The 57232-nt window shown below is 65.9% G+C and carries 47 protein-coding genes and 11 tRNA genes (2 of these 58 running past the window's edge); 10 read left to right on the top strand and 48 right to left on the bottom strand.

Annotated features, from left to right (window positions below):
* The 21 genes from nusA to tpiA form a co-directional block, all read right to left on the bottom strand.
* A protein-coding gene (gene nusA, locus ACYX7E_RS10660) for a transcription termination factor NusA (RefSeq protein WP_462080553.1) crosses the window boundary here: on the bottom strand, positions 1 to 1158 show its 5' portion. It extends 354 nt beyond the left edge of the window; only the first 1158 of its 1512 coding nucleotides appear in the window; the start codon lies at positions 1156 to 1158; its stop codon lies off the left edge, out of view.
* A gap of 231 nt (positions 1159 to 1389) precedes the next feature.
* A complete protein-coding gene (gene rimP, locus ACYX7E_RS10665) occupies positions 1390 to 1944 on the bottom strand; it encodes a ribosome maturation factor RimP (protein WP_462080554.1) in 555 nt (184 codons plus the stop codon).
* A 337-nt stretch (positions 1945 to 2281) separates the two neighbouring features.
* Positions 2282 to 2358, bottom strand: a tRNA-Met gene (locus ACYX7E_RS10670).
* A 347-nt stretch (positions 2359 to 2705) separates the two neighbouring features.
* A tRNA-Met gene (locus ACYX7E_RS10675) sits at positions 2706 to 2782 on the bottom strand.
* A 16-nt stretch (positions 2783 to 2798) separates the two neighbouring features.
* Positions 2799 to 4262, bottom strand: a complete 1464-nt coding sequence (nuoN, locus tag ACYX7E_RS10680; RefSeq protein WP_462080555.1) for an NADH-quinone oxidoreductase subunit NuoN — start codon at positions 4260 to 4262, stop codon at positions 2799 to 2801.
* 13 nt (positions 4263 to 4275) lie between these two features.
* On the bottom strand, positions 4276 to 5787 hold the full coding sequence (locus ACYX7E_RS10685; RefSeq protein ID WP_462080556.1) for an NADH-quinone oxidoreductase subunit M: 1512 nt from the start codon (positions 5785 to 5787) through the stop codon (positions 4276 to 4278).
* 13 nt (positions 5788 to 5800) lie between these two features.
* Entirely contained in the window at positions 5801 to 7903 is a 2103-nt protein-coding gene (gene nuoL, locus ACYX7E_RS10690) for an NADH-quinone oxidoreductase subunit L (protein ID WP_462080557.1), read from the bottom strand.
* A 14-nt stretch (positions 7904 to 7917) separates the two neighbouring features.
* On the bottom strand, positions 7918 to 8253 hold the full coding sequence (gene nuoK, locus ACYX7E_RS10695; RefSeq protein WP_462080558.1) for an NADH-quinone oxidoreductase subunit NuoK: 336 nt from the start codon (positions 8251 to 8253) through the stop codon (positions 7918 to 7920).
* On the bottom strand, positions 8253 to 8915 hold the full coding sequence (locus tag ACYX7E_RS10700; RefSeq protein WP_462080559.1) for an NADH-quinone oxidoreductase subunit J: 663 nt from the start codon (positions 8913 to 8915) through the stop codon (positions 8253 to 8255). The genes nuoK and ACYX7E_RS10700 overlap by 1 nt, the downstream gene beginning before the upstream one ends.
* A gap of 3 nt (positions 8916 to 8918) precedes the next feature.
* Complete coding sequence (gene nuoI, locus ACYX7E_RS10705) at positions 8919 to 9422, bottom strand: NADH-quinone oxidoreductase subunit NuoI (RefSeq protein ID WP_462080560.1); 504 nt, start codon at positions 9420 to 9422, stop codon at positions 8919 to 8921.
* On the bottom strand, positions 9422 to 10531 hold the full coding sequence (gene nuoH, locus ACYX7E_RS10710; RefSeq protein WP_462080561.1) for an NADH-quinone oxidoreductase subunit NuoH: 1110 nt from the start codon (positions 10529 to 10531) through the stop codon (positions 9422 to 9424). Before nuoH ends, nuoI begins: the two co-directional genes overlap by 1 nt.
* Entirely contained in the window at positions 10528 to 12801 is a 2274-nt protein-coding gene (gene nuoG, locus ACYX7E_RS10715; protein ID WP_462080562.1) for an NADH-quinone oxidoreductase subunit NuoG, read from the bottom strand. The genes nuoH and nuoG overlap by 4 nt, the downstream gene beginning before the upstream one ends.
* Positions 12802 to 12904: 103 nt before the next feature.
* Entirely contained in the window at positions 12905 to 14281 is a 1377-nt protein-coding gene (gene nuoF / locus ACYX7E_RS10720) for an NADH-quinone oxidoreductase subunit NuoF (RefSeq protein WP_462080563.1), read from the bottom strand.
* Positions 14282 to 14295: 14 nt separating this feature from the next.
* Positions 14296 to 14823, bottom strand: coding sequence for an NADH-quinone oxidoreductase subunit NuoE (nuoE, locus tag ACYX7E_RS10725; RefSeq protein WP_462080564.1), 528 nt, complete (start codon positions 14821 to 14823; stop codon positions 14296 to 14298).
* Positions 14820 to 16154, bottom strand: a complete 1335-nt coding sequence (locus ACYX7E_RS10730; protein ID WP_462080565.1) for an NADH-quinone oxidoreductase subunit D — start codon at positions 16152 to 16154, stop codon at positions 14820 to 14822. The genes nuoE and ACYX7E_RS10730 overlap by 4 nt, the downstream gene beginning before the upstream one ends.
* The gene (locus ACYX7E_RS10735; RefSeq protein ID WP_462080566.1) at positions 16151 to 16924 is read right to left on the bottom strand and encodes an NADH-quinone oxidoreductase subunit C; all 774 of its coding nucleotides are present in this window, start codon (positions 16922 to 16924) and stop codon (positions 16151 to 16153) included. Before ACYX7E_RS10735 ends, ACYX7E_RS10730 begins: the two co-directional genes overlap by 4 nt.
* Positions 16917 to 17504 carry a NuoB/complex I 20 kDa subunit family protein gene (locus ACYX7E_RS10740; protein WP_462080567.1) on the bottom strand — a complete coding sequence of 196 codons (588 nt, stop codon included), beginning with the start codon at positions 17502 to 17504 and terminating at the stop codon, positions 16917 to 16919. The genes ACYX7E_RS10735 and ACYX7E_RS10740 overlap by 8 nt, the downstream gene beginning before the upstream one ends.
* Complete coding sequence (locus tag ACYX7E_RS10745) at positions 17495 to 17851, bottom strand: NADH-quinone oxidoreductase subunit A (protein WP_462080568.1); 357 nt, start codon at positions 17849 to 17851, stop codon at positions 17495 to 17497. The genes ACYX7E_RS10740 and ACYX7E_RS10745 overlap by 10 nt, the downstream gene beginning before the upstream one ends.
* 78 nt (positions 17852 to 17929) lie before the next feature.
* Positions 17930 to 18014: transfer RNA gene (locus tag ACYX7E_RS10750), tRNA-Leu, on the bottom strand.
* Positions 18015 to 18070: 56 nt separating this feature from the next.
* Positions 18071 to 18487 (bottom strand): preprotein translocase subunit SecG, encoded by a 417-nt coding sequence (secG, locus tag ACYX7E_RS10755; protein ID WP_462080569.1) that lies wholly within the window; start codon positions 18485 to 18487, stop codon positions 18071 to 18073.
* A gap of 22 nt (positions 18488 to 18509) precedes the next feature.
* On the bottom strand, positions 18510 to 19271 hold the full coding sequence (gene tpiA / locus ACYX7E_RS10760; protein WP_462080570.1) for a triose-phosphate isomerase: 762 nt from the start codon (positions 19269 to 19271) through the stop codon (positions 18510 to 18512).
* 79 nt (positions 19272 to 19350) lie between these two features.
* Between tpiA and ACYX7E_RS10765 the strand changes: the two genes are divergently transcribed.
* Together ACYX7E_RS10765 and ACYX7E_RS10770 are read left to right on the top strand one after the other, a co-directional pair.
* A complete protein-coding gene (locus ACYX7E_RS10765) occupies positions 19351 to 20166 on the top strand; it encodes an SDR family NAD(P)-dependent oxidoreductase (RefSeq protein WP_462080571.1) in 816 nt (271 codons plus the stop codon).
* Positions 20167 to 20312: 146 nt separating this feature from the next.
* A complete protein-coding gene (locus tag ACYX7E_RS10770) occupies positions 20313 to 21047 on the top strand; it encodes a DUF481 domain-containing protein (protein ID WP_462080572.1) in 735 nt (244 codons plus the stop codon).
* A gap of 100 nt (positions 21048 to 21147) precedes the next feature.
* On the opposite strand, the gene ACYX7E_RS10775 is transcribed toward ACYX7E_RS10770, so the two are convergent.
* The 5 genes from ACYX7E_RS10775 to trpB form a co-directional block, all read right to left on the bottom strand.
* Entirely contained in the window at positions 21148 to 22101 is a 954-nt protein-coding gene (locus ACYX7E_RS10775; RefSeq protein ID WP_462080573.1) for an isopenicillin N synthase family dioxygenase, read from the bottom strand.
* Positions 22102 to 22193: 92 nt separating this feature from the next.
* Positions 22194 to 23552, bottom strand: a complete 1359-nt coding sequence (glmM, locus tag ACYX7E_RS10780) for a phosphoglucosamine mutase (RefSeq protein ID WP_462080574.1) — start codon at positions 23550 to 23552, stop codon at positions 22194 to 22196.
* Entirely contained in the window at positions 23549 to 24442 is an 894-nt protein-coding gene (accD, locus tag ACYX7E_RS10785) for an acetyl-CoA carboxylase, carboxyltransferase subunit beta (RefSeq protein ID WP_462080575.1), read from the bottom strand. Before accD ends, glmM begins: the two co-directional genes overlap by 4 nt.
* Before the next feature lie 222 nt (positions 24443 to 24664).
* Entirely contained in the window at positions 24665 to 25468 is an 804-nt protein-coding gene (trpA, locus tag ACYX7E_RS10790) for a tryptophan synthase subunit alpha (protein ID WP_462080576.1), read from the bottom strand.
* 132 nt (positions 25469 to 25600) lie between these two features.
* On the bottom strand, positions 25601 to 26818 hold the full coding sequence (gene trpB / locus ACYX7E_RS10795; RefSeq protein ID WP_462080577.1) for a tryptophan synthase subunit beta: 1218 nt from the start codon (positions 26816 to 26818) through the stop codon (positions 25601 to 25603).
* Between the two features lie 141 nt (positions 26819 to 26959).
* Between trpB and ACYX7E_RS10800 the strand changes: the two genes are divergently transcribed.
* A complete protein-coding gene (locus tag ACYX7E_RS10800) occupies positions 26960 to 27910 on the top strand; it encodes a LysR family transcriptional regulator (protein WP_462080578.1) in 951 nt (316 codons plus the stop codon).
* A 32-nt stretch (positions 27911 to 27942) separates the two neighbouring features.
* On the opposite strand, the gene dnaQ is transcribed toward ACYX7E_RS10800, so the two are convergent.
* The 3 genes from dnaQ to ACYX7E_RS10815 all read right to left on the bottom strand — a co-directional run bounded on the left by dnaQ (position 27943) and on the right by ACYX7E_RS10815 (position 29892).
* Entirely contained in the window at positions 27943 to 28656 is a 714-nt protein-coding gene (gene dnaQ / locus ACYX7E_RS10805) for a DNA polymerase III subunit epsilon (protein ID WP_462080579.1), read from the bottom strand.
* Between the two features lie 127 nt (positions 28657 to 28783).
* A complete protein-coding gene (rnhA, locus tag ACYX7E_RS10810; protein ID WP_462080645.1) occupies positions 28784 to 29227 on the bottom strand; it encodes a ribonuclease HI in 444 nt (147 codons plus the stop codon).
* 11 nt (positions 29228 to 29238) lie between these two features.
* Positions 29239 to 29892 carry a methyltransferase domain-containing protein gene (locus ACYX7E_RS10815; protein ID WP_462080580.1) on the bottom strand — a complete coding sequence of 218 codons (654 nt, stop codon included), beginning with the start codon at positions 29890 to 29892 and terminating at the stop codon, positions 29239 to 29241.
* Positions 29893 to 30231: 339 nt separating this feature from the next.
* Between ACYX7E_RS10815 and gloB the strand changes: the two genes are divergently transcribed.
* Positions 30232 to 31014, top strand: a complete 783-nt coding sequence (gene gloB / locus ACYX7E_RS10820; RefSeq protein WP_462080581.1) for a hydroxyacylglutathione hydrolase — start codon at positions 30232 to 30234, stop codon at positions 31012 to 31014.
* A gap of 140 nt (positions 31015 to 31154) precedes the next feature.
* Positions 31155 to 32315 (top strand): lytic transglycosylase domain-containing protein, encoded by a 1161-nt coding sequence (locus ACYX7E_RS10825; RefSeq protein WP_462080646.1) that lies wholly within the window; start codon positions 31155 to 31157, stop codon positions 32313 to 32315.
* Positions 32316 to 32533: 218 nt separating this feature from the next.
* Here ACYX7E_RS10825 and ACYX7E_RS10830 read toward each other — a convergent pair whose 3' ends face one another.
* From ACYX7E_RS10830 to ACYX7E_RS10875, 10 genes are all read right to left on the bottom strand, one after another.
* Positions 32534 to 34510: a SurA N-terminal domain-containing protein gene (locus ACYX7E_RS10830; RefSeq protein WP_462080582.1), complete on the bottom strand. Its 1977-nt coding sequence runs from the start codon at positions 34508 to 34510 to the stop codon at positions 32534 to 32536.
* 279 nt (positions 34511 to 34789) lie between these two features.
* Positions 34790 to 34866: transfer RNA gene (locus ACYX7E_RS10835), tRNA-Asp, on the bottom strand.
* Between the two features lie 77 nt (positions 34867 to 34943).
* Positions 34944 to 35020 (bottom strand) — tRNA-Asp (locus tag ACYX7E_RS10840).
* 36 nt (positions 35021 to 35056) lie between these two features.
* A tRNA-Val gene (locus ACYX7E_RS10845) sits at positions 35057 to 35131 on the bottom strand.
* Between the two features lie 41 nt (positions 35132 to 35172).
* Positions 35173 to 35451: an HU family DNA-binding protein gene (locus ACYX7E_RS10850; protein WP_462080583.1), complete on the bottom strand. Its 279-nt coding sequence runs from the start codon at positions 35449 to 35451 to the stop codon at positions 35173 to 35175.
* A 224-nt stretch (positions 35452 to 35675) separates the two neighbouring features.
* On the bottom strand, positions 35676 to 38135 hold the full coding sequence (gene lon, locus ACYX7E_RS10855) for an endopeptidase La (RefSeq protein ID WP_462080584.1): 2460 nt from the start codon (positions 38133 to 38135) through the stop codon (positions 35676 to 35678).
* A 278-nt stretch (positions 38136 to 38413) separates the two neighbouring features.
* Entirely contained in the window at positions 38414 to 39700 is a 1287-nt protein-coding gene (gene clpX, locus ACYX7E_RS10860; protein ID WP_462080585.1) for an ATP-dependent Clp protease ATP-binding subunit ClpX, read from the bottom strand.
* Positions 39701 to 39804: 104 nt separating this feature from the next.
* Entirely contained in the window at positions 39805 to 40434 is a 630-nt protein-coding gene (gene clpP, locus ACYX7E_RS10865; RefSeq protein WP_462080586.1) for an ATP-dependent Clp endopeptidase proteolytic subunit ClpP, read from the bottom strand.
* Positions 40435 to 40508: 74 nt separating this feature from the next.
* The gene (gene tig / locus ACYX7E_RS10870) at positions 40509 to 41816 is read right to left on the bottom strand and encodes a trigger factor (RefSeq protein WP_462080587.1); all 1308 of its coding nucleotides are present in this window, start codon (positions 41814 to 41816) and stop codon (positions 40509 to 40511) included.
* A gap of 393 nt (positions 41817 to 42209) precedes the next feature.
* Positions 42210 to 42974, bottom strand: a complete 765-nt coding sequence (locus tag ACYX7E_RS10875; RefSeq protein WP_462080588.1) for a Bax inhibitor-1/YccA family protein — start codon at positions 42972 to 42974, stop codon at positions 42210 to 42212.
* A gap of 159 nt (positions 42975 to 43133) precedes the next feature.
* On the opposite strand from ACYX7E_RS10875, the gene ACYX7E_RS10880 reads away from it, so the two are divergent.
* The 4 genes from ACYX7E_RS10880 (at position 43134) to ACYX7E_RS10895 (ending at position 43650) form a co-directional block, all read left to right on the top strand.
* Positions 43134 to 43210 (top strand) — tRNA-Pro (locus ACYX7E_RS10880).
* A gap of 36 nt (positions 43211 to 43246) precedes the next feature.
* Positions 43247 to 43323, top strand: a tRNA-Arg gene (locus ACYX7E_RS10885).
* Positions 43324 to 43411: 88 nt separating this feature from the next.
* Positions 43412 to 43488: transfer RNA gene (locus ACYX7E_RS10890), tRNA-His, on the top strand.
* Positions 43489 to 43574: 86 nt separating this feature from the next.
* Positions 43575 to 43650, top strand: a tRNA-Lys gene (locus ACYX7E_RS10895).
* A gap of 148 nt (positions 43651 to 43798) precedes the next feature.
* On the opposite strand, the gene ACYX7E_RS10900 is transcribed toward ACYX7E_RS10895, so the two are convergent.
* The 3 genes from ACYX7E_RS10900 to ACYX7E_RS10910 all read right to left on the bottom strand — a co-directional run bounded on the left by ACYX7E_RS10900 (position 43799) and on the right by ACYX7E_RS10910 (position 46232).
* Entirely contained in the window at positions 43799 to 44554 is a 756-nt protein-coding gene (locus ACYX7E_RS10900; protein WP_462080589.1) for a hypothetical protein, read from the bottom strand.
* 74 nt (positions 44555 to 44628) lie between these two features.
* Positions 44629 to 45354: a CPBP family intramembrane glutamic endopeptidase gene (locus ACYX7E_RS10905; RefSeq protein ID WP_462080590.1), complete on the bottom strand. Its 726-nt coding sequence runs from the start codon at positions 45352 to 45354 to the stop codon at positions 44629 to 44631.
* Positions 45355 to 45467: 113 nt separating this feature from the next.
* Complete coding sequence (locus tag ACYX7E_RS10910; protein ID WP_462080591.1) at positions 45468 to 46232, bottom strand: DUF3011 domain-containing protein; 765 nt, start codon at positions 46230 to 46232, stop codon at positions 45468 to 45470.
* Between the two features lie 371 nt (positions 46233 to 46603).
* Here ACYX7E_RS10910 and ACYX7E_RS10915 point away from each other — a divergent pair.
* Positions 46604 to 46688, top strand: a tRNA-Leu gene (locus ACYX7E_RS10915).
* A 575-nt stretch (positions 46689 to 47263) separates the two neighbouring features.
* On the opposite strand, the gene ACYX7E_RS10920 is transcribed toward ACYX7E_RS10915, so the two are convergent.
* The 6 genes from ACYX7E_RS10920 to ACYX7E_RS10945 all read right to left on the bottom strand — a co-directional run.
* Positions 47264 to 50107 (bottom strand): M16 family metallopeptidase, encoded by a 2844-nt coding sequence (locus ACYX7E_RS10920; RefSeq protein ID WP_462080592.1) that lies wholly within the window; start codon positions 50105 to 50107, stop codon positions 47264 to 47266.
* Between the two features lie 86 nt (positions 50108 to 50193).
* Entirely contained in the window at positions 50194 to 53406 is a 3213-nt protein-coding gene (locus ACYX7E_RS10925; RefSeq protein WP_462080593.1) for a TonB-dependent receptor domain-containing protein, read from the bottom strand.
* Between the two features lie 87 nt (positions 53407 to 53493).
* A complete protein-coding gene (locus ACYX7E_RS10930; protein ID WP_462080647.1) occupies positions 53494 to 54549 on the bottom strand; it encodes a FecR family protein in 1056 nt (351 codons plus the stop codon).
* Positions 54549 to 55166 carry an RNA polymerase sigma factor gene (locus ACYX7E_RS10935; protein ID WP_462080594.1) on the bottom strand — a complete coding sequence of 206 codons (618 nt, stop codon included), beginning with the start codon at positions 55164 to 55166 and terminating at the stop codon, positions 54549 to 54551. The genes ACYX7E_RS10930 and ACYX7E_RS10935 overlap by 1 nt, the downstream gene beginning before the upstream one ends.
* A 452-nt stretch (positions 55167 to 55618) precedes the next feature.
* Complete coding sequence (locus tag ACYX7E_RS10940; RefSeq protein ID WP_462080595.1) at positions 55619 to 56626, bottom strand: isocitrate dehydrogenase; 1008 nt, start codon at positions 56624 to 56626, stop codon at positions 55619 to 55621.
* 241 nt (positions 56627 to 56867) lie between these two features.
* Positions 56868 to 57232, bottom strand: partial view of a carboxymuconolactone decarboxylase family protein gene (locus tag ACYX7E_RS10945; protein WP_462080596.1) — the 3' portion only. It continues 37 nt past the right edge of the window; 365 of the gene's 402 nt are visible here — the last part of the coding sequence; its start codon lies off the right edge, out of view — the gene reads right to left on this strand; it ends in the stop codon at positions 56868 to 56870.

A 57232-nucleotide genomic window follows, 5' to 3' on the forward strand; every position in this document is an offset into this window, starting at 1 on the left:
CTCGACGGTGCTGAAGCCTTCGGCGACCAGGATGCCGGCGATTTCCTCGTCGACTTCGAGCTTTTCCTGGAACAGCGCGCGGGCGGCGTTCTGCTCGGCTTCCGACTTCGCGGTCACCTGGTCCTGGGTCATCACGTTGAGTTGCCAGCCCGACAGGCGGCTGGCCAGGCGCACGTTCTGCCCGCCCTTGCCGATCGCCTGCGCCAGTTTGTCTTCCGCGACCGCGAGATCCATCGAGTGCTTGTCTTCGTCGACGACGATCGACTGCACTTCCGCCGGCGCCATCGCGTTGATGACGAACTGCGCCGGATTGTCCGACCACAGCACGATGTCGACGCGCTCGCCGTTGAGTTCGTTGCTGACCGCCTGCACGCGCGAACCGCGCATGCCGATGCAGGCACCGATGGGATCGGTGCGGGTGTCGTAGGCCAGCACGGCGATCTTGGCGCGGTCGCCGGGATCGCGTGCGCAGGCCTTGATCTCGACCAGGCCCTGGCCGACTTCCGGCACTTCGAGCTTGAACAGCTCCATCATGAATTCAGGCGCGGCGCGACTGATGAACAGCTGCGGGCCGCGCTGCTCGCTGCGCACGTCGAACAGGTAACCGCGGATGCGGTCGCCGGCACGCACGACGTCGCGCGGGATCGCCTTGTCCTTGGGGATGTAGGCCTCGGCATTGCCGCCCAGGTCGACGTAGACGTTGCCGCGCTCGACACGCTTGACCACGCCGGTCACCAGCTCGCCGACGCGATCCTTCCAGGCATCCACGACCTGCGCACGCTCGGCCTCGCGCACGCGCTGCACGATGACCTGCTTGGCGGCCTGCGCGGCGATGCGACCGAAGTCGACGTTCTCGATCTGCTCTTCGATGTAATCACCGACGTCGACGCCTTCGACATCGTCGATGGCATCCATCAGGCGCACCTGGCGATCGGGCGACTCCATGACCACGTCGTCGGCCACCACTTCCCAGCGGCGGAACGTCTCGTAGCTGCCGTCCTTCGGATTGATCGTGACGCGCGTCAGCACGTCCTGGTCGTGGTAGCGCTTCTTGGCGGCAGTGGCCAGCGCTGCTTCCAGCGCCTCCAGGATCACCGTCTCCGGCACGCCCTTCTCGTTGGCCACCGCGTCCACGACCAGCAACAGTTCCTTGCTCATTCTCTCGTTACCTCAAATCCTGAAGTTTCTCGACTACGCCACATGCCGTGGCACGCCACCTCAACTGCACGACCGGTGTTGCCACCGCGACGTTCGCCCGCAGATGCCGCCAGCGGGCTGTATCTCTTCCGCGTCTTGCCGATGGACCGGCTTGCCGCAGACCTGGATCGTGCCGTTCGACGCCAGCCACTGCATCGAACCGCTTCAACCCTGTGAACCTGTGAACTTGCTTTACCCGGGACCGGGCTTGTCCGCCGCAGCCTTGGGCTTCCTGGCGCGGCCCTTGTCCTTGCCGGGCGCCAGTCCCAGCGCGACCCAATCGGGCACCAGACGCGCGCGGTCGATGTTGTCGCCGGCCACCTGCAGCGGCTGCCCGTCGACATCGAACGTGATCCGCCCATCCTCGACCGAGACGATCCGCCCCAGCAGGCGACGACGCCCATCCTGCGGCAGCTTCAGCCCGACCTTGGCCTGCTCGCCGATGAAGCGCTCGAAATGCGCCGGCGTGAACAACGGCCGGTCGATGCCCGGGGACGACACTTCCAGCGTGTAATTGCCGGAGATCGGATCCTCGACATCGAGCTGCGCCGAGACTTCACGGCTGACGCTCTCGCAATCCTCGATACCCACGGTGCGCCCTTCGGCGGCATCGGCGGGGATATCGATATAGATGCGCAGCACGGCACTGCCCGGTGCCGGCAGGTATTCCGTGCCCAGCAGTTCCAACCCCAGCGATTCGATCGTCGGGGCGAGCAATGCCGCGATTTGTGTGGCCTTGTCCGTCACTGAACGCCTATCTCTGAAAAAGTACGAACTGAAAAAGTACGCGCTGAAAAACAACAACCGGTAAAACACGAAACGCAAAAGAACCTGCACATGCCGACCGCGCAACACGATCACAACGAACGGCATCCAACCTCGACAACCCGGGCCCGTGAAAGCCCTTGCCCCGGAAGCACCGGGCCTGGAACCCTGAAGCCCAGAAACAACAAAGGGCCCATAGGGCCCCTTGTCCGATACCACTGGATGTCGGTGCCGAAGCGAAGCAGTTGCTTCGGCGAAAGCCCAGATTTTCCGCTCTGAACCCCTTCAATGAAGGGGGGCAAAACAACCGCGAAAAACATGGTAGCGGGGGCAGGATTTGAACCTGCGACCTTCGGGTTATGAGCCCGACGAGCTGCCAGACTGCTCCACCCCGCAGCAGAAGCGGAATTATGACGACCAACACCTTCGAATGCAAGCCCTGAGGTCGAGATCACGATGTTGATGTTGCCGGCACGCATGCGGATCGACCGCATCGCCTCGGCACTCGCCTGCAGGCCGATGTGCGCTTGTTTCCAGGCATCGACGGGCTTGCGCCAGCCGCTGGACACGCCATGGACACCTTCCCTCCAGACCCGCGCCGCGGCCCCGTGCGGGGCCGTCGGGCGCTGGCCATGACGGTGGGCAAGCAGGACGGCCGAAGCGAAGCAGTGGCTTCGGCTGGACTCCAGGTTGACCGCCCCCGCCCCGTCGTCTGGCGAGGGCGGATCGAGCTGCGGACGACCTGGTAGCGGGGGCAGGATTTGAACCTGCGACCTTCGGGTTATGAGCCCGACGAGCTGCCAGACTGCTCCACCCCGCAACGGAAACGAATGGTGTCAGTACGCGAACGCCTGCTGGCACCAGACCATGATCGGGCTCCAGAACAGACCCAGGCCCAGCAATGCCAGCGCATTGACCGCGAACACGACCTGCAACGGCCCGGTGCGCGACTGGATCGGCTCCGCCGACGGCGGATCGAAATACATGACCTTGATGACGCGCAGGTAATAGAACGCGCCGATGACCGCGAACACGATGCCGACGATCGCCAGCCACAGCAGTTCGCCTTCCAGCGCCGCCTGCAGCACGACGAGCTTGGCCCAGAAGCCCAGGAACGGCGGCACGCCGGCCATCGAGGCCATGATGCACAGCACCAGGCCGGCCATCCACGGGCTGCGGGCATTGAGTCCCTTGAAGTCCTCGATGCGATCGGCCTCGAAGCCCTTGCGCGACAGCATGACGATGGCGCCGAACGCCGCGGCCGACATCACCGCATAGCTGATCGCGTAGAACATCGCGGCGGCATAGCCGGTCGGACCGCCACCGGCGAGGCCGAGGAACAGGAAGCCGACATGCGAGACCGTCGAATAGGCCAGCATGCGCTTGAGGTTGGTCTGCGCGATCGCGAACAGGTTGCCGACCGCCAGCGACAAGGCCGCCAGCCCTGCCAGCAGCAGCTGCGTCTGCTCGTAGACCGGGCCCAGGCCGCCATCAAGCAGGCGCCAGGCCATGCCGAAGGCGGCGAGCTTGGGGGCCGAACCGATGAACAGTGTGATCGGCGTCGGCGCACCGTGGTAGGTATCGGGCAGCCACATGTGGAACGGCGCGGCGCCGAACTTGAACGCGACGCCAACCACCACGAAGACCAGACCGGTCAGCAGAAGTGTCCGCGCATCGCCATGGGCCGACGCAGCCGCATCGCTGATCGCCGCCAGGTCCAGGCTGCCGGTGGCGCCGTAGACCAGCGACATGCCGTACAGCAGCATGCCGGACGCCAGCGCGCCGAGCACGAAATACTTCATGGCCGCTTCCGAGGCCAGCGGGCTCTCGCGGTCGGTCGCCACCAGCGCGTACGAACACAGCGCCAGCAGTTCCAGGCCGACGTAGACCATCGTCAGGTTGCCGGCCGAGACCATCAGCATCATGCCCGCGGTCGCGAACAGGAACAGCACTGCGACCTCACCCTTGTAGAGCCCGCGCTCGCGCAGGTAGGGCCAGACGTAGCCCAGCGCGATCGCGCTGACGACCAGGATCACGAACTTCAGCACGTCGGCACCGGTGTCGCGGATGAACATGCCGGCCAGCACCGAGCCATGCCCACCGACGCCGAACCCGATCAGCGCGGCAGCGACCAGCAGGGTCGCGATCGCCAGCGCCTGGGTCAGCACGCGACGGCGTTCGGCGATGAACAGATCGAGCATCAACAGGCCGAACGCGCCCAGGATCACCACCAGTTCCGGCAGCAACGGGGCGATCTCGGCGAGCGAGCGGACGGGAGGAGTCATCGGACCGGAAATCATCAGCACATCATCCTCAGAGCTTGCTCGCGGCGAGGTGGGTCGCCAGTTGCGCGATGGACGGCTCCATCAAATCGGTCAGCGGCTTCGGCCAGACGCCGATCAGCAGCGTGCCCACGGCGAACACGCCCAGCACCAGCCACTCGCGGCCGTTGATGTCTTTGAGCTCGGCGACATGCGCATTGGCCACTTCGCCGAACATCACGCGCTTGACCAGCCACAGCGTGTACGCGGCGCCGATAATCAGCGTCAGCGCGGCGGTGAACGCGATCAACGGGTGCTGCTGGAACGCGGCCATGATGACCATGAACTCGCCGACGAAGCCCGACGTGCCCGGCAGGCCGGAGTTGGCCATCGCGAACAGCACCATGAACATCGTGAACCAGGGCATTACGTTGGCGACGCCGCCGTAGTCCTTGATCATGCGCGTGTGCATGCGGTCGTAGAGCACGCCGACGCAGGAGAACATCGCACCGGAAATGAAGCCGTGCGAGATCATCTGCACCATCGCGCCCTGCAGGCCCAGCCGCGCGGCATCGACATTGCCGACGTCGCGGATCAGCGCGAACGCGATGAAGGTGCCCAGGGTCACGAAGCCCATGTGCGACACCGACGAATACGCGATCAGCTTCTTCATGTCCTGCTGGACCAGCGCCACCAGGCCGACGTAGACGACCGCGATCAGGGACAACGCGATCACCAGCCAGGCCCATTCGTGGCCGGCGTCCGGCGTGATCGGCAGGCTGAAGCGCAAAAAGCCGTAGCCGCCGATCTTCAGCATGATCGCAGCCAGGATCACCGAACCGCCGGTCGGCGCCTCGACGTGCGCGTCCGGCAACCAGGTGTGGACCGGGAACATCGGCACCTTGACGGCGAACGCCGCCAGGAACGCGAAGAACAGCCACATCTGCTCTGTCGACGACAGCGGCAGCGCGTACAGGTCCGGCAACTGCCAGCTGCCCGACTGCAGGTACAGGTAGACCAGCCCGACCAGCATGAACACCGAGCCGAGGAAGGTGTAGAGGAAGAACTTGATCGACGCGTAGACGCGGCGCGGGCCGCCCCAGATACCGATGATGATGAACATCGGGATCAGCATGCCTTCGAAGAAAACATAGAACAGCAGCGCATCGACCGCCGAGAACACGCCGATCATCAGGCCTTCGAGCACCAGCATCGCGGCGTAGTACTGGTTCACGCGCTTGTCGATCGCGGTCCAGGCCCCGATCAGCACCAGTGCCGTGGTCAACGTGGTCAGGATGATCAGCGCGACCGAGATGCCGTCCGCACCCAGGTGGTACTGGATGTCGAAGGCCGGGATCCACTCGCGGCGTTCGATGAACTGCAGGCCGGTGGCGACGTAATCGAAACCGGTGAACAGCGGCAGGCTGACCAGGAACACGACCAGGGCGATCGCCAGCGACAGCCAGCGCGCGAGCTGCGGCCGGCCGTTGCCGAGCGCGAGCACGGCAGCGCCGCCGAAGATCGGCAGCCAGATCAAGATGCTGAGGAGGGGCAGATTCTGCACGTTGCGTATTCCGTCAGCGCCAGTACTTGATCAGAACGGCCAACAACACAATCAGGCCGAGGATCATCGCGAAGGCGTAGTGGTAGAGATATCCAGATTGCACGCGGCGCAGCACGCTGGCGAACAGGTCGACCAGGCGCGCACTGCCGTTGACGGCGACGCCATCGATGACCTTGGTGTCGATCTGGCTCGAGCCCTTGCCCAGCAGCACGCCGCCGCCGGCAAAACCCTTGATCCACAGATCGTCCATGCCGTACTTGTTCTCGAGAATGCGCACCGGCAGCGCGAACGTCTTGCGCGCACGCGTCGCCAGCTCGGGCTTCCACCAGTACATCACCGTGGCCAGCGCGAAGCCTGCCAGCACCAGCCAGAAGGCCGGGGCGATGAAGCCGTGCAGCGCGAACGCCGTCGGGCCGTGCCAGACCGCTTCCTTGACCGCGGCGACGCGGTCGTGGGACGACAGCACGTGGATCACGCCCTCGAAGAAACCGCTGCCCTCGTGGTGGCCGGTCCAGTCGGTGCCGAACAGCATCGGGCCGACGGTGAAGAAACCCACCGCGATCGACGGGATCGCCAGCAGCACCAGCGGCAGCGTCACCACCCACGGCGACTCGTGCGGCTCGTGCGCACCATGGTGGCCATGATCGTCGTGCGCATCGGTGTGGTGCGCGTCGGCATGGTGATGGCCTGCATCGTGGCCGTGGCCATGATCGTCATGCGCGTCGCGGAAGCGCTCCTTGCCGAAGTACGTCATGTACAGCAGGCGGAAGCTGTAGAACGAGGTCACGAACGCACCCAGCAGCACCGACCAGTAGGCGTACTGGAAGACCCAGCCACCACCCTCGCTGGCGTGCTTAGCCGCCTCGATGATCGTGTCCTTGGAATAGAAGCCGCTGAAGAACGGCGTGCCGACCAGGGCCAGGGTGCCGATGACGCTGGTCCAGAACGTGATCGGCATGTACTTGCGCAGGCCGCCCATCTTGCGCATGTCCTGCTCGTGGTGCATGCCGATGATCACCGAGCCGGCGGCGAGGAACAGCAGGGCCTTGAAGAACGCATGCGTCATCAGGTGGAACACCGCCGCCGAGTACGCCGACACGCCCAACGCGACGGTCATGTAGCCCAGCTGCGACAAGGTGGAATAGGCGACGACGCGCTTGATGTCGTTCTGCACGATGCCCATCAGGCCGGTGAAGAACGCCGTGGTCGCACCGATGAACAGGATGAACTGCAGCGCGGTTTCCGACAGCTCGAACAGCGGCGACATGCGCGCCACCATGAAGATGCCCGCGGTGACCATCGTCGCGGCATGAATCAGCGCCGAGATCGGCGTCGGGCCTTCCATCGAGTCCGGCAGCCAGACATGCAGCGGGACCTGGGCGGACTTGCCCATCGCGCCGATGAACAGGCAGATGCAGATCACCGTCGCCACCGACCACTCGTGGCCGGCAAGGATCTGCACGACCTGGCCGCCACCGATGGTGTCGTCCGCGGCCGCGAACACCGTCGCGTAGTCCAGCGAGCCGAACCAGTACAGCACGCCGGCGATGCCGAGCAGGAAACCGAAGTCGCCGACGCGGTTGACCAGGAACGCCTTCATGTTGGCGAACACGGCGCTGGGGCGCTTGAACCAGAAGCCGATCAGCAGGTACGACACCAGGCCCACCGCTTCCCAGCCGAAGAACAGCTGCAGGAAGTTGTTGCCCATCACCAGCATCAGCATGCTGAAGGTGAACAGGCTGATGTAGCTGAAGAAGCGCTGGTAATCGGGATCCTCGGCCATGTAGCCGATCGTGTAGACGTGCACTAGCAGCGACACGAAGGTCACCACGACCATCATCATCGCGGTCAGGTTGTCGATCAGGAAACCGACATGCGCCGAATACGCGCCGACCTCGAAGAACGTGTAGACGTTCTGGTTGTAGGTCGCCGCACCCTGCAGCAGTTGCCACAGTACGTAGATCGACAGCGCGCAGCTGACCGCGACGCCAAGGATGGTCGCGGTGTGGGCGCCCACGCGGCCGATCTTGCGACCGAACAGGCCGGCCAGGATGCTGCCCAGCAGCGGCGCCAGCACGATCGCCAGCAGCACGGGGGTGGACAGGACGGGTTCCATACCAGGCATCGTGCTCAACCCTTCAGCGTGTCGATTTCGGCGACGTTGATCGTGCGCCTGTTGCGGAACAGCGTGACCAGGATCGCCAGGCCGATGGCGGCCTCGGCAGCGGCCACGGTCAGGATGAAGAACACGAAGATCTGCCCGGCGGCGTCACCGAACTCGCGCGAGAACGCGACGAAGTTGATGTTGACCGCCAGCAGCATCAGCTCGATCGACATCAGCAGGATGATGACGTTCTTGCGGTTCAGGAAGATGCCGGCAACGCTGATGCAGAACAGCATCGCGCCCAGTGCGAGGTAATGGCCCAGCGCAAGGCCCTGCGTGAATTCGCCCAATTGCCCGCCCATTACTTGACCTCCCCTGCTGCCGGCGCATCCGGTCCATCGCCCGCGGGCGTCGGCAGCGCGTCGACGCGGACATCGGCCGTCATCTTGACGACGCGGACGCGGTCCTCGGCACGCACGCGCGACTGCTCGCCCGGGTTCTGGTGCTTGGTGCCCGGACGCTTGCGCAGCGTCAGCGTGACGGCGGCGATCACCGCCACGGTCAGGATCAGTGCCGCCACTTCGAACGGCAGCAGGAAGTCGGTGAACAGGCGGCGTGCGATCCAGACCGTGTTGGAGACGCCCTCGGCCTCGGACGGGTCGACGCCGAACGGCGTGGCCCGCGCCTTGATGCCGATCAGCGTCAGCATCTCGACCAGCATCACCACCGCCACCAGCAGGCCGACCGGCAGGTAGCGCACGTAGCCCTCGCGCATCGGTGCGACGTCGATGTCGAGCATCATCACCACGAACAGGAACAGCACCATGACCGCGCCGACGTAGACCAGGATCAGCGCGACCCCGAGGAACTCGGCGCCGGCCAGGATCCAGGTGCAGGCCACGGTGAAGAACGTCAGCACCAGGAACAGCGCCGCGTGGACCGGGTTGCGGACGCTGATCACGGCAACCGCCGAGATCACGGTGACCGTGGCGAAGGTGAAGAATGCGAGCAGTGCGAAATCCATGGCTTACCTGTACGCGGAGTCGGCGGCGCGACGTTCGGCGATCTCGGCTTCAAGCCGGTCGCCAAGCGCCAGCAGCTTCGGCTTGGTGAGGATGTTCTCGCCACGGTTCTCGAAGTGGTACTCGTGGATGTGGGTCTCGACGATCGAGTCCACCGGGCACGATTCCTCGCAGAAGCCGCAGAAGATGCACTTGAACAGATCGATGTCGTAGCGCGTGGTGCGGCGGGTGCCGTCCTCGCGCTGCTCGGAGTCGATGGTGATCGCCAGCGCCGGGCAGACCGCTTCGCAGAGCTTGCAGGCAATGCAGCGCTCTTCGCCGTTGGGATAGCGGCGCAGCGCATGCAGGCCGCGGAAGCGTGCCGATTGCGGGATCTTCTCCATCGGGTACATGACGGTGTAGTTCGGCCGGAACAGGTACTTCAGCGTCAGCCACATGCCGCCCAGCAGCTCCAGCAGCAGCAGGCTCTTGAACCACTCCGCGATGTGTGAAAGCCGGAACTTGCCCATCACTGCCCTGCCTCGAACACGCCAAAGTACGCCATCAGTGCGGTCACCACGATCCAGCCGATGCTGAGCGGGATGAAGACCTTCCAGCCCAGCCGCATGATCTGGTCATAGCGGTAACGCGGGAACGAGGCGCGGAACCAGATGAAGCAGCTGGCGAAGAAGAACACCTTCGCAAACAGCCACCACCAGCCGTCGACCGCCAGCCATTCGAGCACCGGCACGCCCGCGAACCAGCCCTGGAACGGCGACAGCCAGCCGCCCAGGAAGAAAATCGCGGTCAGGAAGCTGACCAGGATCATGTTGGCGTACTCGGCCAGGAAGAACAGCGCGAACGCCGAGCCCGAGTACTCCACCATGTGGCCGGCGACGATTTCCGACTCGCCCTCGACGACGTCGAACGGCGAGCGGTTGGTCTCGGCGACGCCGGAGATGAAGTAGATGACGAACAGCGGCAGCATCGGCAGCCAGAACCATTCGAACATGCCGGCATTGCCGGACTGCGCCATCACGATCTCGCTGAGGTTCAGGCTGCCGGCGCCGACCATCACGCCGACCAGCGCGAAGCCCATCGCGATTTCGTAGCTGACCACCTGCGCAGCCGAGCGCATCGCGCCGAGGAACGCGTACTTCGAGTTCGAGGCCCAGCCGGCCAGGATGATGCCGTAGACGCCCAGCGAGGTCATCGCCAGCAGGTACAGGAGGCCTGCGTTGGCGTTGGACAGCACGAGCTGCGCGTCGAAGGGCACCACCGCCCATGCCGCGAACGCGGGGGCAAGCGTGATCAGCGGCGCCAGCAGATACAGCGAACGCTGCGCACTGGAGGGCTGGATCACTTCCTTGAACAGCAGCTTGAAGACGTCGGCGAAGGCCTGCAGCACGCCCCAGCCGACGTACATCGGCCCATGGCGCACGTGCATCCAGCCGATCAGCTTGCGCTCCCAGACCACGTAGAACGCCACGGCCACGATGACCGGCACGGCGATGACCAGGATCTTCAGCACGATCCACAGCACCACGCCGATCCAGCCCAGCGACAGGATCAGCTCGTGCACCGGCTGCAGCACGCCGGCCAGCAGGCTTGCGGTATTGGTGCTCGTCGTCGTACTCATGCTGCCCTCACCTGCACGCGGCCGGCGCCGAGCGCCGCGGTCGCGCCATATCCCGACTCGATCCAGGCCGCGCCGACCGCGACACGGTCGCTGATCGCGACCTGCAGCGTCGCGGTGCCGACGGCATTGGCGACCTTGGCCATGGCCCCGGCCTCCAGTCCAGCCGCGCCGGCATCGTCAGGGTGCAGCGTGATCAGAGGACCGGTCGTCAGCGGGTGTGACTGCAGCGCAGCCGCGCGGCGGGTCACGCCGTCGACGCGGTAGATCGCCTGCGACAGCGCGACTTCGAGGCCACTGTCCGCCGAGCCGGTGTCCAGCGCCTGCAGTCGCGCGACATTGCGCACGATGCGGTCCTGGGTCGCCAGGCTTGCACGCAGGCCCACGAGATCGTTGAATTCAAAACCGGGCACGCCGAGCTCGCCGCCCAGCGCACGCAGCACGCGCCAACCGGCACGCGCGTCGCCCGGCAGCTTGCCGCCCGCGACGCTGCGCTGGTCGCGACCTTCCAGGTTGGTCAGCGTGGCATCGATCTCCGGCAACGCACCGATCGGCAGGATCACGTCGGCCACGCTGCGCGTCGAACGGCAGGCGAACTGGCTGAACGCGACGACCTGTGCACCCGACAGGGCCTTCAGGGCCAGCGACTGGTCGGCGAAATCCAGGCCCGGCTCGATACCGTAGATCACGTAGGCGCTGCGCGGCTGCGACAGCATCGACGCGGCGTCGCGCGCGGTCGGCAGCACGCCGGCCTGCGACAGGCCGAGCGCGTTCGCGCCCTGCGGGATGCGGCACAGGCGGGCGCCGTGACGGCTGGCGAAGGCGGTGGCCGCAGCGCGGACCGCCGACGCATGCGCGCCGTTCTCGGCCACGGCGCCGACCAGGACCACCGCATGCGCGGCATCCTTGACGGCCGCGGTCAGCAGCTCGCTGCCCAGCGCATCGGCGATCGCCGACGGCGGCACGATGGCCTTGGAGGCGATCTCGAACGCGAACTCGAAATCGACCGGGTTGATGATGTGCACCTTGGCGCCGCGCTTCCACGCCTTGCGCACGCGCTGGTGCAGCAGCGGCACTTCATGGCGCAGCTGGCTGCCGACGATGACGATGACGTCGGCCTGTTCGATCTCCGCGACCGGCGCGGCGAATGCCTCGGCGACCGCGCCATCGGACAGGTCGCGCTGGCTGATGCGGTGATCGAGGTTGCCGCTGCCCAGGGCGTCGGCCAGGCGGGCCAGCAACGCGCCCTCCTCGTTCGACGTCGCCGGATGCACCAGCAGGCCGAGCTCATCGGCCGGATTGTCGCGCAGGATCTTCGCGGCCTTGGCCAGCGCGTCTTCCCACGTGGTTTCCTGCCAGTCGCCATCGTCGCCATTGCTGGCCACACGGACCAGCGGATGCGTGGCGCGATCCTGGGCGTACAGGCCCTGGTGCGAGTAACGGTCGCGATCCGACAGCCAGCACTCGTTGACGGCTTCGTTGTCGCGCGGGACCGCACGCATCACTTCGCCGCGACGCAGGTGCAGGAACAGGTTGCTGCCGAGCGCGTCGTGCCAGCCCAGCGATTCGCGCGCGATCAGTTCCCACGGACGCGCACGGAAGCGGAACACCTTGTTGGTCAGCGCGCCGACCGGGCAGACGTCGATGACATTGCCCGACAGTTCGGTCGTCAGCGGCTTGCCGTCGTACGTGCCGATCTGCAGGTTCTCGCCACGCTGCATGCCGCCCAGTTCATAGGTACCGGCGATCTCGGCGGTGAAGCGCACGCAGCGCGTGCACTGGATGCAGCGGGTCATCTCGGTGGCGACCAGCGGCCCCATGTCCTCGTCGGCGATGACGCGCTTGCGCTCGCTGAAGCGGCTGACCGAGCGGCCATAGCCCAACGACAGGTCCTGCAGTTCGCACTCGCCGCCCTGATCGCAGATCGGACAGTCGAGCGGATGGTTGATCAGCAGGAACTCCATCACGTTGCGCTGCGACTTCAGCGCCTTCTCGTTGCGCGTGAAGACCTTCAGCCCGTCCATGACCGGCGTGGCGCAGGCCGGCGACGGCTTCGGCGCGGAACGGCCGCCGACTTCGGTGTCGACCAGGCACATGCGGCAGTTGGCGGCGATCGACAGCTTGTCGTGGTAGCAGAAGCGCGGGATCGGGATGCCGGCCTTGTCGGCGGCATGGATGATCATCGAGCCCTTGGGCGCGGCCATCTCGACGCCGTCGATGAAGACGGTGACGTGGTCGGGCGGGAGATTCGGATTTACAGGCTGCGCGCTCATGCGGCGACACTCTTCGTCATGGCGACAACGCCCCTCGAGTCGAGGGGCTGGACATGTTCGCGCAACGCGCGAATGTGTCCGGGGAGCTGGAGACGTGCTGCGCTCATGCTGCAACCACCTCCAGGTTGGACCGCACGACGGTGCCGTCGCGTTCGTCGTCGACCAGGAAACGCTTGTTGACGATCGCGTATTCGAACTCGTGCCAGTAGTGGCGCAGGAAGCCCTGCACCGGCCACGCGGCGGCCTCGCCGAATGCGCAGATCGTATGGCCCTCGATCTGGCCGGCGGCGGCGCGCAGCATCTGCAGGTCGTCGAGCGTCGCCTTCTTCTCGGCGATGCGCGTCAGCATGCGGTACATCCAGCCGGTGCCTTCGCGACACGGCGTGCACTGGCCGCAGCTTTCCTTGAAATAGAAGCGCGCGATGCGCTGGCAGGCGCGCACCATGCAGGTGGTGTTGTCCATGACGATGACCGCGCCCGACCCCAGGCCCGAACCGGCCTTCTGGATGGCGTCGTAATCCATCGTCAACTGCATCATCGTCTCGCCCGGCAGCACCGGCATCGACGAACCGCCGGGGATCACCGCCTTGATGGTGCGTCCCTCGCGCATGCCGCCGCACAGCTCCAGCAGCTCCGAGAATGGTGTACCCAGGCGGATCTCATGGTTGCCCGGACGCGCGACGTGGCCCGAGACCGAGAAGATCTTGCAGCCACCGTTGTTGGGCTTGCCCAGGTTCATGAACCACTCGGCGCCGTTGCGGACGATCGCCGGCACCGACGCGTAGGTCTCGGTGTTGTTGATCGTGGTCGGCTTGCCGTAGAGGCCGAAGTTGGCCGGGAACGGCGGCTTGAAACGCGGCTGCCCCTTCTTGCCTTCCAGCGACTCCATCAGCGCGGTTTCTTCGCCGCAGATGTAGGCGCCCGCACCCAGTGCGTTGTAGAGGTCGATGTCCACGCCGGTGCCGAGCAGGTTCTTGCCCAGCCAGCCGTGCTTGTAGGCCTCGGCGGTGGCTTCTTCCAGGTGCTCGAACGGCTCGTGGTGGAACTCGCCGCGCAGGTAGTTGTAGCCCACGGTCGAGCCGGTGGCGTAGCAGGCGATCGCCATGCCCTCGATGACCGCATGCGGGTTGTAGCGCAGGATGTCGCGATCCTTGGCGGTACCGGGCTCGGATTCGTCGGAGTTGCAGAGGATGTACTTCTGCATGTCGCCCTTGGGCATGAAGCTCCACTTCAACCCGGTCGGGAAGCCGGCGCCACCGCGTCCGCGCAGGCCCGACTGCTTGACCATCTCGACCACGTCGGCCGGCGCGATCTTCTCTTCCAAGATGCGGCGCAGCGCGCTGTAGCCACCGGTCTTGAGATAGTTCTCGTACGACCAGGGCTTGTCGAAATGCAGCGTCGTGTAGACGGCCTGGTGTTCCTTCGGCGCGGGGCCGACGGGGCCGTAGCCTTCGGAGACGTGGGAGTGATGATGGGCCATGCCTGCGTCCAGCCTTACTTCAGACCATCGAGCAGTTCATCGACCTGACCAGGCGTGAGCTTCTCGTGGTAGTGACCGTTGATGACAACCACAGGCGCGCCGCAACACGCGGCGACGCACTCTTCCTCGCGCTTGAGGAACACGCGACCGTCGGCCGTGGATTCGCCCAGCCTGCAACCGAGCTTCTTTTCGGCATGCGCGACCAGATCCTCGGCGCCGTTGAGCCAGCAGCTGATGTTGGTGCAGAAGGCGACGTTGTTGCGGCCGACCTGCTGGGTCTCGAACATCGAGTAGAACGTCGCGACCTCGTAGGCCCAGACCGGCGGCAGTTCCAGGTACTTGGCGACGCCGGCGATCAGCTCGTCGCTGAGCCAGCCGCCATTCTGGTCCTGGGCCGCGAACAGCCCCTGCAGCACCGCCGAACGCTTGCGATCGGGCGGGAACTTGGTCAGCCAGTGGTCGATGTGGGCGCGGGTGTCGTCGCTGAGCACGACCAGCGGGTCGACGTTGCGCGCGTTCTCGAAATTGCCTGTTGCTCTCACCGGTCCACCTCACCGAACACGATGTCGTAGGTACCGATCATCGCCACCACGTCGGACAGCATGTGTCCCTTGACGATCTCGTCCATCGACGACAGATGCGCAAAACCCGGCGCGCGCAGGTGCACGCGGAACGGCTTGTTGGCGCCGTCGGACACCAGGTAGCAGCCGAATTCGCCCTTCGGGGCCTCGACCGCGCTGTAAGTCTCGCCGGCAGGCACGCTGTAGCCTTCGCTGAACAGCTTGAAGTGATGGATCAACGCTTCCATGTCGTCCTTCATCGACTCGCGCGACGGCGGCGACACCTTGTAGTTGTCCAGCATCACCGGGCCCGGGTTCGCGCGCAGCCAGCGCACGCACTGCTCGATGATCCGCGCCGACTGGCGCATCTCGACCACGCGCACCAGGTAACGGTCGTAGCAGTCGCCCTTGACGCCCACCGCGATGTCGAAATCGACTTCGGCGTACTTGGCGTAGGGCTGCTTCTTGCGCAGGTCCCACTCGATGCCCGAGCCACGCAGCATCGGACCGGTCATACCCCAGGCCAGCGCCTGCTCCGGCGGGATCACGCCCACGCCGACGGTGCGCTGCTTCCAGATGCGGTTGTCGGTCAGCAGGGTCTCGTATTCGTCGACCTTGGACGGGAAGTCCTTGGCGAACGCTTCGATGAAGTCCAGCATCGAACCTTCGCGCCATGCGTTGAAGCGCTTGAGGTTCGCGCCCTTGCGCCACGGCGACTCGCGGTACTTGGGCATGTGGTCCGGCAGGTCGCGGTAGACGCCGCCCGGACGGTAATACGCCGCATGCATGCGCGCGCCGCTGACCGCCTCGTAGACGTCCATCAGCTCTTCGCGCTCGCGGAACGAGTACAGCATCACCGCCATCGCCCCCAGATCGAGCGCATTGGAACCGATCCACATCAGGTGGTTCAGGATGCGGGTGATCTCGTCGAACATCGTGCGGATCCACTGCGCACGTTCCGGCGCCTCGATCCCCATCAGGGTCTCGATCGCGCGCACGTAGGCGTGTTCGTTGCACATCATCGACACGTAGTCGAGGCGGTCCATGTAACCGATCGACTGGTTGAACGGCTTCGACTCGGCCAGCTTCTCGGTCCCGCGATGCAGCAGGCCGATATGCGGGTCGGCGCGCTGCACGACTTCGCCGTCCATCTCCAGGATCAGGCGCAGCACGCCGTGCGCGGCCGGATGCTGGGGACCGAAGTTCAGCGTGTAGTTGCGGATTTCCTGGCGCGCCTCGGCGGCGTTGCTGGCAAAGCCTTCGCTGGCCTGCTGGACCGGGACATGCGGCACGGTGTTGGGGGTCGAACTCATTTCGCGGACTCCGCCTTGCGCGCCAGCTGCTCGCCGGCCGCGGTCGAATAGCGGGCATCGTCACGGATCACGCGCGGCACGCCGACGCGCGGCTCGACCGAGGTCACCGGCTCATAGACCACGCGCTTGCGCTCGGCGTCGTAACGCACTTCGACATTGCCGATCAGCGGGAAATCCTTGCGGAACGGATGGCCCACGAAACCGTAGTCGGTCAGGATGCGGCGCAGGTCGGGATGGCCTTCGAACACGATGCCGAACAGGTCGAACGCCTCGCGCTCGAACCAGTTGGCGACCGGCCACAGGCCGGTCAGCGAGGACACGATCGGCAGGTCGTCGTCGGGCGCGAAGCAGCGCACCGTCAGCCTGCGGTTGTTGCGCACCGACAGCAGCTGGGCCACCGCCGCGAAACGACGCAGCGGCACCGGCAGCGCACCCTCGCCATCGGGCTGGTCGAGTTGCTGGCTCGGGCTTTCGCCGAACTTGAAGCGACCCGGGCCCCGGCCTTCGACGCCGCGGCTGAAACCTTCCGAGGACACGTCGGTGTCCCACTCGTCGGTGCCGTGGCTCAGGTAGTCGATGCCGCAGACGTCGATCAGCGATTCGAAGCCGAACTCGTCGCGCAGCGCCAGGCAGACATCGGCCCAATCGCCGTTGCTGACCAGCACCACTTCGCCACGCGGGTACGCGACATGGACCTGGGCACCCTCGAAGCGCGCGCGCAGGCGATCTGCGAAGGCAGCCGAAGGCTCGTAACCCGCATGATCAGCCATCACGCAACCCCGTCTTGTGCTCGCCGAAATTGCTGGAACGGCGGATCTTCTTCTGCAGTTGCAGAATGCCGTAGACCAGCGCCTCGGCGGTCGGCGGGCAGCCCGGCACGTAGATATCGACCGGCACGATGCGATCGCAACCGCGCACGACCGAGTACGAATAGTGGTAGTAGCCGCCGCCATTGGCGCAGCTGCCCATCGAGATGACCCACTTGGGGTCCGGCATCTGGTCGTAGACCTTGCGCAGCGCCGGAGCCATCTTGTTGACCAGGGTGCCGGCCACGATCATCACGTCGGACTGGCGCGGCGACGGGCGGAACACCACGCCGTAGCGGTCCATGTCGATGCGCGAGGTCCCCGCGTGCATCATCTCGACCGCGCAGCAGGCCAGGCCGAAGGTCATCGGCCACATCGAGCCGGTGCGCGCCCAGTTGAGCAGGATGTCGGAGCTGGTGGTCACGAAGCCGTGCTCGAGCAGCGGATTGTCGCCCTCGGGACGCAGGATGTCGTCGACGCGGCCTTCCGGCAGCGGATTGCTGGCCGAATCGGCGAGCTTGCGGGCCGCCTGGATTATTCCCATTCCAGCGCTCCCTTCTTCCACACGTAAATGAACCCCAGCAGCAGCATGCCGGCGAAGATGCCCATCTCGATCAGGCCCAGCACGCCGAGCTCACGGAAGACCGTGGCCCAGGGCACGATGAAGATGATTTCCAGGTCGAAAATGATGAACTGGATCGCGATCAGGTAATAGCGCACGTCGAACTGCATGCGCGCATCCTCGAATGCGGCAAAGCCGCATTCGTACGGAGACAACTTCTCCAGCGACGGACGCTGGGGTCCGAGGAGGTTGCCGATCACCAGCAGGGCAATGCCAATACCGGTGGCGACAAACAGGAACAGCAGGGTCGGCAGGTATTCGGCCAGCACGCTTTGTTCTCTCTCGGCTACTTGCCGCTCGACGCGGCCGTTGCTCGAAGTCCCGCGACAATCGCGGGACGTCTTGTATGGTGCCCAAGGGGGGACTCGAACCCCCACGACCTAAGCCGCTACCACCTCAAGGTAGTGCGTCTACCAATTCCGCCACCTGGGCAATTTTTTGTCTGCTTCGCGTCAACCACCCACGAAGCGGTGCAATTGTAAGCGCTCTCAGTCGTTTTGCGGAGACTGCGGCGCATTTTGCACGGGAACCGTCGGCACCTCCGTCTGCGCAGGCGCCGTTTCCGGCTGCACAGGTACGGCGGGGACGGTCGCGGCCGGCACCGAGGGCGCCACCGGAACCTGCGACATGACGCCAAGGTCGGTCGCCTGCACGGCGTTGGCCGGGGCAGCGCGATGGCCGGCGTACCACGCCATGAACAGCGTGATGCCGAAGAACGAGATCGCCAGCCACTTGGTGGCCTTGGACAGGAAGTTGGCCGAGCCACGCGCACCGAAGACCGTGGCCGACGCACCGCCGCCGAAGCCCGAGCCGGCCGACGCACCCGCGCCGCGCTGCATCAGGATCAGCGCGATCATCGAGATCGCCACCAGCACAAACACGATATTGAGGATCAACAACAACATGGGAGACACTCTAGGACTGAATTCAGGAGCCCCGCCCCGCGGCAGCGGAGACGATCGCGAGGAAGTCGGTGGCCGCAAGCGATGCGCCGCCGATCAATCCGCCATCGACATCCGGCTGGGCAAACAGCGCGGTGGCATTGTCGGGCTTGCAGCTGCCGCCGTACAGCAGGGGCAGCGAATCAGCAATTGTAACATCGCGCCGGGCGACCTCGCCACGCAGGAATGCATGGACCTGCTGGGCCTGCTCCGGACTGGCGGTCAGGCCGGTCCCGATCGCCCAGACCGGCTCGTAGGCCACGATGCCGTCGGCCAGCACCTGGGCGCCGCCCAGCTCGAACAACGGCGCCAGCTGCTCGACCAGGACCTGCTCGGTCCGTCCGGCCTCGCGCTCCTCGCGGGTCTCGCCGACGCACAGGATCGGGGTCAGCCCGGCCTGGCGCGCGGCCAGGTATTTGCGGGCCACCAGCGCGCTGTCCTCGCGGTGGTACTGGCGACGTTCGGAATGGCCCACCAGCGTATGGGTGACGCCCAGGTCGACCAGCATCGCGGCCGCGACCTCGCCGGTGTAGGCGCCCTTGGCGTGCTCGCTGACATCCTGGGCGCCGAAGCCGACTCCGCGCCCGGCGAAGCCGGCGACCAGAGACGGCAGGTACGGGTACGGCGGCAGGACCAGCACCTCGACGCCGGCGCCGGGCAACCCGGCCGCGATCGCCTCGACCAGGTCGTCGGCGAACTGACGGGTGCCATGCAGCTTCCAGTTTCCGGCTACGATCCTGCGACGCATCAGGCTGCTCCTGCTCAAAGGGCGCACAGGATAGCCGATGACCGGACATCCGCCCGCCCTCCTTCCCACCGGAGTTCCCATGCCCGACAGCACCGCGCCGGTTCCCGGCGGATATGCCCTCGTTACCGGCGCCTCGAGCGGCATCGGCGCAGCCATCGCCCGCGCCTACGCGGCCCGCGGGGTGCCGCTGATCCTGTCGGCCCGGCGGCTGGACCGCCTGGAGGCCCTGGCCACGACGCTGCGCGCCCAGGTCGACGTGCAGGTCATCGCCGCCGACCTGTCGAACCCGGCCGCGCCTGCGCAACTGGTCGCCGAGATCGAGCGCCGCGCCCTTCCCGTGCGGATCCTGGTCAACAACGCCGGCTACGGCGTGCCCGGGCGCTACCTGAAGAACGACTGGCCGACGCATGCGCAGTTCCTGCAGGTCATGATCGGTGCCATCAGCGAACTGACCTGGCGCCTGCTGCCGGCCCTGCGCGCCAGCGGTCAGGGGCGCATCCTCAATGTCGCCTCGTTCGCCGCGCTGATGCCGTCGGCCGACGGCCAGACGCTGTACGCCGCGACCAAAGCCTTCATGGTCAAGCTCAGCGAATCGATGGCGCTGGAGAACGCCGACCGCGGCCTGCACGCGACGGCGCTGTGTCCGGGATTCACCTGGTCGGAGTTCCATGACGTCACCGGGACCCGCGACATGATGTCGAAGCTGCCGTCGTGGATGTGGCTCGATGCCGACCATGTCGCCAGGGTCGGCATCGACGCAGCGGAAGCGGGTCGCGTCGTCGCGGTACCCGGTCTCGTCTACAAGGCGCTGCATGCGATCGTCGCCGCATTGCCCGACCGGCTGCTGCTGAAGCTGATGGGACGCAATTCGCATCGCATACGCAGCACCGGATAGTCAAAACAATCAAACCCTGCGCGACGCCCGGATTCGGATGGCGTTCATCGCGTGGTCAAGACAATGCGCCCCTCGCCGGCCCCGTGCCGGCGTTTTTCTGTCGAAGACCGACAAGACTGCAACCGACAAGACTGCAAGGGGATTCCATGCGCACCAACCTGACCGCCGCGATCGCCGGCGCCCTCCTCGTTCCCGCGTTCGCTGCCGCGCCCGCACATGCCGACGACGCCACTGCCAGCGATGTCTGGACCGGCTCTGGCGAGCTCGGTCTGGCGATCGCCAAGGGCAACACCGACAGCCAGACCCTGGTCGGCAAGCTCGGCATCGCCAAGGAGACCGCACGCTGGAAACACTCGGCCGGCGCCGCGTTCCTGTACGGGAAGAGCGACGACGAGGAGAACGCGCGTCGCTATGAAGTGTTCGCCAACAGCGGCTATCGCCTCGGCGAGCGCAGCTATGTCGTCGGCTCGCTGCGCAACGAGCGCGACCACTTCGCGCCCAACGAATACCAGTGGACCGCATCGGCCGGCTACGGTATCGAGGCGATCAAGAACGAGACCACCCACCTGACCTTCGAAGCAGGCCCCGGTTACCGCTGGGCCAAGCTGCAGGACGTGCGCGTGCACAACAACGAAGCCGTGCTGCGCGGTTTCATGGATTTCGGCCATCGCCTGACCGAGACCACCGAGCTGTTCAACACCCTGCTGATCGAAGCCGGCGCCGACAACACCTTCGCCCGCAACGACTTCGGCGTCAAAGTGAAGATGACTGATGCGCTGGCGCTGAAGGCCGGGTTCGAAGTGCGCCACAACACCGACGTGCCGGTCGACACCAAGCGCACGGACACGCTGACCACGGTCAACGTGGTCTACGGGTTCTGATCCGGTAAATCCAGCACCGCCCCGCGCGCACCGGCATCCTCATCGATGCCGGTGCGTGGCGTGCCAGCTCGTGCGGTGCGCGCTCCCGCGCCAGCCGCCGCTAGACCAGCTTGATCTCGCGCAGGCGTTCTTCCAGGTAGCCCTGGGCGGTGATCGGCTCGGGATAGCGACTGGGGTTGTCCGCGCTGACCGTCGACGGCAGCACGTCGATCAGGAAATCCGGGTTAGGGTGCAGGAAGAACGGCACCGAGTAACGCGGCTGGCGCGCCTGCTCGCCCGGCGGATTGGTCACGCGATGCGTCGTCGACGGATACACGTGGTTGGTCAGGCGCTGCAGCATGTCGCCGATATTGACCACGATGGTGTCCGCGTCCGAGGTGAACGGCACCCACTCGCCCTGCTTGGACTTGACCTCCAGGCCTGCCGCGCTGGCACCGACCAGCAGCGTGATCAGGTTGATGTCCTCGTGCGCGCCGGCGCGGACGTTGGGGATGTCGTCGGCGGTGATCGGCGGATAGTGGATCGGGCGCAGGATCGAATTGCCGCTGTTGGTCTTGTCGGCGAAGTAATCCTCCGGCAGGCCGATGTGCAGCGCCAGCGCGGCCAGCACCTGCGAGCCCAGCGTGTCGAGCGCCTGGTACAGGCCGTAGCCGTGCTCGCGGAAACCCTCGACCTCGACCGGCCACAGGTTCGGCGGCATCACGTCGCGATACGTCGAGTCGCCGGGAATCTCGCGACCGATGTGCCAGAACTCCTTCAGGTCGAAGTGCTTGGCGCCCTTCGCGGTCTCCACGCCGAACGGCGTGTAGCCGCGCGCACCGCCGCCGCCAGCGACGTGGTAACGACGCTTGGTCTCGTCCGGTAGCGCGAAGAACGCCTTGAACACGCCATAGGCGGCGTCGATCTTCGACTGCGCGATGCCATGGCCATGGATGCCGGCAAAGCCCCACTCGCGATAGGCGGCGCCCAGCTCGGCGACGAAGGCCTCGCGGTCGCGGCTGTCGACCGGATCGGTGAAGCGGCGGATATCGAGGGTCGGGATGCGTGAACTCATGACAACTCCATGGATCATGTTGATCGGCACCGCAATCGCCGCGGCGCGGATGGCGTGTGCCGCCCCGGGGCCGGCACACCTGCCGCATGGCCTCAGCCGGCGGCGCTGCGGACCGCGTCGGACAGGGTCGCAAGCACGCTGTCGACCAGCGCGGCATCGTCAGCCTCGACGGTCACCCGCACCACCGGCTCGGTGCCGGACGGACGCAGGAAGGCACGGCCGCGACCTTCGACGGCACGCTGCGCTTGCGCCAGCGCTGCACGCACGTTGTCGTCGTCGGCCGGCCTGGCGCCCGCGGCGCAGCGCACGTTGACGGTTTTCTGCGGCACTTTCTGCAGGTTGCTCAGGCCCTGCTGCAATGTGATGCCGCGCCGCTTGAGGACTTCCAGCACCTGCAGCGCACTGATGATGCCGTCGCCGGTGGTGACCCGGTCCAGGCACAGCAGGTGACCCGAGGCTTCACCGCCGAGGATGCCGCCGTGCTCGAGAAGGGCCTGGTGGACATAACGATCGCCGACCTTGGAACGCACGAAACCGATACCGGCCTCGCCCAGCGCGCGCTCGAACCCGTAATTGGTCATCAGCGTGCCGACCACCGGACCGCGCAGGCGACCACTGGCCTGCCAGTCGTTGGCCAGCAGGAACAGCAGGTCGTCGCCATCGTGCACCGCGCCGTCGCTGTCGACGAACAGCAGGCGGTCGCCGTCGCCGTCGAAAGCGATGCCCAGGTCCGCGCCGGTCTCGCGCACGCGCGCCGACAGCTTTTCCGGATGCATCGAGCCGACGCCGTCGTTGATGTTGATGCCGTTGGGATCGACGCCGATCGCATCGACGCGCGCGCCGAGCTCGGTCAGCACCATCGGTCCGACCTGGTAGGTCGCGCCGTTCGCGCAGTCGACCACGATGCGCATGCCGCCGAGGTCGAAGCGCCGCGACACCGAACTCTTGCAGGCCTCGACATAACGGCCGATCGCATCGCGCGTACGCACCGCCTTGCCCAGTTGCTCGGACGGCACCGTCGAGAATGCATGATCCAGCGAAGCTTCGATCGCCAGTTCGGTCTCGTCGTCGAGCTTCTCGCCTTCGGCCGAGAAGAACTTGATGCCGTTGTCGTAGTGCGGATTGTGCGAGGCCGAGATCACGATGCCGCCATCGGCGCGCATCGAGCGGGTCAGGTGCGCGACCGCAGGCGTCGGCATCGGCCCCATCAACTGCACGTCGACGCCGGCCGCGACCAGCCCGGCCTCGAGCGCGGCCTCGAACATGTAGTTCGAGATGCGGGTGTCCTTGCCGATGATGACCACCGGCTTGCGCCACTGGTCGCCCTGCTTGACCGACGCGCGCAGCGCGTGGCCGTAGGCATTGCCCAGGCGCAGCACGAAGTCGGCCGAGATCGGCGCCTCGCCGACGCGGCCACGGATGCCGTCGGTACCGAAGTAACGGCGGCTCATGCCTCGACCACCAGGTCGGCTTCCGGCTTGGACTGGCGCATCAGCATCGCCAGCAGGTGCGCGATGCGCTCGCGCATCTCGCGGCGGTCGCAGATCTGGTCGAGCGCGCCATGGTCGAGCAGGAACTCCGAGCGCTGGAAGCCCTCGGGCAGGGTTTCGCGCACGGTCTGCTCGATGACGCGCTGGCCGGCGAAACCGATCAGCGCCTCGGGCTCGGCGATGTTGATGTCGCCCAGCATCGCGAACGACGCCGAGGCGCCACCGAAGGTCGGGTCGGTCAGCACCGAGATGTAGGGCAGCCCCGCCTCGCGCAGGCGACCCAGCGCCGCCGAGGTCTTGGCCATCTGCATCAGCGAGAACATGCTTTCCTGCATGCGCATGCCGCCGCTGGCGGCGAAGCTGACGAACGGTGTGCCGGCCGCGAGGGCCTGCTCGGCCGCCAGCGAGAACTTCTCGCCGCCCACCGAGCCCATCGAGCCGCCCATGTAGGCGAAATCCATCGCGCAGGCGACGATCGGGCGCTGCTTCAGCAGGCCCTTCATCGCGATCAGGGTGTCGCGCTCACCGGTGGCGCGCTGCGCGGCCTTGATGCGATCGACGTACTTCTTCTGGTCCTTGAACTTCAGCACGTCGACCGGGCTGAGGTCGACGGCGATCTCTTCGACGCCGGTCGGGTCCAGGAACGCCTTCAGGCGCGCGCGCGCGCGGATCGGGCGATGGAAGCTGCACTTGGGGCAGACCTCCAGGTTTTCTTCCAGCTCGGGCCGGTACAGCACAGCGCCGCAGCGGTCGCATTTTTCCCACAGGCCTTCCGGGACGCTGCGCTTCTTGGTGTTGGCTGCGGATTCCGTACGGATCCGCGCGGGCATGATCTTGTTCAGCCAGGACATGCGTCTTGGGTCTCCAGGCGGCGGGGCCGCGTTCAATGCCGAAGTTTAGCGCACCGCTCCCTTCGACAATGCCCCTAGGCCCACCCACGCGGCCGGCCCGGCGCCGGCCCCCACCACGCGCATGACCGTCCCACACGACAGGGCCGCAGGAGGCCCGACCGGCCGCGGACCCGGCCCAGGCGCCAGTGGACGGCCGCCCCTCGATGGCCGCTCGCGATCCGGTCAGTCGCCGATGGCCGTCCGCAGCGGCGCCAGGAACGCCCGCGCGCGGCTGGCCGCATCGTCAGCATCGGTGGCCTCGGCCAGGATCGACACCAGCGCGCTGCCGACGACGACACCTTCGGCATCCACCGCCATCGCCGCAGCACTGGCCGCGTCGCGGATGCCGAAACCGGCCACGACCGGCGCCCGGCTCATCTCCCGGATCAGCCGCAGCCGTGCCGAGGCCAGGCCGGCATCGAGCCGCTCGGAGGCACCGGTGACGCCGGCGAAGCTGACGTAATACAGATAGCCCTGGGCCTGGTCGCACAACTGCTGCAAGCGCGCGTCCGAGGTCGTCGGGGACGCCAGCAGGATCAGCGCGATGCCGTGTGCGGTGAATGCGTCACGGAACTCGCCGGCCTCCTCCGGCGGCAGGTCGACCAGCAGCACGCCGTCGACGCCGGCATCGGCGGCCTCCTGTGCGAAGCCCTCGGCGCCACGGATCTCGACCGGATTCAGGTAGCCCATCAACACCACCGGCGTCTCGCGGTCGCGCTCGCGGAAACCACGCACGCTGTCGAACACATAGCCCAGCCCGGCACCCCGGGCGAGCGCGCGCTCGGAGCTGCGCTGGATCGTGGGTCCGTCGGCCATCGGGTCCGAGAACGGCACCCCGACCTCGATGACGTCGGCACCGGCCTCGACCAGCGCGTGCATCACCGGCACGGTGGCCTGCAGCGATGGATCGCCGGCCGTGATGAACGGGATCAGCGCCTTGCGTCCGGTCTTGGACAGGCGGGAAAACTGGGCGTCGATACGATTCATGAGCGGTGCGGGTCTTCAGCAGGATGTCGGGAGTTCAGGGGGCACGCAGGTGTCGTACGCGGCCTGGAATCTGTTCACGATCTGTCGCGAGCGCAGTCAGATGGCAAGTGCAGCAACATCGGAAACAGGTGCTTACAGTTCGATGCCTTCGCGGGCGGCGATGGTGTGCACGTCCTTGTCGCCGCGGCCGGACAGGTTGGCCAGCACGATCGCATCGCGCGGCAGGTCGCGCGCCAGCTTGATCGCCTGTGCGATCGCGTGGCTGGACTCCAGCGCGGCGAGGATGCCTTCGGTGCGCGCCAGCTGGTGGAACGCGGCCAGGGCCTCGTCATCGGTCACGCCGACATAGTCGGCGCGCCCCATGTCGCTGAGAAACGCATGCTCCGGGCCCACGCCCGGGTAGTCCAGGCCGGCCGACACCGAATGGGTCTCGGTGATCTGGCCATCGTCGTCGCAGATGACATAGGTCCGGTTGCCATGCAGCACGCCCGGGCGGCCCGCGGCGATCGAGGCCGCGTGGCGGCCGCTGCCGATGCCGTCACCGGCAGCCTCGGCGCCGACGATACGGACCTCGGGATCGTTGAGGAACGCATGGAACAGGCCGATCGCATTGCTGCCGCCGCCGACGCAGGCGGTGATCGCATCCGGCAGCCGGCCGTACTCGGCCAGCATCTGCGCGCGCGCCTCGCGGCCGACGATCGCGTTGAAATCGCGGACCATGCGCGGATACGGATCGGGACCGGCGACGGTGCCGATGATGTAGAAGGTGTCGCGGACGTTGGTGACCCAGTCGCGCATCGCCTCGTTGAGCGCGTCCTTCAGCGTCGCCGAACCCGAGGTCACCGGCACCACCTGCGCACCGAGCATGCGCATCCGGTAGACGTTGATCTTCTGCCGTTCGATGTCGGTCGCGCCCATGTAGACCACGCATTCCAGGCCCAGCCGCGCGGCCACCGTCGCACTGGCCACGCCATGCTGGCCGGCGCCCGTCTCGGCGATGATCCGGGTCTTGCCCATGCGGCTGGCCAGCAGCGCCTGGCCGATCGTGTTGTTGATCTTGTGCGCGCCGGTGTGGTTCAGGTCTTCGCGCTTGAGCAGGATCCGCGCGCCGCCGACCGCATCGCTGAGGCGCTCGGCGTGGTAGATCGGGCTCGGCCGGCCGACGTAATGGGCCAGGTCCTTGTCGAAGGCCGCGACGAACGCGGGATCGACCCGGGCGGCGTCATAGGCCGCGGCCAGCTCCTCCAGCGGACCGATCAGGGTTTCGGCGACAAAGCGCCCGCCATAGCGGCCGAAATGGCCCTGAGCATCGGGATAGGCGTGGTAGTCGATGCGGGGAGTCGCGGTCATGGACAGGTCCGTGGGAAGCAATAAAGGCGGCAACGGTCAGCGCTGCAACGGGGTGAATGGTGCACAGGCGTGACAATAGCCTGACGGGAGACCTTTGAATATCGATGGAATTTGCCACCATCTGTCGAATAAACTCACACGATGCACTGGAGCCTGCCGCCACTGAACGCCCTGCGCGCCTTCGAGGCCTGCGCCCGGCTGGAGAGCGTCAGCCGCTCGGCAGAGGAGCTCCATGTCACCCATAGCGCGGTCAGCCGGCAGATCCGGCTGCTGGAAGAGCACTTCGGCCTGGCGTTGTTCGTCCGCGAGGGCCGCGGCCTGCGCCTGACACCCGCCGGCCAGCGCCTGCGCGACGCCACCGGCGGCGCCTTCTCGCAGATCGACGAGGTCGCGCGCGAGCTGCGCCGGGGCAACGCCCGGCAGACGCTGGTGCTGGGCTGCCCGGGCAGCCTGCTGGCGCGCTGGATGATCCCGCGTCTGGAGCCGTTGGCCCAGGCGCTTCCCACCCTGACCCTGCACCTGTCGGCACAGGAGGGCGGCTTCGACCCGCAGTTGAGCGGCGTCGATGCCGCGCTGATGATTGCGGCCCCGCCCTGGCCAGCGAGCTGGCAGGTGCACACACTCGGGGTCGAACGCATCGGTCCGGTGCTGAGCCCGCAGCACCCCGCGGCCGACGTGCTGCGCAACCAGCCGGCCGAGGCCCTGCTCGGCATGCCGCTGCTGCATACGCTGTCGCGTCCTCAGGCCTGGCGCGAATGGTCCGACGCGTTGGGGCTGCCTGCCGGCGGATTGCGCACCGGCACCGGCTTCGAGCATCTGTATTACCTGTTGGAAGCGGCGGTCTCGGGCCTGGGTGTGGCGATCGCACCGCAACAGCTGGTCGAGGGCGACATCGCCAGCGGCCGGCTGCTCGCCCCCTGGGGCTTCGTCGATACGCCGGGCCAGTGGATGCTGTGCACACGCGCCACGAACCCGCATCCACAGGCGCAGGCGTTGGCCGACTGGCTGCGGCAGGCGCTACGGCAAGCCGACCAGACGACAACGAGCGATCAGGGTCGCGTGGTGACGGGGGTGGTGATGGGCGTGCCCTGATCGGTACGCCCTGACCTGCATGCCGAACGGGCTCACGCCGGCGGCGGCTGGTCCCAGACGCAGCGACCGGATTTGGCGCGGATCTTGTCGACGCGCGCCGTGTGCAATGCGAGCTCGTCCTCCAGCACCCGCACCTGCGGCCGTGGCGCGGCGATGATCCGCGCATCGACGGCCGCGCGATTGACCTTGCCCTGCTCCGGCTCGGTACTGCCGAAGCCGATCTCGCTCTGGCCCGCGGTCAGCGCCAGATAGGCATCGGCCAGCAACTGGGCATCGAGCAAGGCGCCATGCAGTTGCCGGTGCGAGTTGTCCACGCCCAGGCGTTTGCACAACGCATCCAGCGAGTTGCGCTGCCCGGGGAAGCGCTGGCGCGCCAACTCCAGCGAATCGAGGATGCTGGCGCGCTCGCGCATGCGCCGATGCTCGCCGGGCAGGCGCGACAGTTCGTAGTCGAGGAAGCCCAGGTCGAAGGACGCGTTGTGGATGACCAGTTCCGCGCCATCGATGAAGTCCAGGAAGGCTTCGGCGATCTCGGAGAAGTCCGGCTTGTCGGCCAGGAACTCCAGCGTCAGTCCGGTGACTTCCGCTGCGCCCTGCTCGAAGTCGCGATCGGGCTTGATGTACTGGTGATAGGTGCGTCCGGTCGGACGCCGCTCCATCAACTCGACGCAGCCGATCTCGACGACGCGGTTGCCCTTCTTCCATTCAAGGCCGGTGGTTTCGGTATCAAGGACGATCTGTCGCATCGGTGGTCGGGCGGGCTCGTGCAAAGGGGATGGCGGGCAGCTTAAACGAGGTGGGTCTCAGACCCTGCTCCTGCCGTTCCGCGCCGGCCATTCGCAGGGCGACGCAGAGCAAGGTGCAGGCGCAGGCTCAGGCGGCGGCGCGCTCGCGGATCGCGGCATCGCGCGCCAACTGGTCGACACGCTCGTTCTCGGGATTGCCGGAATGTCCCTTGACCCAGCGCCAGTCGATGCGATGGCGCTTGCTGGCCGCATGCAGCCGTTCCCAGAGGTCGCGGTTCTTGACCGGATCGCCGCCTGCGGTTTTCCAGCCGCGCCGGACCCAGTTGGGCATCCATTCGGTGATGCCCTTGCGGACGTATTGCGAATCGGTGTGCAGGATCGCCTGACAGGGCTCGGTCAGCGTTTCCAGCGCCATGATCGCCGCCATCAGCTCCATGCGGTTGTTGGTGGTCTGCAGTTCGCCACCGGACAGTTCGCGTTCCTTGCTCTGGTAGCGCAGCAGCGCCGCCCATCCGCCAGGACCGGGATTGCCCAGGCAGGCGCCATCGGTATGGATCTCGACGGCTTTCATATCGGTTGTCGTCACGCCGCGGGGGCTCCCTGTGTCAGTTGGAATCGATGGCCGCGCACCGGAGTCAGCGGCAGTTGTCTTTTTTCAGCGCGCATCACATAGGCTGCGCGCAGGCCGGCGCCATGCTGCAGCACCTGGCTGCTCTGCGGTTTCCAGCGCGGGCCCAGCCCCTGCGAGACCGGATCGGGCACCAGGCCCGCCAGGCGCAGCCGGCGGCGCCAGCTCAGCGGCTCCGCGCAGTTCAGGCCGGCCGAGCGCCAATGCCAGCGGTACGGCGCCAACGGGTTCAGCGCGAACAGCCACAAGCGCCCACCGGGCACGAGGATCCGCGCCACCTCGGACAGCATCGCGTCGGAATCGGGATCGCCCAGCCGCAGCACGTGCTGGACCAGCACCGTCCCGAACGCCTCGCTCGGCAGCGGCAGCGGCACGTCGCAGTCGACCGCCCCGCGCCAGCCATGGGCGGCGCGGACCAGGTGCAGCCCCCGTCCCTCGGGCAAGGTCTCGGCAGGCACCGGCGCCAGCCACAGCCAGGGCTGGCCCGGACGGTCGCCAAGCGCGCGGTCGACGATCACGGTTTCGCTGTCCAGCAGCGCCTGCCCGGCAGGCGAGGCGAACCAGTTGGCAATGGAGTCGGAGGGGCCGATCGGCGACATCGCGGGCATGGCTGCCATTCTAGGGCCTGCCATCCCTCCGGGCGCCCCCGGCATCGCGTCCCGACGGAACCGCCCGCCGGATCGCGTGTCGACGCCTGCCGCGGTGGGCCCGTTCGCGCGCCGGATGTGGCGGTGACGGGCGGAATCTGGCGGTATCCGGGGTATGGACGCAAGGATCATGGGCGACCCGGCGCATGACGGGCGGCGCCGTCCGACCCCGTGCCTTGGCCCTCCCGGCTGCGTATCGACATACACTCCCCCGTTCTTGCCGGCGCCAGCGCCTCGCAGATGCTGCGCGGAGGGGGCCGGATGGACGACAGCCCGAAGCCCTCCCGAACCAGCCAGCCCATGCGCCTGCAGCCACTTCCCGCGTTCGACGACAACTACATCTGGCTGCTGTCCGATGACGACGGCGGCAATCCGCTGGTCGTCGACCCGGGCCAGGCCGCGCCGGTCCTGCGCGCCTTCGCCAACGGGGGAGCACCGCTGGGCATCCTGCTGACGCACCATCACGACGACCATATCGGCGGCGTCCCGGAACTGCTGCAGCGCTGGCCGGAACTGGCGGTCATCGCCCCGTTCGACGAGCGGATCCCGGGCGCCACCCGGCGGGTCCGCGACGGCGACCAGATCCGCCTGGGCGGCTGGGATTTCAGCGTCATCGAGGTGCCCGGGCACACCTGCAGCCACGTCGCCTTCCACGGACATGGCCTTTTGTTCAGCGGCGATACGCTATTTGGTCTGGGGTGCGGGCGCCTGTTCGAGGGCTCGCCCGCCGACATGCTGGGCTCACTCGACCGCCTGGCGGCCCTGCCCGCTGACACCCTGGTGTGCTGCGGCCACGAATACACCCAGGCCAATGCCGCGTTCGCGCGCGTGGTCGATCCGGACAACCCGGCGCTCACGCGCCGACAGCAGGACATAGCGACGATGCGCCAGCAAGGCATGCCCACCCTCCCCAGCCCACTTGCCGACGAACTGGCCTGCAATCCCTTCCTGCGCATCGACGCGCCCGCCGTACGGACCGGCGTGCTTGCCCACGCCGGCGGCACCGGTGCAGGCGACGCCGACCAGGACCGCGTCGATGCCTTTGCCGCTCTACGGCGCTGGAAGGACGGATTCCGCGCATGATGCGCGGTGGTCCTGCGCGACTGGCGCTGCTGCTGGCGCTGGCGCCATGCACGGCAGCCATCGCCGGCGACACGCTTGCCGGCGACGAGGCAATCCCATCGCCCGGCCAGCGCGACACGGCGGGCGACACGCGCATCGCCATGGCGGCGCCGGCGGACAAGGCCAGTGCGGCCTCGGCGCGTGCGCCGGCGACGCCGAGCACTCCGGGCGAGCCCCTGCTGCCCGCCGGCACCCGCAACGGCCGCGAGATCTACCTGAAGTTCCGCGAAGGCTTGGCCGAACCGACCTGCGAACCCGGCGCCAGCGCCCGTTGGCGCCAGCACTTCGCGCATGCGCCACGCCAGTTCGCGGCGACCGGCAATGATGTGCTGCCGCTGTTCGGCTATGTCGTCGACGCGCTGCGCGAGGCCCACCTGCCCACCGAATACGCGCTGATCCCGTTCGTCGAGAGCGGTTACCGGCCCGGCGCGCGCAGCGCCTCGGGACCCGCCGGCCTCTGGCAGTTCATCGCGCTGACCGCCCGCAACCACGACGTCCCGATCCGCCCCGGCTACGACGGGCGGCTGTCGGCGGTCGAATCCACGCGCGCAGCGGTGCGTTACCTGAAGACCCTGCACGGCATGTTTGCCGGCGACTGGCGGCTTGCGGTGATGGCCTACAACGCAGGCGAGTACCGCGTCTTCGGCGCGCTCAAGCAGGCCGGCCAACGCCCCGCCGACGCCGACCCCGATGCCCTGGCGATGCCCGCGGTGACCCAGGCCTATGTGCGCAAGCTGCATGCGCTGTCGTGCCTGTTCGAGGACATGGAAGGCCGCGACCAGTGGCTGCAGGCCCTCGATCGCCCGGTTCCGCACCTGCAGGCCATCGACGTCCCGGCCGGCATCCAGGACCTCGATGCGCTGGCCAGGCGCCACCGCACCGATGCCACCACGCTGCGGCGGCTGAACCCCGTGTTCGCCGACGGCCGCATCGGCAAGGCACAGGCCTCGTTGCAGGTGCTGGCGCCGTCACGCGGATCATCACATACGGACACGGCGACGGCCTCGCGGCAGGCGCCGCTCGACGGCTTCATGGCGATGGCGCCGCCCGAAGACGAGCTCCCCGCCCCCGCCAGGGGCGCTGGGGCGGCAGCGACGGCCGCCAAGACGCGCAGCCATACCGTCGCCAGCGGCGAGTCGGCCTGGATCATCGCGCGTCGTTACGACATCCGCGTCGACGACCTGCTGGCGCGCAACAAGCTCAACGCCCGCAGTGTGCTGCGCCCCGGCATGACCCTGCAGATCGACGCCGCGGCCCCCTGATCGCCTGCCCTCCAGCCGCAGCGCCTGATCGCTGTTGCGGACACGGTGGAACGCTGCGCCAGCCTGCCGGAGACGCACACTTCACCCCATCTCTCCAGCCCCCGCCGCAGACCACCGCTACCGTCGCGGCAAAGAAAAAGCCCGGATCACTCCGGGCTCTCGTCAGCCTGCCAGCGCCGGCCTGCCAAAGATCGGCAGGCCCGCGGATCAGGCCCCGGTCAGAGGCGCGCCTCGACCACGGTGACCTTCATCTGGCGGCGCAGCGTCTGCAGCATCGACTGCGAATCCTCGTTGCCGTACAGGCCGGAGAACTGCTGGCGCAGCATCGCCAGTTCTTCCGGGCTCGCCTCCTTGATATCGCCGGGCGTGATCTTGCTGACGACGAACACTGCGGTGCTGTTGTCGGGCAGCGCGGCCTTGCCCGCCGACGGCTTGCCTTCCTGTGGCGGGGCCACCCGGAAGTAGGCTTCGGTCGCGACCGGGTGCGGAATCGGCATGCCCCGCTGCACGCCCGGGATGTCGTGCGCCACCAGGTTGCGTTCCTTGGCGATGGCATGCAGGTCGCCGCCGGACTTCAGCTTGGCCAGCACGGCATCGGCCTCGGCCGCCGCCTGCTTGGCGCCACGATCGCGACGGACGTCGGCAATGATCTGCTCGCGCGCCTCGTCCAGCGTCAATGCGCGCTCGGGCGCGTGCTCGGTCACGCGGATCAACGCGATGTGGTTCGGGCCCAGTTCGATCGGATCGCTGACCGTACCGTCCTGGATCAGGCTCTCGGAGAACGCCGCACGCTGGATTTCCGGCAATGCGCCAAAACCGGAAGTCTCGCCACGACGGAACGGACCAATCGTCTGCACTGGCAGCTTGGCCAGTTGCGCGGCCGCCTCCAGCGAGGTCGGGTTCTTGAACACCTCGTCGACGACCTGGCCGCTGAGATCGCTGAACACGCGCTCGCGCGAGGCTTCGCTCTCTTCGCGCGCCAATTCCTCACGGACGGCTTCGAACGGCGTCTGGCTGCCGCCCTTGAGCTCGCGCAGCTGCAGCACATGCCAGCCGAAATCGGTCTTGACCGGGCCGCGGATCTCGCCAGCCTTCATCGCGAACAGCGCGTCCTCGAACGGGCCGGTCATCATGCCCTTCTCGACCCAGCCGAGATCGCCACCATTGGCCTTGGAACCCGGGTCTTCAGAATTGGCCTGCGCAAGCGCGGCGAAGTCGGCACCCTCGCGGGCCTGCTTGGCGAGCGCATTGGCCTTGTCCTCGGCCGCCTTCACCGCCGCCGGATCCTTCGGATCGCTGACGCTGACCAGGATGTGCGACGCCAGGCGCTGCTCGGGCTCGATGAAACGCGCCTTTTCCTGCTCATAGCGCTGGCGCAGGGCGGCATCGCTGGGCTCGGCCGGCGGCGGCAGCATCGCGCCATCGATCTCGACATACTCGATCGACACCGTCTCGGGCGCGCGATAGCGCTGCGCATTGGCCTTGTGCCAGTCCTCGATCTCCTTCGCGCTGACCTCGGCGGTATCGGCCTGCGGGGGCGGCAGCTGCAGGAAGGTCACATCGCGCTTCTCGCCGAGCAGGCGCATCAGGCGCTCGACTTCGCCGGTGGTTACGAAGGCCGACTGCGCGACCTGCGCGCTCATCACCGACTGCTGCATGTTCTCGCGCAGCTGGTCCTGGAACTGGCGCGGCGTCAGCGGCGGATTCTGCCCCTGCAACGCCAGCTGGTAACGCTGGGTGTCGAACTTGCCTTCCACCTGGAACGCCGGGATCGACTCGATGACCTCACGCAACTGCGCATCGCCGATCGCGACGCCGCTGCGCTTGGACGCCAGCCGCAACACGGCCTGGTCGATCAGCGCCTCGAGCACCTCGCGCTTCTTCTCGGCCGACTCGAAGCCGCGGGCGTCGAACTGATCGCCCTGCTGGTCGCGCTGGCGCAGCCGCTCCTGCTCGAAGGCGTTGCGGAATTCTTCGGTGCTGACTTCCTCGGACTGCCAGGCGAACTTGCGCACCAGCGCCCAGTCCGGCGCCGAGCGCCACCACTTCGGCGGGGCCTCCACCTTGGCCGCGTAGTCGGCGGCACCCTGGAACAGGTACTGCTCCATGCCGAAGAACGCGAACGGGATGGCCAGGATGCCCACGATCACGATGGCGATCCAGCCGGAGGTCTTTTCTCTGAGGGCTTGCAGCATGGTTCAGTCACGAAAGGGACGTAGCCGCCCAGTTTAACCGCAAGCCGGGCAAGCTGCAGGCCTGCCGCGCGATGTCGGCCACGACCATTTCCGCGCGGCGCGGACGCGGGTGCGTCAGACAAGGCGGATCGAACCCGGGATAGGCCCGTGGCGGACAAGGCGCCCTGCACCGGGGGCCGCGCACCCGGGGGCCTGCAAGGCCAGACTCGGGAAGGGCCCTGGAAAACGCCGGCCCCGAAAACCAAAAAACCCCGCATTTCTGCAGGGTCTTGGAATCACTGGCGGAGTGGACGGGACTCGAACCCGCGACCTCCGGCGTGACAGGCCAGCATTCTAACCAACTGAACTACCACTCCGCTGTTTGAAACCTGCTTCCCCTGGTCGACGACCGGGAAAAGCAAAACCCCGCGCACTCGCGGGGCTTTGAAAGAACTGGCGGAGTGGACGGGACTCGAACCCGCGACCTCCGGCGTGACAGGCCAGCATTCTAACCAACTGAACTACCACTCCGCGTTCTTGCAACCTGCACGGATACAACGTCTGCCCTGGTGGGTGCTGAGGGTTTCGAACCCCCGACCCTCTCCGTGTAAAGGAGACGCTCTACCGCTGAGCTAAGCACCCAATGGAACCGACAACTCCGGAACCGGGCAACTCCGAGCCGCTTAGTTTACAGCGTCCTTCAGGGCTTTGCCAGCCTTGAACACCGGATTGTTGGACGCCGGGATTTCGATAGCTTCCTTGGTGCGCGGGTTCAGACCGGTGCGCGCAGCGCGCGGGCGGACAGAGAACGAGCCGAAGCCGATCAGATTGACAGCCTCACCGCCCTTCAGGGCTTCGGTGATCGCAGCGATGACCGCATCGACGGCCTTGCCGGCGTCGACCTTGCTCAGGCCCGCGTTCTCGGCAACCTTCTCGGACAGATCAGTTTTGTTGAAAGCCATCTACATATCTCCTGTGCGGAACATTCACCGCATTTGTTTGGATCGGGATCGATACGGGGAATTCCGTATCCATTCCGAACCCCTGATGTGATCAGGGCGCCATTCTACGCAATCTCGATAGCGTAAGAAATGCACCGTTGATCGGTTGGCGACGTCAATCGGCGCCCGTTTTCCAGAAAAATAACATCACTGGGACAACCGGCGCCGGGTGACTGAATCGTGGATCAATGCTTGACGCTGCTACGCGCAGGCGCCTTCTTCCTTGCGGGAATGACCTTGGCCAGTTCCTTCTTCTTTCCCTTCACGGCCGCCGGCGGTGCAAGCGGACGTTCGAGTGCGATGTCGAGCACTTCGTCGATCCATTTGACCGGGATGATCTTCATGTGATCCGTCACATTTTTGGGGATGTCAGCCAGGTCCTTGCGATTCTCTTCGGGAATGATGACGGTACGGATACCGCCGCGCAGGGCAGCCAGCAGCTTCTCCTTCAGGCCTCCGATCGCACTGACGCGTCCACGCAGCGTGATCTCGCCGGTCATCGCCACGTCGGCCTTGACCGGGACCTTGGTCAGCATCGACACCAGCGCGGTCGCCATCGCGATACCGGCACTCGGGCCGTCCTTGGGCGTCGCGCCATCGGGCACGTGCACGTGCACGTCGTGCTTCTGCAGGAAATCCACGTCGATGCCGAGGCGATCGGTGCGCGCACGCACGACCGACAACGCCGCCGACGCCGATTCCTTCATGACGTTGCCGAGCTGACCGGTCAGCGTGACATTGCCCTTGCCCGGCACCAGCGTCGATTCGATCTGCAGCAGGTCGCCGCCGACTTCAGTCCAGGCCAGTCCCGTCACCAGGCCGATCTCGTTGTCCTGCTCGGCACGACCGAAATCGAAACGCTGCACGCCGAGGTACTTCTCGAGATTCTTCGCGCTGACCGTGAGCGTCCTGGCCTTCTTGCCCTTGCCCTTGGCCACCACGGGCGCGGGGCCTGCAAGCGCGATCTCCTTGACCACCTTGCGGCAGATCTTGGCGATCTCGCGCTCGAGGTTGCGCACGCCGGACTCGCGCGTGTAGTAGCGCACGATGTCGCGGATCGCATCCTCGGCGATGCCGAGCTCGTCGGCCTTGAGTCCGTTGGCCTTCATCTGCTTGGGCACGAGGTAACGCATGGCGATGTTGATCTTCTCGTCCTCGGTATAACCGGGGATACGGATCACTTCCATGCGGTCGAGCAGCGGACCGGGGATGTTCAACGAGTTCGAGGTGGCGACGAACATCACTTCCGACAGGTCGAGGTCGACTTCGAGGTAATGATCGTTGAAGGCGTTGTTCTGTTCCGGGTCGAGCACTTCCAGCAGCGCCGAGGACGGGTCGCCACGGAAGTCCATCGACATCTTGTCGATCTCGTCGAGCACGAACAGCGGGTTCTTCTGCTTGACCTTGTTGAGGTTCTGCACGATGCGACCCGGCATCGAGCCCACGTAGGTCCGGCGATGCCCGCGGATCTCCGCCTCGTCGCGCACGCCGCCCAGCGACATGCGCACGAACTTGCGGTTGGTCGCCTTGGCGATGCTCTGCCCCAGCGAGGTCTTGCCGACGCCGGGCGGTCCGACCAGGCACAGGATCGGGCCACGCATCTGCTTCACGCGCGACTGCACCGCCAGGTATTCCAGGATGCGTTCCTTGACTTTCTCAAGCCCGAAGTGGTCGGCGTCGAGCGTGTCCTGCGCGACCTTGAGGTCCTTGCGCACCTTGCTGCGCTTCTTCCACGGCACGCCCAGCAACCAGTCGAGGTAGTTGCGCACGACCGCAGCTTCGGCCGACATCGGCGACATCTGCTTGAGCTTGTTGAACTCGTTGCGCGCCTTGGCCTCCACGTCCTTGGGCATGCCGGCCTCGGCGATCTTGCGCGCGATCTCCTCGATGTCGTTGGGCGCATCGTCGATCTCGCCCAGCTCCTTCTGGATCGCCTTCATCTGCTCGTTGAGGTAGTACTCGCGCTGCGACTTCTCCATCTGCGACTTGACCCGGCCGCGGATGCGCTTTTCCATCTGCTGCACGTCGATCTCGCCATCGACGTAACCGACCAGCAGCTCGAGGCGCTCGGCGGTGTCGACGCTTTCCAGCAGCTTCTGCTTCTCCGACAGGCGCACGCCGATGTGCGCCGAAACGATGTCGGCAAGGCGACCGGGCTCATCGATGCCGGCCAGCGTCTGCAGCAGCTCCGGCGGCAGCTTGCGGTTGGTCTTGACATACTGCTCGAACAGCGACACCAGCGAGCGTGCGATCGCTTCGGTCTCGCGCGGCTCGCGGCTGTCGATCGGATCGATGACGACACCGCGACCGGCCAGCGTGCCGTCGACTTCGCGCACTTCGCTGACGCGCACGCGCGACACGCCCTCGACCAGCACCTTGATGGTGCCATCGGGCAGTTTCAGCAGTTGCAGCACCTGCGCCAGCGTGCCGATCTCGTAGAGATCGGCGGCCTCGGGATCATCGGTCTCTGCCGAACGCTGCGCGACCAGCAGGATCCGCTTGTCTTCTTCCATCGCGATATCGAGCGCGCGGATGGACTTGTCGCGCCCGACGAACAACGGGATGACCATGTGCGGAAACACCACCACGTCGCGCAACGGCAACACCGGCAGTTGGAGGGACTCGGCTACGGCTCGCTCGGTCATCGGGATTCCAGGGTCTCAAGTTTCAATCGGCAACCACTTCATGGGGATTTAACGACCTGCCATGCGTCGGCGGCCGCTCTTGCGCTGTTATGGGGTTATCGCCCGCCGGATGCAAGCAGGAAAGGCCCGACAATGCGGGCCAGATGCGGGACAGCTTCAGGATCAGGCACTTGCGGTGATTTGCGTCACGAAATCGCGAGATTTTCCGGTGCGGGCCAGGCCTCGCACGGCATCACGACGTCCCCGGCCGAAGCCGGGGAGCAAGTGCGTGGTCAGGCCTATTCGGCCGATGCGACCTTCTGCGGCGCAGGCGGGGTCTGGTAGATCAGGTACGGCTCGGACTTGTGCTCGATCACCGACTCGTCGACGACGACCTTGGAGACATTCTCCAGCGACGGCAACTCGTACATCGTGTCCAGCAGGACCGATTCGACGATCGTGCGCAGTCCACGTGCACCGGTCTTGCGCTTGATCGCCTTGCGCGCGATCGCGGTCAACGCGTCCGGGCGGAACTCGAGTTCCACGCCTTCCATGTCGAACAGCTTCTTGAACTGCTTGCTGATCGCATTCTTGGGCTCGGTGAGGATCTTCACCAGTGCCTCTTCGTCCAGCTCCTCGAGCGTCGCGACGACCGGCAGGCGGCCAACGAACTCGGGGATCAGGCCGTACTTGATCAGGTCTTCGGGCTCGACCTGCGCCAGCACCTTGCCGGTATCGGTCTTGCGCTCGGAGCTCTTGAGCTTGGCGCCGAAGCCGATGCCGCCGGCGTCCGAGCTGCGCGCCTGGATCACCTTGTCCAGGCCGGCGAACGCGCCGCCGACGATGAACAGGATGTTGCGGGTGTCGACCTGCAGGAATTCCTGCTGCGGGTGCTTGCGGCCACCCTGCGGCGGCACGCTGGCCAACGTCCCTTCGATCAGCTTCAGCAGCGCCTGCTGCACGCCTTCGCCGGACACGTCGCGGGTGATCGACGGGTTCTCGCTCTTGCGCGAGATCTTGTCGATTTCATCGATATAGACGATGCCCTGCTGTGCCTTCTCGACGTCGTAGTCACACTTCTGCAGCAGCTTCTGGATGATGTTCTCGACGTCCTCGCCCACGTAACCGGCTTCGGTCAGCGTGGTCGCGTCGGCCATCGTGAACGGCACGTTGAGCAGGCGCGCCAGCGTCTCGGCCAGCAGCGTCTTGCCCGAACCGGTCGGGCCGACCAGCAGGATGTTCGACTTCGCCAGTTCGACGTCGTCGTTCTTCTGCCGGCTCTCGATGCGCTTGTAGTGGTTGTACACCGCGACCGCGAGCGTGCGCTTGGCACGGTTCTGGCCGATGACGTACTGGTCCAGCACCTCGAGGATCTCGCGCGGCTTGGGCAGCGAGCTGCGCGCAGACTGTGCCTTCTCCTCGAGTTCCTCGCGGATGATGTCGTTGCACAGCTCCACGCATTCATCGCAGATGAACACGCTCGGACCCGCGATCAGCTTGCGGACCTCGTGCTGGCTCTTTCCACAGAAAGAGCAGTAGAGGATCTTGGTGCTGTCGCCGGAACGGCCTTGACGGTCTTCGCTCATGCCCTGATCAATCTTTCGCTGCGGTTACGGTTTCGAGAATAGCACAGGCCCCGGCCGTGCAAAGTACGCACGACCAGAGCAAATAGCTTAATGATTTCAACAACTTAACCCGGCTGGATCGACTCTTCCGGGCGCCGCTCGAGCACCTGGTCGACCAGTCCGTAATCGCGCGCAGCCTCGGCACTCTTGAAATTATCGCGCTCGGTGTCGCGCGCGATCGTCTCCAGCGGCTGGCCGGTGTGACGGGCCATGATCTCGTTCAGGCGCTGCTTCATCGACAGGATTTCGCGCGCATGGATGTCGATGTCGGTGGCCTGCCCCTGGAAGCCGCCCAGCGGCTGGTGGATCATCACCCGCGAGTTGGGCAGCGCATAACGCTTGCCGGCGGCACCCGCCGACAGCAGCAACGCACCCATGCTGGCCGCCTGGCCGAGGCAGGTGGTGCTGACGTCTGGCTTGATGAACTGCATCGCGTCGTAGATCGCCATGCCCGCGGTGACGATGCCACCGGGCGAATTGACATACAGGTTGATGTCCTTCTCGGGGTTTTCGGCCTCGAGGAACAACAGCTGCGCCACGATCACGTTGGCCATGTGGTCGTCGATCGGACCGACCAGGAAGATGATCCGCTCCTTCAGCAGGCGCGAATAGATGTCGTACGCGCGCTCGCCCCGGCTGGTCTGTTCGACCACCATCGGAACGAGATTCAGGGCCTTGGTCTCAATGCTGCTCATGCGGTCTTTGTCCGGTCTGTCGCCTCCCGCGCCAGCGCGGGCGCGGACACGGGGGGCTCCTGAAACTGCAGCGGTTACTGCAGCGAAATGGCTTCCTGGAAGCCCAACGCCTGCTCGGTGTGCTGGGCACGCTCGGCAATCCAGTCGATCACCTGCTCTTCCATCACGCGGTTCTGCAGGTTGGACATAAGCTGGGGATCGTTGCGGTACAAGTCAATGACCTGCTGCGGCTCTTCGTAGGTCGAGGCGATCAGGCGCAGATGCTCGTTCAGGCGCTTGGGGTCCAGCGTCAGCGCGTGCTTGCGCGCGACCTCGCCGACCAGCAGCCCCATCAGCACGCGGTTGCGGGCCGCGTCCACGAACGCTGTATGGGCGTCTGCCGGCGGCGTGACCTGCTGCCCGCTGCGGCGCGACTGCTCCTCGACCTGGCGGGCGAGCAACGAGCGCGCCTCCAGCTCGACCAGCTTCGGCGGCAGCTCGACATCGGCCCAATGGGACACGATCTGCTGCCCCACCTCGCGACGCAGGCGATTCATCAGCGCGCCCTTGAGCTCGCGCTCCAGGTTGCTGCGGATTTCCTGCCGGAACTGCTCCACCTCGCCACCCTTGACGCCGAAGCTGCGGATGAACGCGGCATCGACCTCGGGCAGCACCGGCTCCGAGACCTGCTCGGCGCTGACGTGCACTTCGGCCTGCTTGCCGGCCAGCTGCGGGACCCGCCAGTTGTCCGGGAAGGTCACGTTGACGACCTTCTCTTCGCCCTTGGTGATGCCGACCAGCGCGTTCTCGATGTCGACGAACATCTGGCCCGAACCGACCACCGTGGTGCCGCGCTCGGCGCCTTCGGCCGGCAGGCGCTCGCCGTCGACCAGCGACCAGGTCTCGACGTCCACCGCGTCGCCCGGCTGGGCGCCACGGGTCACCGCGCTCCAGCTGCGGCGCTGCAGGCGCAGGTTCTCGATCATGCGGTCGATGTCGCTCTCGGTCACTTCCGAGGTGTGGCGCACGACGCTGAGCTTGGCCACGTCCAGATCGCCGAAATCGGGCACCACTTCGAACGTGGCGACATAGGCCAGCTCACCCTGCTCGACGTCGCTGCTCGGCTCGATCTGCGGCGCACCGGCGATACGGAACTCGTTCTCGCGCACGGCCTCGTTGAAGCTGTCTCGCAGCAGGCCATCGAGGACCTCGGCGCGGACCTGCTGGCCATAACGCTGCTCGACGACCTTGGCCGGCACCTTGCCGGGACGGAAGCCCTTGATCCGCACCGTCCGCGCGATCTCGCGCAGGCGTCCGCCGACCTGGGTCTCCAGGCTGTCGGCAGGCAGTCGCAGCGTCAAACGGCGCTCGAGATTGCCAAGGGTTTCGACCGAAACTTGCATATCCACTCCTGCGATCGCGGCCATGCCGCGCACCATCTGTCTGGGGTTGTCTGAGAATTTCAATAGTGCTTGCCCGGCGGCGGACCGGACCAGGCCGGCCTCCACGGAGGCAGAACGGGATATTCTGGCCGATTCGGGGGTTTGCCGCCAGCGTGGCGAACACCGGGATGCCGGTGGCGGGCAACGGATGCCCCGGACGGCCCCGGCCCGATCGAACGATCAAAACGGTCGCGGCGCCCGCCTGCGCCTAGACTGATCTCGCCCGGGTGATGGATGCCATGATGCGGGCGGGTGGACTGACGGGCCAGAGAACTCAGGCCCCGCCACGGCCGGAGCTCCCGGCCAGGGACAACCGGCAAGACGGCCCGGGACCCGGGCCGCCTTTCATCCGAATCAGTTGCGCGACTGCAGCTTCGACAGCAGGCGCAGGAACTCAATGTACAGCCACACCAGCGTGACCATCAGGCCGAACGCGCCGTACCACTCCATGTACTTCGGGGCGCCCTGCTCGACGCCGGTCTCGATGAAGTCGAAGTCCAGCACCAGGTTCAGCGCCGCGATCACCACGACGACCAGGCTGAAACCGATCCCGACCAGGCCCGATTCATGGATCAGCGGAATGCTGACGCCGAAGAAGCCCAGCACGATCGTGGCCAGGTAGACCAGCGCGATGCCGCCGGTCGCGGCGACCACGCCGAGCTTGAAGTTCTCGGTCGCCTTGATCAGGCCGCTGCGGTACGCGAACAGCAGCGCGAACAGCGTGCCGAAGGTCAGCAGCACCGCCTGCATGACGATGCCGTCATACATATGGTTGTACATCGCCGAGATCGCGCCGAGGAAAAAGCCCTCGACCAGGGCGTACAGCGGCGCGGTGACCGGCGACCACTGCTTCTTGAAGACCGTGACCATCGCGATGACGAAGCCGCCGATCGCGCCGCCCCACATGTACAGGCCAAAGCCCGGCTGCGGGCGGCCATCGATGCCGAATTCGACCTGCGACCAGGCGAATGCGGCGGTCAGGACGGTCAGCAGCAGCAGGAACCCGGTCTTGTTGACGGTGCCGTTGAGGGTCATGGCCTCGCCGGAGCGCGAGACGACGGTACCGCTCCCCAGATCGAGGAAGGTGGATTCTTTGAGTGCAGGATTTCCGCTACGCATGACTTGCCCCTGATGGCGTCGGATAGAACCAGAGATGAGGATACACGGGGCGACTTTCAATTGCTTTTCGTTGACAGCCGGCCCCCTGCTCCGGAGAATACCGCGTCCACCACGGCCGGCACGGCGCGGTGGGCGCCTGGAGTGACCGCTCGGATCCAGCGGGGTATAGCGCAGTCTGGTAGCGCGCCTGCTTTGGGAGCAGGATGTCGGGGGTTCGAATCCCTCTACCCCGACCATTCGGGTCGCTTCCGGTACGGCTATCATGCGCACACGCGCCCGTAGCTCAACCGGATAGAGCACCGGCCTTCTAAGCCGGTGGTTGCAGGTTCGAGTCCTGCCGGGCGCGCCAGCGGGACCTTTGCGGTACGGATGGGACGAATTCAGGGTACACAGGTGCCCTTCCGCCGGTTTCGGCGGTATCCTGTAAGGCTTCAGTGGTGGATGTAGCTCAGTTGGTTAGAGCACCGGATTGTGATTCCGGGGGTCGCGGGTTCAAATCCCGTCTTCCACCCCAGTGTTGAGATGGTGTGTGACTCAATCGCATGTTTTTCGTGATTGCCACCCGCGGTGGAATCGCCTAGACTATGCGACCGATTTATCGGGCCGTTAGCTCAGTTGGTAGAGCAGTTGACTCTTAATCAATAGGTCCAAGGTTCGAATCCTTGACGGCCCACCATATAGAACGAAGGGTTGCGCGAAAGCGCAGCCCTTTTTTCTTTGCCTGCTGAAAATTCTCCTGAAAACTGGAGGCAAGAGCAGCCAGGCCATGGATGCCCCGCCCCAGCGGATGTCCCAACGATTACCCTGACCACGGTCCTTCCGGGTCACCTGTCGACAGGCCGCGCCTCCATCGTGGCGGCCGCTGGCGCCGGCGACCCGACGACGGCCGCGTCCGGGGCGCGCTCGCCCCGGGTGCTCGACAGCGCATGCCCGACCAGCCCATTGACCAGCGAGCCGGCCACGACGATGCAACTGGCGGCCACCGCACTGCGCCATCGCGACAAGCCGGCGCGGCGCCCGATCCAGTCGAACTGCACGATCCAGAACCACACGAATCCCGCCATCACCATGCATGCGCCGATCAACTCGCGGTCATCATCACCGCCGAGCGTCATCGACGTCCCCAGCGACAGCACCAGCGCGAAGGGCGCGACCAGGTAGCACTGTTCGTAGAACGGGCCGCGCAGGCTGTCCCGGGTGATCGCCGTCCCCGTCCTCAGCAGCGCGTAGGTCGCGCCGGCAAGCGCCCAGACGCCGAAGGCGATGGTCCGGTACAGCAGCAGGTTCTGCTCCGAAGCGAGGATCTCGCTGGCGATCGACCCCGAGGTGTCCGGCGCCTGCGTGCGGATGCCCAGATCGACGACGTGCGCGATCAGCACGCACAGAATCAGCGTCAGTGGCGGGCTCAGCGCCTCTGCGAACCGCGCGTCATCGGTACGGCTCAACTGGCCGCTGGCGTAGGCGGTCATGCCACGCGGCGCGAGGAGGGTGCGCAGCAGCGTCTTGGGCAGCAGGATGATCCAGGTCAGCGCCTCGTAGACGAACTCTTCGAAGGATTTCAGGATTTTCAGGAAGTCCATCGTTCAACGGCTCGGCAGGCGTGTCATCGGGCGAAATGGGGCCAGGGGTCGCAGCGCGCGATCAGGCCGCACGTTCAGGCGGCACGTGAGGCGGCCAGCATGGCCAGGGCCATCATCGCCCCGTCGTTGGCGATGTGCGTGATGGTACTGGCCCAGACATTGCGGGTGAGCAGGAACACGCCGGTGAGCACCAGCCGCGCCGTGCCGATGACCAGCAGCGCCTGCCCCATGTGCCAGCCGTATGTGGACAGGTGCAAGGCGCCGAACGCAAGCGACGTCGCCAGCCAGGACAGACCGATCGCCAGCCACGGTCGCAAGCCGGCGCGCTGCAGCAGGGCCAGCAGGCACAGCAAAGGCAGGATCGTGATCAGCTCCTCGCCGAGCAGTTGCACGGCCGTTGCCGCGAACGCGTTTGCGGCAACGGCGGGCGCCATCGTGCCGAAGGCCTGCAACGCGGGATTCGCAACCAGGTTCGGCGAGCCGACGACCAGGAATGCAACAGCCGCCGGCAACAGCGAGACGAAGGGCAACAAGCCCAACGCGAACAGCACGTCGCGACGCGTGGGCCGATTGAACAGCGTGCGCCAGTGGGCACCGACCGCGATCGCCAGGCCGGCTAACTGGACGACGACGAACGTCACGGCGGCGGCCCATCCACCCAGCGCACCGGGCCAGGCTCTCGGGATGTCCAGCAATGCGGCGAAGGCGAGCGCGCAGGCCAGCAGCACGACCGCGCAGTCGCGGATGTCGAACGCTGCCGGGCCGCCGGGCTGGAACGGGAACGCGTCTATGGGTCGCATGCCGCCACCATGAAGATCCTCCACCGAATGCGCAGTATCCACATTCCGGCAGCGCCGATGCGATGGCTGCCGAAGTGGCGATCACCCGCGCGAACATCCGCCGGGGATGGCGATCAGCGCTTGCGCAGCCGGGTCAGCGACTGCACCAGGCCGTCGTTGCGGACCATGCACAGGAAGCGGCCTTCCGGGTAGTCGACGATCAGTTCGGTCACGTCGTCGTTGACCGGCACACGCGTGACCAGCCGCCCATCCGCGTTGGCGCGGGTGTCGCAGGCATCGAGCAGGACACTGCCCTCCACCGCCGACGAGGAGCGACGGCCCACGGACGCGCTATCCCGAGACAGGTTGCGGAACACGGCGTGGCAGCCATCCTTGACCCAGACCGCATGGCGGTAAAGCCCCCAGTTCTCGTTCTGCACGCAGCGGGCCCTGCCCAGCTGACGGACCAGTTGCACGTCGCCGCGCGTATCCATCGCGCACTCCGCCTGCCTCCTGATGGCCGCCTCGCAGCTGACCTCGCCCGCGGCGCCCGCGATGCCGCGACCGACCGGACCGGGCTCGGAGTGCCGGTTTGCGATGGAACAGATGCCGTTGCTTCCGCTGCGCTCGGTGTACGAGACGTTGAGTTCGCCATCCGTGGACCGCATGATCGACAGCGTGATGCCTTCACGGGCATCGCGCGCTTCGAAGTAATCGTCGCTGATGCGCTGGACCCGCGCTTCGCGGCCATTGACGTAGACCGGCCCACCCTCGTCGGCATGCACGGCCACGCCGCCCGGGCAGGTGCCATTGAACAGCGGGATCGCCGCCTGTGCGGTTTGCGGCAGCGGCAGCGCGAGCAGCAGCGCGAAGGCTGCGGGCACCATCTTCCTGATCATCGTCGCTTCCGGAATCCCCAAACCCGCAGACTACCCATCCGGGGCCTGGGGCCGATGTGATGGACGCCACCCTTCGCCATACATCGGCGCCGCGGCCGGCCAGGCCCGCACACCGGCGCGGCCTGGCAAGAGGTGCGAAGCGCGACCTGCCCTGTGTCGCGGACCTGGCCGGCCCGCCCCGGTGGACCGACAGCGCCGGGACAACCCTCACGCCATCGGGCCTGCGGGCAATTGGGCTACCATACGCCCCCGCCGCGCGATGCCGGATAGCATTCTTCTGTAGGCTGGCGGGATGCCTGTCGTTCCCCGCGGACCACGGGGTAGATGCATCGACACACCATGGCGTGCGAACATCCGCGCGCAGCGACAACGCGAAAGTGGCGGAATTGGTAGACGCCCTGGTTTTAGGTACCAGTGCCGCAAGGCGTGGGGGTTCGAGTCCCCCCTTTCGCACCAACGTGCCGGCTGCCCCGCCGACCATGCCGCGTTGGCCGCAGCCGGCCTTGCAGATCGTCGGACGCCATCAACCTGGCCACCCGGTTCACGCTGGCCGCATCGCCTTCGTCGGCAAGGTCTTGCTGCATCCGCCCCCCTCCTCGAGCAACCCTGGTCCAGCCACGTACAAAGGACCTCGATTGAGCGCGGGGCGGCGGTGGTCGATGTGGCGGGAGGCAGTACGCTGCCCGACGCACTGGCCCAACGAAGTACCAAGGCGTGGCTGCCGCTGCAGGACTTGCGGAAACTATGGACCTGCCAACATCGGTGTTTCCCTTCATCGTCCGCAACGTCTCCAGGTGGGTTGCATGGCGGCCCATGCATGAAGGCCTGAACCTCATGAAAAACCCCATTCAACGTCAAGCCTTCTGCTGGCGTTGATCGCATCCAACGTGAAGGTGCATGCCTGCGCGTCTTCCACGTCTCCCTTCCACACCATCCTGTGCGTGATGGCTGGCCACCAGGCCAAGTTTGGTGATTTTGTTGACGCCACGCATGCCGTGGCGTCAACGCACACTATCCTCGTCCAGCTGGCCTCAATCCTGCGATGCTGCACTCAGCGGAACGGCAGGATCAATGACGATGGTCTCGCCCAACCCCAGCGCGCGCACCGGCGCTTCGATGGTGGACAGCTCACCCATCACAATCCAGGTGAGGGATTCCGGATCGATCTCCTTGGCGAACACGTCACGCAGCTGATCGGGCTCGACCGATCCAAGCAGATCCATGTATCGCTCCAGGTAATCGTCGGGCTTGCCGTACAGACGTCCGTTGGCGATCACACCGATGAAGGTACTGAGGGATTCGAATGCACTTGGAAACGCGAAGACGGCGCTGCGCACCCGCTCCATCTCGTCCGCCGTAATCGGGACACTGCCGTTGGCCAGCGCGGCAATTTCCTTCTTGATCTCGACGATGGACTCTGCGGTCTTGTCCTGCTGCACGCGGCTCTGGGCCATCCAGATCCGCTGCCCAATGGACGACCCCGCAGCCGCGCTGGCACCGTAGGACCAGTGCTTGTCCTCGCGCAGGTTGAGATTGAGCCTGGACAGCAGACCTGCCCCCAGGATGCGCGTGGATGCATCGAGCAGATCGGCATTCTCGTCTCCCGTGGGCGACACCAGCTTGGCGGCCATGATGGTGGCCTGCTGCGCACCCGGTTGATCGACGAGGATGACGCGCGGCTGCCTCGGCCCGGCAACAACGGGAATCGACGCTACGGCGCTACGGTTGCCTTCGACTGCCCACTGCCCGAAACGCGCCTCCAGCAGCGGCAGGATCTCGGCCAGGGACGTATCGCCCGCAATCGTGATCGATGCCAGTTCGGGACGCAGCCGTTCACGGTGATAAGCCAACATGTCCTCGCGCGTGATTGCCGTGATATCGGCCTCGGTCATGCGCATGTTGTAGGGATGCCCGGCGCCGTAGAGTTGCTCGCTCGTCACCATGCTGAGGATGGCCGGCGACAGTGCCATCTGCTTGAGACTGACGATCGACGCCGCGCGCACGCGCTCGATTTCCTCCGGTGCGAACATGGGACGCTTGATCATGTCCGCAACCAGGTCGAGCGATTCGGGCAGGCGGTCAGCCAACGCCTGCACCGAGACCGACGCCGAATCACCAGTGGCACCAGCACCCGTCGAGGCACCGATTTCCATCTGCCGCGCCGCGAACTGCTGTGTGTTGCGGTCGCCGGCACCCTTGGTCAGCAGGCCGAACGTGAGCTCTGACAACGCCGGCCCCGCGCCGGACGAGGATCGGCCACCCACGAAATCCATGCGCATCATCACCAAAGGGAGCTCACTGCGTTCGATCAGGATCACCGGAATCCCGTTCGACAGCGTCGCCTGCTGGCGCGGCGGCAGCGTGAACTCCGGGAACTGCGTGGTCTGGGGCACACCCAGGCTGCGATCCACCGCGGCCGGCAGCGTGGTGAAACGCGGATCGGGCGGCGGCACCTTCATCGGCGACTGCTGCGCGTCGTCGGCCTGCGCACTGGCGGCGCGCTCCGCGCGCGATTCGCCGGGAAGAACGGTCAATCGATAGGAGGCGCCACTCAGCCAGCGTCGCGCAGCGTCACGGATGCGCTCGGGCGTCGCACTGGCCACGATCGCCATCTTGTCGCGCCAGCAATCAGGGCGACTGACGGCCGAAACGCAGGCATTGAGCAACTCGGCCTTGCGCGACACCCGCTCCAGACCCTTCACCATGGACGAAGTCTGCAGCATCTGCGCCGCACGCACTTCCTCCCAGGTCGGCCCTGTTTCCAAGAAGCGCTCGAGCTCCTCATCCAGCAGAGCCTCGGCACGCGCAGGGTCCACCCCTTGTTTGACGTACGCATTGAGCGTGAACATTCCGGCGAGCTCCATGCCCGAATACGAAGCAGCAGCGCCGTCGGCGACCTGCTCGCGCAGCACCAGCCGTCCGGACAGCTGTGACCCCTCCCCGATCCCGAACGGGATGCTCGCCATTTCCAGCAGCACGGCGTCCTCGGTGTGTTCGGGTGGGGCGATGAAATTTCTGGTCACCAGAGCACGCGCCACACGGTCCTCGACCACTTCACGCACGTCCGCGCTCAAGTGGGGCAAAGGCGCGGAGGGCCGCTGCATCGTCGCGCTGGCGGGAATGTGCCCGAAGTAGCGCGTCACCTTGTCACGTGCGGTTGCCAGGTCGATGTCGCCCGCCAGCACCAAGACGGCGTTGTTGGGTCCATACCAGCTCTTGAACCAGGTGCGCACATCTTCCAGCGTGGCGCGCTCCAGATCCTCTTGCGTGCCGATCGGCATCAAGTGGTAGGGATGCCCCTTGGGATAGAGAGTGGCGTACATGGGATCGACGATGACCGAATACGGCACGGCCGCCTGCTGTCGCTTTTCGTTCATCACCACGCCGCGCTGCTCATCGAGCGTGGCCTGATCGATCGCACCGATGAAGTGCCCCATCCGGTCGGATTCCATCCACAACGCCATGTCGAGCGCCGTAGTTGGCACGGTCTGGAAATAGTTCGTTCGATCGAAATGCGTGGTGCCGTTCTGGTCACTCACACCAACTACGCCGAAGGGCTCGAAGAATTCCCCCTTGAAGTTCTCGCTGCCCTGGAACATCAGATGTTCGAACAGATGCGCGAAGCCACTCCGCCCAGCCGGTTCGTTGCGGCTGCCCACGTGGTACCAGATGTTGACCGCAACGACGGGCGCCTTGCGGTCGGTATGCACGATCACCCGCAAACCGTTCGGCAGCGTGAACTCCTCGCTGGCGACCTCGATGTCGGCAGCAATCGTGGCGACCGGGGAAGGCGGCGTTGCGGATGGCTTGGCAATCGCACTGGTCGCCAGGATGGCGGCCGCACATGCAAGGCCGATGCGTTGGAACTTGATCAAGATCGTCTCCTCGAATCAAATGCAGGATGCATCACGGCAGGCCATGCCGTGATGCGTCGAAGGGGCCGCCATCTGCGGCACGGGTGTCAGAACCGCTGGGTGATGGTCAGGTAGTACGACGCACCGTTCGCATCGCCATACGGACTGATGCGCAGCACGGTTCCGCTGTCATAGGGCGGCGCCCTGTTGAAGATGTTTCGCGCCCCCATTGCGATTTCCGTGCTTTCTCCGAGCCGGTAGTGTCCGAACAGGTCGAAGTACACCTGCGACGGCACGCCCACCGCACCCTGTGCAGGAATGAGCACGCGCTGGACACTCAGGTCGTAGCCCGAAGTCATGCGCGTACGCATACCCAACCCCCAGTTTTCGTTGCTGTAGCGCACTGTCCCGTTGCCTCGCCACTCTGGCCCGCCGGCAGAGCTGGCAGGATCGAGCGCCGCCAGCGAACTGGTGCCGGCATAGTTCCGTTCCGAGCTGTTTTCGCTGATCTGCATCTTGAATGCGTAAGCCCAGGTCGCCGCCAGCGAGAAGTCCAGCGAGCCGCCGGCGAAGTCCATGCTGTAGTCGGCCGCCAGATCGAGCGCCTCGATCTTGGATCCGGAAATGTTGACTAACGATAGATCGAGATCGGTCACCGGGCCGACGCCGTAATTGCCGAAGCTCGCCGGATCGGGGTTGCGCGTGACCCGGTCGGGGTTGGCCGCGATGAAATCCTCGAAGATCGTCTGCAGGTCCGGCCCACCCAGCACGCCCAGCAACAGCAGGCCGGGATCATAGTAATTGTCCCGTTTCTCGATGCGCGTCCAGTCGGCGGAAAGGCGCAAATGGGGGATCCGCACGGGGGCGTAGATCACGCCGGCGGTATAGCTGTCGGAGTGTTCCGGATCGAGGGTGGTATTGCCGCCGGAGATCAGGTTGATCGTCCTCAGGAAACCGTTGCCCATGAACTCGTTGCCGCGCATGGAATCGGTCAGGTAGACAGGGGACACGGAAACCCTCGAGACAAGCTGGAAGGCTTCCTGCGGCCGGTAACCCGTCGCATAGGAGCCACGCAGCGTGACATCCGCAGTGGGCTGCCATTTGATGCTGAAGGTCGGATTGAATGACGAGTCCGACACGACCGCGCGCTCGATGAGCGCCCCGTCTGGCGGGCAGGGCGTGGCCAGGTCGGCATCCTCCAGCGGGCGACTGACCAGCAGGCAACTGATGAGCGGGTCGGCGCCATCGACGCGATAGCGCTCATGCCGCCCTGCAAGCGACAGCTCCAGGGCATGCACCAGGGGAATGCCCTTGTCGGGCGACACCAGAGGGAAACGACCCTCGAAGTAGAAGGCGTCGTTCCTGATGTCACGCGGGACACTGTAATTGATCTGCGACATGAGTTCGTTCGGAGCGTAGTTGACGGCACCTTCGAGCTTGGTTTCTGCACGCTGCACATGCATCGACACCGTCGGCGCACCTCCGGGCAAACGGAACGGCAGTGGGCCGGCGAGCCGGAGCGACGCCGTCGTCGAGACTGCCTCGCGATCGCTGGCAGTCGCAGGAATCGGCAGGTATTCCACTTGCCATGGATCGGCGAGCTGATCGCGCAAGAGATTGGCGGTGGTCGGCAGCGCGTTGCGGAACGCTGCTGAAAGATGGGTCGGCGATCCGTACTGGTTGTCGGTATGGTTCCAGGCCAGATCTGCTGAGGCATGCCAATCGCGGGGCAAGTCCGCGATCACACCTGCCGTCGCACGCAGCGTGTCGGTCTGGTAGCGCGAAAACCGTGGCTCTTCGGTTTCCAGCAACGACACCATGATCGCCTGTTGGAACGGATTGTTGGGCGCATCTGCCGCCAACTGGATCGTGCTGGCGGGAAACATGGGTGAGGCGCGCTCCCCCTTGCTGCGATTGCCTGCGATCTCACCAAACCCCCTGATGCGCGACGTCAGCTGCTGCCGGATCGACAACGTCCCGCCCATGGATTCAGTCCCATTGAGCACCTGCGCACGGCTGCCCCACGGACCACCGCTGGGTTTCTGGGTGGTGGAGGCCAGATCCATGTTGTACGCGCCGGCGTTGGCGAGCAGCCCCGCAGCGCCATCGAGCCCAATGCCGCGATAGCCCACTGGGATCGAGCCGAAGCTCGCTCCCAGCGCCGTTCCGCAGTATGGCGTGGGATTCGTTGCGCTGCAGGCGTCGAACGTCAATGGCGTGCCGTTCGCGCTCCTGTAGTTCGGTGTTGCGCCCAGGGGAACCTCGTTGGACGTCGGGGCCAACGCCATGCGCCGATTGCCGTAATCGATCAGGAAGTCGCGCTGGCCGTACTCGATCGGATCATCCTTCTGCCAACTTGCGGTAGCCGAGAGGTTGCCGCCCTCCCAGGGAGTCAAGCCGGACGACAGGTTGACGCGTCGGGTCGTGGCACCGCCATCCACCGTCCCGCCAAACGTGGCCTCGAGTTCCAGCCCGCGGTAGTCGCGCTTGAGAATGATGTTGACCACGCCACCGGTCGCGCTTCCGCCGTAAATGCCGGACGCCGAAGACGCGAGCACCTCGATCCGCTCGATCGAAGACAGCGGAATCCCGTTCAGCACCGGCTGCTCGATCCGTCCCCACGCGTTGCCGCTATTGATCGGTGCGATGCGACGCCCGTCGACGAGCACCAGGGTTTCACCGCTCCCCAGACCACGCAGGTTGATCATGCCAACCTGATTGTTGGCCTCGTTCGCCGCATTGAGACCGGGGTTTGCGCTGGCATTCAGATAATCACGAAAAAAATCTTCGAGATTGGTCGCCCCCGAGCGACGGATCTGTGCTTCGTCAAACACGATGTACGGCTGCGCATCATCGCGCGTGCGGCGGATATCGGTATTCAGCGTCCACGAGCGCTCGCCAACCACCAGGATTTCCGGCAAGTTGGTGGCCTTCTGGGAAAATTCGATGTCTTTTCCCGATGTACCCTGCGTGGAGACATCCGGCTTGTCAGCTGGCGCCGGTTCGATCACGAATGTATGCGTGTTGACCGCGCGCATTACAAAGCCGGTACCGCGCAACATCCGCTCCAGTGCATCTTCTGCCGACATCCGACCCGTCACCGCGTTTGATCGCACCCCTGCGATCGTTGCGCGGTCGAACATCACCGACCGATGGCTTTTCTGTCCGAATGTTTCGAGCGCAGCGGCCAATGGCTGCGCGGGAATCGAATAGCTCTGCGCCAGCTCCTGCGCAATGGCGACGGGCACCGCTGCCAGCACGAATGCCGACACACTCACCGAACTCACTGCAGACAGATGCTTCCTGATGAATCGCAACATGAACCGCTCCCCGTATCGGGCGACTACGCCCTCATAGTTAGGAACGCATCACGCGCTCAGTTCCGAACAGAAAATTTCAAATAATCGTCATTGTCTCGACACGGAACCCTGTTGGCGCAGCTTGAGCGCGACGGCATCCTTCGCCTGCACTGCATCGACCGGATGCAAGGCAGTCAGTGCGGCAACGAAGTCCTCGGGCCTGTCGACGCGAAACACGCCACTCACCAGCAGCCGGCCGATCGCGTCGTCCTCGATCTCCAGTCGACGGAGAGAATGACGGTTGAACTGCGCCACAGCGCTCGCGACGGAATCATCGCGCAGCATCACCAGTCCACGATTCCAAGCGGTCCCCTGCTCCACATCCGCAGCCCGGATGACCGGCCTACTGCCTGCCACCGCCATGCTCAGCTGCTGACCGGGCCGCAACACTTCACGATCCAGCAGAGGCAGGAGCCGGGGCAGACCGCTGCGACGCAAGGGGTCCACCTCCACGCTGCCTTCCACCAGCAGGACTTTCACACCGCCGTCCGGTGCGACTTCGACATCGAAAGCCGTTCCGGTCGCGGTGATCAGGCGATCGCCGGCCGCAACCACAAAGGGTCGTGAAGCGTCTTTGGCGACATGGAACAGCGCCTGGCCGGACAACAGCTGGATGTCGCGACGGTCGGCTGCATAACCGACCTGCACGATCGTCGCACCGTTCAAGGCAACACGCGACCCATCGTCGAGTACGACTTCGCGGCGCTCGCCGCGGGCCGTCGCGTAGCGGGTCACGGCATCGGCAGAAGCCCGATGTGGAGCCGGTCCCGGCGCCGGCGACAGCACCACCGCTGACGCCACCGCCAGCATCAGCCCAGCCGCGACCGCCCAGCGTGCATTGGACCTGCGCTTGGGCGGGCGGGCGGCGCGCGCATACGCCAGTGCCTCCTGACGCATGCGTCGGATGCCGGGCTCGCTGGCGAACTGCCCGATCAGGGCATCGCGCTCCTGCTCGCGGGTCCAGACGCGGCGGTTCTCGGCGTCGGCCAGCCAGGTCTTGAAGTGGCCATCCTGCGCGAATGCGGCCGGATCCATGCGTCGACGCGTGGCCCACCAGATCGCGGCTGCTTCAGGGTCCTGCGGCGGACGCTGCCGGAACATCATCACGACAGGCGCTCCCGCAGCAGCGTCAGCACGCGGCTGATGTCTTTCTCCACCAGCCGCTGGGAAACACCGAGCATGGCCGCGATCTCCCTGCCGGTCATTTCTTCGTATCGGTTCAACAGGAAGATCATCCTTGGCCGCTCGGGCAGCTCCTGCAGGGCCGCGATCATGATGGCATGGGCCTCGCGCGCAATCAGGTCGTGTTCAGGGGTGAGGCCGTCGACCAGCCGATCCTCGGTGTCGGTCCCGGCCTCGTAGGCGATCGGCGGTCGCGCGCTGGTGCGTCGATGCCGGTCGCGAAGGTGGTTCGCCGCGGCCTGGAAGATGTAGCGCTCGATGTCGGCGATGCTGTCGATCTCGGCACGGCGGCTCAGGCTTGCAAAGACCTCCTGCGTGGCGTCCTCCGCATCGGCCACGTTGCGCAGGCGACGACTGAAGAACGCGAAGATCGGCGCGCGATACCGTTCGAACGCCTGCTCGACCGTGAATTCTGGAGCGGGTGCGTCAATCATGTCCTGCCATGCGTAGAAAACCCCATATCCCTCCAGACGCACCGGAACCGGAGTTCCGCACACCCCGCCGCAACGTGGCACGGATCGGCCCCATTGATGGCGCACTTGACCGTCCTGGCCAGCCCTATCGTAGCCGCCGGAGACGGCACTCCGGTCTGGTCGCCGATGAGGTCGCAGAACCGCGGCATGCGGCCCAGGGTTCACCCTCCGTTTTCATGGTGCTCCCACGATGCGATAAAGCGCTCCAGGCGAATGATGACAAGCTTCGCCGGCCAAGGACGGAGCTTGGCGTAACCCGTGAATGGAGTTCTGTGTGGAATACGCGCGCCGCCTGAAGCGACAGCATCGCGGGGACGTTTTGGGGAAATCACAGTAGAATTGAAATAAATTATATATATAAATCAATTACTTATGCAGACACTTCTCACCAAGCCAACACGCGCCCCGTGTCGTGTCCCCGCCCTGCACTGGCTGCCACAAAACAGGACGGGACGCCGAAGCGTCCCGTCAGGTCGTCACGCGTCATGGCCGGCGCTTTCGCACCCGCCATGCGTGTATCACACGCGGCTGGCGATCGCCTGGGCGAACGACATCGTGCTGCCGCTGCCGCCGAGGTCGCCGGTCAGCGAATCCTTGGCATCGAGCGTGGACACGATCGCGGCACGCAGGCGCGTCGCATCGGCCGGCAGGCCGAGATGATCGAGCATCTGCGCAGCCGCAAGCAGCAGCGCGCAGGGATTGGCCTTGCCCTGGCCGGCGATGTCCGGCGCGGTGCCATGCACGGCTTCGAAGATCGCAGCGTCCTTGCCGATGTTGGCGCCCGGCGCCAGGCCAAGGCCGCCGACCAGGCCCGCGCAGAGGTCGGAAATGATGTCGCCGAACAGGTTGGTGGTGACCATGATGTCGAACTGCTCGGGACGCATCACCAGCTGCATGCAGGTGTTGTCGACGATCATCTCGTTGCACTCGATGTCCGGATACTCGGCCGCGACTTCACGTGCGACCTTCAGGAACAGGCCCGAGGTGCTCTTGAGGATGTTGGCCTTGTGTACCACGGTCACTTTCTTGCGGCCGGTGCTGCGCGCCAGTTCGAACGCGTAACGCACGATGCGCTCGGAGCCCTTGCGCGTGATCTTGGTCACCGACACCGCGGTCTCGCCATCGGCGGACACTTCCTGGCCCTCGCTGATGTAGGAGCCCTCGGTGTTCTCGCGGATCGTGATCAGGTCCACGCCGCTGCCGAAACGCGAACGGGTATTGGGGAACGAGATCGCCGGACGGACATTGGCATACAGGTCGAACTGCCTGCGCAGCTCGACGTTGATCGAGCTGAAACCGCCGCCGACCGGCGTCGTCAACGGGCTCTTCAGCGCGACCTTGTTGCGACGGATGGATTCCATGGTGGTCGCCGGCAGCAGTTCGCCATGCTTTTCAAGCGCGACAAGGCCGGCATCGGCGTCTTCATAGGCCAGGTCGAGCTGCATGGCATTGAGCACATGCAGGGTCGCGTCCATGATTTCCGGGCCGATACCATCGCCGCGGATGACCGTAATCGTTTGAGTCATGTGGGGATTCCGTACACGAAGGCGCCGCGCTGAATCCAGGCGCCGGATGAAAGTTGATAACGTGCATTATGCCCGACCGGGCCGGGCACTCCCAAATCGACCTTGGTCTGGGGTGCCGGCCAGACAGGCGGGATGCAGGCTTTCAGCCTGGTTCCCGGCCGGCGGACCGCCGTCTACCGCACGCGCCCGCGCCCGGGCTTGCCGGGACGGACAGGAATCGGCAAAGCCGGGCGTACCGTCGTCAACCGTGGTCGTGTGCGGGCGTGCCGGCCGCGTCGGCGGCACCCTGCTCGAGCTGGTCTAGGAAATCGACGGCCCGCCGCATGTGCGGAATGACGATGCTGCCGCCCACGACCAGCCCGACCGAGAACGCTTCGAACATCTCGTCGCGATTGACGCCCGCTTCCTTGCATTGGGCGACGTGGTAGCTGATGCAGTCGTCGCAGCGCAGGACCAGCGAGGCCACCAGGCCCAACAGTTCCTTGGTCTTCAGGTCCAGCGCACCGGCCTGGTAGGTCTGGGTATCGAGCGCGAAGAAGCGGCGGATGACCTGGTTGGGCTCGGACAGGATGCGTTCGTTCATGCGCTGCCGGAAGGCGGTAAACG

Source organism: Luteimonas sp. RIT-PG2_3 (genome assembly GCF_054902115.1).

Bases quoted from the DNA above. Each gene is read 5' to 3' on its own strand.
- nuoL (WP_462080557.1), bottom strand. From the start codon at position 7,903: ATGGAACCCGTCCTGTCCACCCCCGTGCTGCTGGCGATCGTGCTGGCG.
- ACYX7E_RS10730 (WP_462080565.1), bottom strand. From the start codon at position 16,154: ATGAGTTCGACCCCCAACACCGTGCCGCATGTCCCGGTCCAGCAGGCC.
- ACYX7E_RS10765 (WP_462080571.1), top strand. From the start codon at position 19,351: ATGCCCGACAGCACCGCGCCGGTTCCCGGCGGATATGCCCTCGTTACC.
- nuoI (WP_462080560.1), bottom strand. From the start codon at position 9,422: ATGGGCAAGTTCCGGCTTTCACACATCGCGGAGTGGTTCAAGAGCCTG.
- ACYX7E_RS10740 (WP_462080567.1), bottom strand. From the start codon at position 17,504: ATGGGAATAATCCAGGCGGCCCGCAAGCTCGCCGATTCGGCCAGCAAT.
- ACYX7E_RS10905 (WP_462080590.1), bottom strand. From the start codon at position 45,354: ATGCGACCCATAGACGCGTTCCCGTTCCAGCCCGGCGGCCCGGCAGCG.
- ACYX7E_RS10815 (WP_462080580.1), bottom strand. From the start codon at position 29,892: ATGCCCGCGATGTCGCCGATCGGCCCCTCCGACTCCATTGCCAACTGG.
- ACYX7E_RS10910 (WP_462080591.1), bottom strand. From the start codon at position 46,232: ATGATCAGGAAGATGGTGCCCGCAGCCTTCGCGCTGCTGCTCGCGCTG.
- nuoK (WP_462080558.1), bottom strand. From the start codon at position 8,253: ATGGGCGGGCAATTGGGCGAATTCACGCAGGGCCTTGCGCTGGGCCAT.
- ACYX7E_RS10800 (WP_462080578.1), top strand. From the start codon at position 26,960: ATGCACTGGAGCCTGCCGCCACTGAACGCCCTGCGCGCCTTCGAGGCC.
- ACYX7E_RS10700 (WP_462080559.1), bottom strand. From the start codon at position 8,915: ATGGATTTCGCACTGCTCGCATTCTTCACCTTCGCCACGGTCACCGTG.
- ACYX7E_RS10770 (WP_462080572.1), top strand. From the start codon at position 20,313: ATGCGCACCAACCTGACCGCCGCGATCGCCGGCGCCCTCCTCGTTCCC.
- gloB (WP_462080581.1), top strand. From the start codon at position 30,232: ATGCGCCTGCAGCCACTTCCCGCGTTCGACGACAACTACATCTGGCTG.
- dnaQ (WP_462080579.1), bottom strand. From the start codon at position 28,656: ATGCGACAGATCGTCCTTGATACCGAAACCACCGGCCTTGAATGGAAG.
- trpA (WP_462080576.1), bottom strand. From the start codon at position 25,468: ATGAATCGTATCGACGCCCAGTTTTCCCGCCTGTCCAAGACCGGACGC.
- ACYX7E_RS10925 (WP_462080593.1), bottom strand. From the start codon at position 53,406: ATGTTGCGATTCATCAGGAAGCATCTGTCTGCAGTGAGTTCGGTGAGT.
- tig (WP_462080587.1), bottom strand. From the start codon at position 41,816: ATGCAAGTTTCGGTCGAAACCCTTGGCAATCTCGAGCGCCGTTTGACG.
- ACYX7E_RS10775 (WP_462080573.1), bottom strand. From the start codon at position 22,101: ATGAGTTCACGCATCCCGACCCTCGATATCCGCCGCTTCACCGATCCG.
- ACYX7E_RS10825 (WP_462080646.1), top strand. From the start codon at position 31,155: ATGGCGGCGCCGGCGGACAAGGCCAGTGCGGCCTCGGCGCGTGCGCCG.
- accD (WP_462080575.1), bottom strand. From the start codon at position 24,442: ATGTCCTGGCTGAACAAGATCATGCCCGCGCGGATCCGTACGGAATCC.
- rnhA (WP_462080645.1), bottom strand. From the start codon at position 29,227: ATGAAAGCCGTCGAGATCCATACCGATGGCGCCTGCCTGGGCAATCCC.
- nuoG (WP_462080562.1), bottom strand. From the start codon at position 12,801: ATGAGCGCGCAGCCTGTAAATCCGAATCTCCCGCCCGACCACGTCACC.
- trpB (WP_462080577.1), bottom strand. From the start codon at position 26,818: ATGACCGCGACTCCCCGCATCGACTACCACGCCTATCCCGATGCTCAG.
- clpX (WP_462080585.1), bottom strand. From the start codon at position 39,700: ATGAGCGAAGACCGTCAAGGCCGTTCCGGCGACAGCACCAAGATCCTC.
- ACYX7E_RS10940 (WP_462080595.1), bottom strand. From the start codon at position 56,626: ATGACTCAAACGATTACGGTCATCCGCGGCGATGGTATCGGCCCGGAA.
- ACYX7E_RS10930 (WP_462080647.1), bottom strand. From the start codon at position 54,549: ATGATGTTCCGGCAGCGTCCGCCGCAGGACCCTGAAGCAGCCGCGATC.
- ACYX7E_RS10830 (WP_462080582.1), bottom strand. From the start codon at position 34,510: ATGCTGCAAGCCCTCAGAGAAAAGACCTCCGGCTGGATCGCCATCGTG.
- nuoF (WP_462080563.1), bottom strand. From the start codon at position 14,281: ATGGCCCATCATCACTCCCACGTCTCCGAAGGCTACGGCCCCGTCGGC.
- ACYX7E_RS10900 (WP_462080589.1), bottom strand. From the start codon at position 44,554: ATGGACTTCCTGAAAATCCTGAAATCCTTCGAAGAGTTCGTCTACGAG.
- nuoN (WP_462080555.1), bottom strand. From the start codon at position 4,262: ATGATTTCCGGTCCGATGACTCCTCCCGTCCGCTCGCTCGCCGAGATC.
- tpiA (WP_462080570.1), bottom strand. From the start codon at position 19,271: ATGCGTCGCAGGATCGTAGCCGGAAACTGGAAGCTGCATGGCACCCGT.
- ACYX7E_RS10735 (WP_462080566.1), bottom strand. From the start codon at position 16,924: ATGGCTGATCATGCGGGTTACGAGCCTTCGGCTGCCTTCGCAGATCGC.
- ACYX7E_RS10875 (WP_462080588.1), bottom strand. From the start codon at position 42,974: ATGCGTAGCGGAAATCCTGCACTCAAAGAATCCACCTTCCTCGATCTG.
- ACYX7E_RS10850 (WP_462080583.1), bottom strand. From the start codon at position 35,451: ATGGCTTTCAACAAAACTGATCTGTCCGAGAAGGTTGCCGAGAACGCG.
- secG (WP_462080569.1), bottom strand. From the start codon at position 18,487: ATGTTGTTGTTGATCCTCAATATCGTGTTTGTGCTGGTGGCGATCTCG.
- nuoH (WP_462080561.1), bottom strand. From the start codon at position 10,531: ATGAGTACGACGACGAGCACCAATACCGCAAGCCTGCTGGCCGGCGTG.
- lon (WP_462080584.1), bottom strand. From the start codon at position 38,135: ATGACCGAGCGAGCCGTAGCCGAGTCCCTCCAACTGCCGGTGTTGCCG.
- clpP (WP_462080586.1), bottom strand. From the start codon at position 40,434: ATGAGCAGCATTGAGACCAAGGCCCTGAATCTCGTTCCGATGGTGGTC.
- glmM (WP_462080574.1), bottom strand. From the start codon at position 23,552: ATGAGCCGCCGTTACTTCGGTACCGACGGCATCCGTGGCCGCGTCGGC.